The organism is Streptosporangium sp. NPDC005286 (assembly GCF_040607515.1).
GTDB lineage: Bacteria > Actinomycetota > Actinomycetes > Streptosporangiales > Streptosporangiaceae > Streptosporangium.
On sequence record NZ_JBEXGU010000048.1, the window covers coordinates 1 to 57671 of the forward strand.

The following is a 57671-nucleotide window of genomic DNA, read 5'->3' on the forward strand; positions in this document are numbered from 1 at the left end:
ATCGCGTCGTCGAGCACCCGGGAGAGTTCCCCGGTGAGCGCGGCCCCCTGATAGGCGGCGGTGCCGACATTGCCGACGGTGACCGTGTACGCGTGCGAGGCGTAGAAGGCCAGGCACTCCTCGTAGGAGGGCAGAAGACCAGCTGCGCGCGCCTCGGCGAGGGTGGGCGCCGCGGCGTCCTTGGGCGACAGGAGCGGTTCGACGTCCACCGGCCAGGTGATGCCCAGTTCGGGATCGAGTGGGTGGATGCCGCGCTCCCTGGTCGGGTTGTAGCCCTCCGAACACAGGTAGATCACGGTCGCGTCGTCCGTCAGCGCGAGCAGGCCGTGCCCCAGTCCTTCGGACAGGAACACTCCCCGGTGGTCCTCGTCGTCCAGGCGCACCATCTCCCACTGGCCGAACCTCGGTGAGCCGACGCGGATGTCCACGATCACGTCCAGCATCGCCCCTCGCACGCACTTGACGTACTTCGCCTGGCCCGGTGGCACGTCGGCGACGTGAATCCCGCGCAGGGTGCCCCGGCGTGAAACAGAGCAGTTGGCCTGGGAGAGCCGCAGCCGCCGTCCGGTGACCGCATGGAACTCCTCCTCGCGGAACCATTCGTGGAGACCTCCCCGATCGTCGATGTGGATTTTCGGGTCGTCAATCCATGCGCCTTCGATTTTCAGTGGCTGCATCTCGACTGCTCCTGATCCCGGCCGTTTACCGGACCGTGTAGAACGTGCTGTGGCCTTTTCCACCACGATCCAATGCTGACGGCAGACGGTCCGATTCGGGTGTCCCGCCGACGGTCGTGATACCAAAGTCGACGCGGCTCATACTTTAGTCGGAAAGCAGGCTCCGCATCGGCGACTTCGGTTGATACGGGAGATGCCGACGACCGATTCCCGCCGCCACGATCGGCCTTAATGTTGAATCGTGCGTAAATCCTTACAGCTCATCGGGTTCATCATGATCCTCGAAGGCGTAAGCGGGGCCATCGACCAGATCGCCGTCCAGCCCATCCTCGGCGCGGTGCTCAACTTCTTCAACCGCGTCGTCGTCAATAACGTGGCCTTCCTCGAAGGTTACGAGATCTACGCGAACTTGATCCTGGCGGTTCTCGGGATTGTCGTGATCATTGCCGCGGAAAGGGCTCCGGCGTCCTAACGCCCCGCGCTCTCCGTCCCACCCATTCAATACCGGGATATCAGCAGAGGCCATGAACGAACTGTCACGACCATTACACACCTGTCCGAGGAGCCGGAAATGAAGAACTCGACGGCGGTGCTGGCGGAGGAGACGGGTGAGCCCATCGCCGCCCGCGCGGAGAACATCTCCAAGCGGTACAGCACCGGAGACACGGCGGTGGCGGCCCTCGACGGCGTGTCGCTGAACATCCCGCGCGGCCAGTTCGCCGGCATCATGGGGCCGTCCGGTTCCGGCAAGTCCACCCTCATGCACTGCATGGCGGGGCTGGACAGCGTGGACTCCGGGCGGGTGTTCGTCGGCGACCAGGACGTGACGGACCTGAACGAGAAGCAGCTCACCCGGCTGCGCCGGGACCGGATCGGCTTCATCTTCCAGTCCTTCAACCTGCTGCCCACCCTGACGGCGTTGGAGAACATCGTCCTGCCGATCCGGCTGGCCGGCCGCACGCCCGATCAGGAATGGCTGGACTCCGTGATCGAGACCACCGGCCTGCGCGAGCGGCTGGACCACCGTCCGAACCAGCTCTCCGGCGGCCAGCAGCAGCGGGTGGCGTGCGCGCGGGCGCTCGCCGGCAAGCCGGACGTCATCTTCGCGGACGAGCCCACCGGTAACCTCGACTCCCGGTCCGGCGCCGAGGTGCTGGGCTTCCTGCAGAAGTCGGTACGGCAGACCGGCCAGACCATCGTCATGGTCACCCACGACCCGGTGGCGGCCTCGTACACCGATCACGTGATCTTCCTGTCCGACGGCCGCGTCGTCGACCGGATGCCGGAACCCACCGCGGAGAAGGTCCTGGAGCGGCTGAAGAGGTTCGAACCCGCGAGGGCGAGCACCACGGCCCCCGGCAGGCAGGGGCGGATCTGATGCTCGCGAAACTCACGTTGCGCAATCTCCTGGCGCACCGGGTCCGGCTACTGCTCTCCGTGCTCGCGGTGACGCTCGGGGTCTCCTTCGTCGCGGGCACAATGATCTTCCGGGACACCGCCACCCAGAGCTTCGACCCGATCTTCGCGGGGCGGACCGAGACCACGACCGTGGTCGTCCGGCCCAAACCGGCCGAGGGTGAGAACGCGACACCGGCCACGATACCGGCCTCCCTGGTCGGCACGCTGCAGCAGAGCGTGCCCGGCGCCGCGGAACTCAGGGGACAGTACGACGGGTACGCGGCGCTCGTCCGCCAGGACGGGCGGATCGTCGGCGAGGACCGCGCGGCGCACCTGGGCGCGGCGTACCTGAAGCGACCAGGCGCGGGCCTGCGGATACTCTCCGGCCGGGAGCCCTCGGCGGCCGACGACGTCGTCGTCGAGGAGCGCACCGCGGCCGAGGGGCAGCTCAAGGTCGGCGACCCGGTCAGCGTGGTGACCGCGCGGGCGACGAAGTCCATGCGCGTCGCCGGCGTCTTCAGGGCGGTCAACGACCAGGTCGGTCGTGCCGCCACCTACGTGATGTTCGCCCCGGAGACCGCGCAGGCCCTGCTGACCGGCCCCGGGCAGTACTCGGCGATCTTCGTACGGCCGCGCGAGGGTGTCTCGCAGCAGCAGCTTCTCCAGCAGGTCGGCGCGGCACTCCCGGCGCAGTACGAGGCCAAGACCGGCGCGGACGAGGTCGAGGAGGTCAAGTCCCAGCTGAGCTCGCTCTTCGAGCTGATCAGCCGGTTCCTGCTGGTGTTCGCCGGGGTGGCGGTCTTCATCGGATCGTTCATCATCCTCAACACGTTCACCATGCTGGTCGTGCAGCGGATCCGGGAGCTCGCGCTGCTCCGGGCGATGGGCGCGAGCCGCGCCCAGGTGACCCGGGCGGTTCTCGGCGAGGCACTCGGGATCGGCTTCCTCGGCTCGACCCTGGGCCTGCTCACCGGCGTGGGACTGTCCTACGGGCTCAGGCTGCTGTTCGAGCGGTTCACCGGCGGCACCCAGGTTCCGCTGCGCACGCCGGTGGTCGGGCTCTCGACCGTGATCTGGGCGTACGCGGTCGGCATGCTCGTCACCCTGCTGGCCGCCTACCTGCCGACGCGCCGCGCGGCGAAGATCCCGCCGGTCGCGGCGATGCGCGACGACGTGGCGCTCACCCGCCGTTCGATGACCCTCCGTCTCGTCGCCGGCGTCGTCATGGCACTGCTGGGCGCGGGAGCGCTGGCCGCGGGCCTGGCGACCGGGAAGGCGGAGGGCGCGGCCCTGGTGATCGGCGGCGGTCTGCTGACGTTGCTCGCCCTGACGATGCTCAGCCCGTTCCTGAGCCGGCCGGTCATCGCGCTGCTCGGCTGGCCGATCTCCCGGCTCGGCGGCACGGTCGGGCGGCTGAGCCGGGAGAACGCCCGGCGGGATCCCCGCCGTACCGCGGCCACGGCGTCGGCGCTGATGGTCGGGCTCGCGCTCGTCTCGGTGGCGACGGTGGTGGCCGGCTCGATGAGCGCGTCCGCCGACCAGAGGATCGCGCGTCAGTTCGGCGCCGACCTCTCCCTGGACCCGCGCGGTCTCACCGGTTTCAGCCAGGAGACGGTGGACCGGGTGGCCGTCGCCCCGGGTGTGCGCGGCGTCACCGCGGTCCGGCACGGGACGATGGGGATCGCCGGCGGGCAGGTGCCCGTCCTGGTCGCCGACCCGGTCGCGCTGGCGGGTCCGGCCAACCTGAAGATCGAGGACGGCACCGGCACCCTGGCCGCCGACGGGCTGCTCGTGCAGAGCGCACTCGCCGCGGAGCGTGGCTGGAAGGTGGGCAGCACCGTCACGGGCCGGTACCCGGACCGGTCCACCGCGACCCTGCGGGTGAGCGGCCTCTTCGCCGCCAACGAGGTCCTGGGCATGTCCTTCGTCGTGAGCCCGGCCGGTTACCAGGCGCACGCTCCGGCCGGTCTGATCCAGAAGGCGTTCGTCGACCTCGACGACGGTGGCGAGGAGCAGGCCCTCGCGGCCGTGCGGTCGGCGCTGCGCGCCTACCCGAACGTCGAGCTGAAGGATCGCGAGGCCGTACGGGCCGACGCCCGCCAGGAGATCGATCAGGTGCTGAACCTGATCGTGGTCCTGCTGGTGCTCTCGATCGCCATCGCCGCGCTGGGCATCGTGAACACGTTGAGCCTGTCGGTGATGGAGCGGACCCGCGAGATCGGGCTGCTCCGAGCCGTCGGGATGAGCCGCGGCCAGACCCGATCCATGATCAGCTACGAGTCGGTGATGGTGTCGCTGTTCGGTGCCGTGGCCGGTCTGGCTTTCGGGACCGTGCTCGGCTGGGCGGTGCAGCGGGTGATGGTGGCCGATGGCGTCGAGGTACTCGACATCCCGTACGGCCGGCTCGGGCTCTACCTGCTCAGCGCCGTCCTGATCGGTGTCGTGGCGGCGATCTGGCCGGCCCGGCGGGCCTCGCGGATGAACGTCCTGCGGGCCATCCAGCACCAGTGAGCCGCCGATGTGTTGTGACACGACCGACCTCTGCCGGGGGCGTACGGCGACGCTCCCTGATGTCCTAGGGTGACGACATGGCCGAGATCTCCGTTCCGGACGGATCATGGACGTTCGACAGTGAAATCCTCAGGATCGTGCCAGGCGGGGACAGCGACGTCCACGAACTGCGCAAGACGCTCGGCGAGCTGGAGATCCCCCTCGCGGCGATCTCCGGAGCGTCGTTCGAGCCCTCGCGCAAGGGCGGCAACCTGCAACTCCGCCTGCGGCCCGGAGCCGATCCGCTGACCGACGTGGTCACCGGGCGGCTGTCGGGATCCGCCGACCCGTACCGGCTGACCGTCCCCAAGGGGCGCACCGGAGCCGCCGAGTACTTCACCGACGAGGTGCGCACCCACCTGATGCTGGAGCAGGTGCCGAGCGGTCCCTGCGAGTCGTTCCTGCTGCCCGGCCCCGCCGTACCGGTCTCGGCCTCGGCGGGCGACGGCACGGTGAACTTCGACGGTGAGCGGATTCGCCTGGAGTGGAGCCTGTTCGCCAAATCGGTCAAGGAGGCGGCGGGTCCGCAGACGTTCCCGCTGCGGGATGTGGAGGGTGTGGAGTGGGCCCCGCAGACCGGCGTCGGCTACGGCCGTCTCCGCTTCCGGCTCAGGGGCGCCGCCCCCGCCGTGGCACCGGAGAAGGACCTGCACTGCCTGGCCTGGAGCATGCAGCGGTACGGCGGCTCGACCGTCCTGGTCGCCGCCGCCGTGCTGGCCCGGCTGGCGCCCCGTACCGAGGAGCCGCCCGCGCTGCCGCCGAGCCGGCCGGATGATCGGCGGCAGCGCCTGGCCGAACTGGAGGATCACGACGCCCTGGTGCGCCGCCTGGCCGAGCTCGGCGATCTGCACCGCTCCGGTGTGCTCACCGACGAGGAGTTCAGCTCGGCCAAGCGGTCGCTGCTGCGCCGGATGGAGCTCTAGCCAGGGACCCCGGCCCCCTCCTGGGTGACCTCCCGCGCGAACTTCTCCAGTGCCAGGACCATCCAGTTGACCAGATCGCAGTTGTGCTTGCGCGCGGCGAACTCCCAGCGTTCGAGTTGTTCCTGGCTCGGGCTCAGCTGCAGCTTCACGGCGAGCCCGGAGCCGCCCGAGGTCTCGCCGTCCCCCCCGTCACCGCCCGTCGGCGGGCTCGGTGCCTCGCCCTCCCCGTTTCTCAGGGCGGCCGCCTGCCTGAGCTCCTTGCGCAGGCGGTTCCTGGACCAGGCGTGCTGCTCGGCGCGCTGTAGCCACAGATCCTGTTCGGGCACGCTCAGCGCCGCCACCTCCGCGTGGTGGGCGAAGCTCAGCTTGTCCCTGCGCCGGGGCAGGCCGAAGCGGCGGGCCACCCAGGCGTAGTTGCGCAACGTCTGGTAGTCCAGCGACGTCCGCTCGATGGCCGTCCGGTAGCGGTCGGCGTACTGCTTCTCCCCGTAGACCAGCCAGTCGCCCAGCCACCACGCGGAGGAGTCGGCGATGAGGGAGAGCTGGCGGCCGATGCTCTCCCAGTTGGCGAACGGGATCTGGGTCGGAAACTGCAGGCCGGTTCTTCTCGGTATCACCGTCCGGTCGAGCCCGAGACGGCGGTTGATCCCATTCTCCTGAGACAGGACTTGTGTCACGCGGCTCTCGCCGCCTTTCTTTCCCCGAACGAGAGGCTCGCTCATCGTTTTCCTTCCTTCCCCGTATCACTGCTCTTCGAATCAGCACGGCGTGAACGGCCGAATCGTGATCGCTCCGCGTGCGCGGAGCCAGGCCACGAACGTGCGCAGCTCGAATAGGTGCCGCGGCGCCGGCCGTCTTCTTCTGGCCGGCCGCCAGGTGTTCAGCGGCGTGCGTCGGTATCGGTCAAGCCAAGGCCGGCCTCGGCAACACTCGCGTCCCTGGGCTGACGGGCGACACGTGCCATCGCCTGCCAAACGGAGCCGGGAAGGACGCGCAATCGGTGTGGAAGAGCCATTGGAAGCGTCGCGTCCCCGAACGCGAACGGCCGATCCAGCGGTCTCAGGTACATGACGAGGCAGGCGAACATCGCCAGGGCGAAGCTTCCCAGCCCCATGAGCAGCCCGATGAGGGTGTGCAGGGTGAGACCGGCCACCAACAGGTACGGTCGGACGGCGCGCCGCGACACCAGCCCCATGACCAGGGCGAACTCGATCGCCACCGGTCCCCAGGTGAGCAGCGTGACGCCGACCGGTGAGACGCGCAGAGGTTCGAGAACCCCCGCCGCCCAGCCGGGACTACCGAACAGCGGATCGCTGAGCCAGTAGTACAGGGCGGTACCGTCGGCCCATTCCTCCCGGCCCAGCTTCGCCACCGAGGCCTGCAGGTAGATGCCCGCGACCTGGACACGGATGACGAGCAGGGCCGACCACGCGACCAGTGAGACGACCGGGTCACCGACGGCCTGGGGGCGTCCCCAGTGCCAGGCGCGTCCGTCGGTCAGCGCGATCGGCAGGAGCAGGAGGGTGAGCACCGCGGCGACCTGGTCCCCGCCGTCGGGGATCGTCGCGGACGCCTGGAAGCTCACGGCCACCCACCAGTGCGGCAGCGCGGTGAACCGCGGCCGCCACCCGGAGGCGGCGACGGCGAGGACCGCGATGGCCACCAGGTGCGCCCGGTCGGCGTCGACGACGCAGAACAGGCCGTAGGCGGCGACGCCGTCACAGTACGGATAGCCGGGAACGCCCTGCGCGGGCCTGAAGAGCGAGGAGGTCTCGCTGGCGAGCAGCGTGGTCAGGGTGCAGAGGGCGAGAAGGGTCCTTGCGAGCCCGTACACGTTCGTCCATGGGCTCGTCTCGGCGATCCCTCGCGCCTTCGCGCCGAGTCCACTCAGCATGCGACCTCCAATCGCACCACCGAGACCGGCATGTGGGTGTGTGCCGCGGCGTCCGCCCAGGCCCACGGCAGTGGCTTCTGCCGTGTCACCTCAAGCGTTCCGCAGAGGATCGGATCGGGAGAGGGGTTGCGCACCGGCACCGCCGCACCGGGCAGTCCGAGGCATCCGGTCACCTCGCTCCGGCAGTCGCGCCACCGGTCGGCGGGTACCGCCGCGAGCAGGATGCCGCGTTCGACCCCCTCGGCGCGGGAGCGTCGGTCAAACCCCCACAGGTTGTGCGGCTCGGCGTGCGGCCCGAGCGTGGCGGGCTGCCACGCTCCGGTGGCGGACGCGCGCCACACGGTCTCCCTCGGTTCGCGGGCGGACTTGGTGAAGAACGCCCACCCCTGGGGAGCGACCAGCCGTGCCGCCTCGCTCACCGTTCGCTGCGCGGGCAGTCGGAGGGCGGCACTGGGCAGTTGGCCGATGACGACATAGAGGATCAGGGCGGTCCAGCCGAGGCCGAGTGCGACCGTGGAGACGCCCAGCCTGACGTCGGCGTTCACCGGACAAGGGTCTTCGCCACGTCGTCGACCCAGCGTTCCTGGGCCAGAACGGTGCCGCCCTCGGAGACGACGCTCCAGATCCGGTTGGTGTTCCAGATGGTGTTGGTCTGCTTGAGCAGCGTGGAATCGACCACGATGAAGGAGTAGGCGACGTTGGGAGCGGACGCGGGATCGCTGTCGCCGACCGGCACCTTCGCGGCCAGCGCGCCGGCGGAGGACGCGGCCTGCTCGATGCGGATCCGGTCGCCGCTGGTGATCGCGGTCTCGAAGGCGGTGAAGAAACCCGGATCGGCGCGCTTTATCTGGGCGACCAGCTGCTGGGCCCTGGCTGCGGGCCAGGCCCCGGTCGAGGATGGGGCACGCAGGTCCGGATATATTTCCGCCACCTGACCCTGCCCCAGGAAAAGTCCCTGGAACAGGGCTTCCCCGTCATAACGTCTGACCTCTGTGGCCCCCAGCGCACTGGAGGCGCCCAGGAGACCTATAGCGCACAATAAGCCTATAGATAACTGTCTATGCTGCATTGGCACCCCGTAACAACCTGCATCAGGCAAGACGGAAGTTATCCTATAATTTCTATAACAAGCAGTAAAGGGGCCGATAGCCTGACCAGACGCCATACCACCTTTTTGCCTACGGCGGAGGCGCCCGACCTTGAGACCTTATGCAGCTGAACATCGACCCTAACTCCGCAGTCCCTCTTTTTGACCAGATCGCCCAAGGCCTGCGGCGCGAGCTGATCACAGGAACGTTGCAGCCCGGTGACCATCTGCCTCCCGCCAAGACTCTGGCGGCGAGCCTGCAGGTGAACCTGCACACGGTGCTGCGTGCTTACGCGCTACTCCGCGACGAGGGCATGGTCGAGGTACGCCGCGGCAGGGGAACCGTGGTCATCGCCTCCGGGACGCGAAGTGGAGACCGGCGCCTGGACAGAGCGCTCGTGAGCCTCGTCGTCGAAGCGCGACGAGCCGGCGTCACGGAGAGTGCTCTGATGAATCTTGTGTTACACGCTTTCCGAAGCAACACAAGTTATGACACTATCTCGGACTGATCAAGGTAGTGTCATTTGTCTGCTTTTTGGACAAATGTTATAATAATGGGGGAAGCGTGCGATTCCAGGAGGAAGATAGGCGAGCAGCAATACGTTTCTTACTCATTGTGGTGCTCGCTCCTCTTAGCGTGTTCGTCTTGACGCTGGCGGTCCCCTTCCTCCTCAGCGAGCGTCTGCCCGACCCGGTGGCCGCCCACTTTACCGATGGGCACCCCGACGAGTCAGCCCCGCTGCAACCGCTGATCCGGGACATCCTGATAGTCGGCGCGAGCGCGTGGTCGATCCTGGCCCTGCTCGCCTACCTGCGGCCCGCGGGCTCGCTCGGGCGCAGGGCCGCCGCGGGCAGCGCCGTGGCCCTGCCCACCGCGCTGTGTCTCGCCGTGCTGCTGGGCACGGTGGGCGCCAACCTGGACGCCCCGACCTGGCGAGAGGCCACCACGTCGCCGGTCTCGGAGGCCATCACGATCGCCGGTGGAGCGCTGGTCTTCGTGTTCGGCGCGATCGCCGTGCATCCGCTGCGGCGGGGCCCGCGTGAGGCCGCCGACCTGCCGGCCGAGCCGGTCGTCGGCCGGGCCCGCTCCCGGCAGGGGCGTATGGTGTGGATCGGTCAGTCCCGCAATCCCGACCTGGTATGGAAGACGTTCACGGCCACCTGCATCATGGTCGTGCTCACGATCGCCGGTACGTACTGGATGGCCGTACCGGCCCTCCTGTCGCTGACCACGCTGCATCTGTGGGGCGGGATCGTCGCCTCCTTCGACGGAAAAGCGCTCTCGGTCCGGGGCCACATCCCGTTCGGCCTCATCCGGCGCATCCCGCTCAGCCGGATCGAGACCGCGGAGAGGATCGAGATCGATCCGCAGGAGTGGGGCTGGGGTTGGCGGCTGCACAGCATCAGACGGCACGCCATCGTGATACGTAAGGGCGAGGGGCTCCTGGTGGCGCTACGCGGGGGCGGCGAGTTCATCGTGACCGTCGACGACGCCGCCGGCGGCGCCGAGGAGATCAGGCGCGCCCTGCGTGGACGCCCCCCCACCTGCCCGGCCACCGCCCGGGGGATCACGACCCGCCACCTCTCCGGCGGGACCGGCGAGCTCCAGGAGAGGCGGAGGCCCCAGCGGCTGTGGCCCGCGACCGGGCTCAGAGCGACGGCTCACGACTTGCCATGCGACGCATGAACCATCCGGTGAGCGCGGAGCCGACGAGGATCACCAGCCCCGCGCCGATGCCGAGCCAGGTACGCCGGCCGAGACCGGGCTCGGTCCCCGGAGCACTCGTCATGCTGGACGTGGTGCCCTCGGCCGCGGCGCCGGCCGGGCGAAGCCCACTTCCTCCCTTCGAGGCCGTTGCCCATCGGTCGGGTCAGGAGGCCGGCACCGGCCGCGACCTCCCGGCCGAGAACGCCCCCATGCCGTACAGCAGCGGGTTTCCAGGACCGGCCTGCACGTTCACGACCCGGCCGAAGAGCACCGCGTGGTCGCCCACGATCAACGTCTCGGCCACCTGGCACTCGGCCACCGCGAAGGCGTCCTCGACCAGCCAGGGCAGCCCGGTGAGCGCCGTCCGTTGCCAGGCGACCTGATCGAAGCGGTCGGATTTCGGCGAGGCGAAGAGTTCCGCCGTGCTCTGGGCGCCGTCGTCGAGCAGGTTCACCGTGAACTCTCCCCGGCTGCTGACCGCGGCCAGCGTCCCGCTCCGGACGTCCAGGCAGACCAGTAGCGTCGGCGGGTCGAGCGTCACGCTGGTGAGCGAGTTGCAGGTCAGCCCGTGCGGCCGCTCGTCGTCGTCGATGGACGTGATGATCGTGACACCGGTGAAGTAGGAGCTCATGAAGCCGCGGAAGGCATCCGGCGTCACGAGGTGATGCCGGTCAGCCATTGATACCGGCCAGGTACTCGTAACAGCTGGGCAGCGCGGCGACCATCTCCTCGGCCTCCGACCTGATCCGGGCGAACTCGGCCAGGGCGTTGCCGGGGTCGAGGTGTTTCAAGGCCGGCGGCGGCGTACGGGGAAGGTTACCGAGACCGAGGTTCATCGCGTTCCACGAGTAGCTCTCGAATCCGTGGAAGTAGGGGTAGATGGTCTCCTCGTCCAGCAGTCGCGACTGGGCGAGGTCGAGTTTCTCCCGCAGCCCGGCGGGCATCGCGCGGGTCTTCGCCTCCTTCCAGTACGGCGTGTCGTCGCGCTGCGCGGACTTGTAGTGCAGGACGAGGAACTCCTTCACCCCGTCCACGGCGTGCGCGACCCGGGTGTTGTACGCCGCGATCTGGTCGCTGTCCCACCGCTCGTCGGGGAAGTGCTTGACGAGCTGCTCGATGCCGTGCTGGATGAAGAAGATGCCGGTGGACTCCAGCGGCTCGACGAACGCGCTGGAGAGACCGATCGCCACGCAGTTCTTGACCCACGACTCCCGGTTGCGGCCGATGCGCATCCGGATGTGGTTGGCCTGGAGGTCCTCCTGGCCGGGCGCGGCGGCCTGGCGCAGCTCCCGCTCGGCCTCCTCCGGGCTGATGAACTGGTCGGAGTAGACGTAGCCGGTGCCGTTGCGGCGGAACAGCGGGATGGTCCACATCCAGCCCGCGCTCATCGCGGTCGCCGTGGTGTACGGGCTCATGTCCGTGGCCTCTTCACGCGGCACCCGGAGCGCGACCGCGCGGTTGTTGGGCAGCACGTCCTCGAACGACTGGAACTCGGTGCCGAGCGTCTGGTTGATCAGCATGCCGCGGAAACCGGTGCAGTCGATGAAGAGGTCACCGGCGATCTCACCGTGGGCCGCGGTGTGCACGTGGCTGATCCAGCCGCGCTCGTCCTGCGCGACGTGCTGCACGTTGTCCAGGATGTGCCGGACACCGCGCTTGACGGAGAAGTCGGCCAGGTATCTGGCGACCTCGTCGGCGTCGAAGTGATAGGCGTACGGGAACTGGGCCCGCTGCTCGGCCAGGGTGGACCGGCCCAGCGGGCCGTCCAGCTCGGAGGCGAAGAGCGACCCGTCCCGCATCCGCGGCGAGCGCTTGGCCTCGCAGAGCGCCGAGGTGATGAAGCAGGAGCGGTCGAACGGCTTGCTGCGGTCGCCCAGTTCGAGCCACCAGTCGGCGATGGAGAACCCGTCCACCACGCGCAGCCGCTCGAACGGGTGGTAGAAGTACTCGCCCGCTCCGCTCCAGTTCTCGAAGCGGATGCCGAGCTTGTAGCCCCCGGCGCATTTCGGCAGCCAGTCGGCCTCGTCAAGACCGAGGTAGTCGAAGAAGTGCCGCACGGTGCTGAAGGTGGCCTCGCCGACGCCGATCCGCTTCACCTGGGGCGATTCCACCAGGGTCACGTCGATCCGGTCGCCGAACGCCGCCATCAGGTAGCTGGCCGTCATCCATCCGGCCGTACCACCGCCCACGATAACCACGGATCGGATCATTAAAGCTCCTCAACATTCGTTGGAAAGGCCGGATCTCGGCCCGGTCAGGCCAGCTCGTAGACGACGGAGTCGGCGGGGACCCGCACGACGCGGGCGTTCAGGAACCTCCAGCCGCTCTCCTCGAACACGCCCTCCCACTCGGCGAGCGTGGGCAGGTAGACGCCCATCAGGTCGTGGGCCGTCTCGAACGCCAGCGTGAACACGGGCTTGTCCCGGTCGGGGATGCCGGTGGTCCGCGCCGTGTCGCCGAGCAGGAACCTCCGGACGTTGGGGAACGCCTCGCGCAGCCGGCGCAGCGAGGCCACGCACCGCTCTCGCGGCCAGAAGTCGTGGCCCATCATGAAGCAGGTGAGCACCTCCACCTTCTCCAGGCGGGGGTCCGGGGCCAGGTCGCGCACGTCCGCCTCGATGAAGTCGAAGCGCCCGCCGAAGCCCTCGGCGGCCACGTTCTCCGCGGCGTCGCGGAGGGCGTCGGGCGCGATGTCGATCCCGATGCCCTGGACGTTGGGATAGCGGCTCGCGATCTGCGCCAGGCGCCCGCCGCTGCCGCACCCGAGGTCCGCGACGGTGCCGAAGTCGAAGTCGAGCGCCTCCATCGCCTCCCAGAAGGCCGGGTCGAACGAATGCCGGTTGATGTCCTTGCAGGCGTAGCTGATGGCCACGGCGTTGCGCCGGTAGAAACCACCGACCCTGTTCTCGTTGCGGACGATGCCCGGCATGTTCGCGAACAGCTCGGCGCAGCCGATGGTCAGCCAGTGGAAGAACGCCTTGTCCCGGTAGACCTCGGCGAACGCCGACCCGGCACGCACCGTGTCCGCACCGTCGCCCGCACTGTCGCGGACCACCACGCCGGCCGAGCCGAGCGCGGCGAACATGCTCCGCATGGACGGCAGATGCAGGTTGTGCTTCTCACAGAACGCGGGGACGTCGATCACGCCGCGGTCGTTCAGGACGTCGAACGCGCCCACCTCCCACGCGGCGGCGATCGCGAACCCGGCCACGGTGGAGTTGAAGATGTCGGCGGACAGCCCCGTGCCGTCGGAGGACGGGCCGAATCCGGTCGCGTGTGCGGTCATCAAGCTCTCCTTCAAGCGGGCATCGGCGAAGGCGACACGACCGTCGCGTTCAGCGAGCCGGTACAGGCGGGAAAGGTCCCGGCTCGCGGGCCGGGGAGGGGTCACACGATCCGCACGTCCGGGACGTACAGGATCCACTTGCCGCCCGCGTCCCGGAACTCCTGCTCCTTCGCCATGATCTCCTCGGCGTGGTTCCAGGCGAACAGCAGGGCGTAGTCGGGGTAGGGCCGTGAGAAGTCCGCGGGCGTCCGCACCGGGATGTGCGTACCCGGGGTGAGCCGCCCCTGCTTGGTGGGGGTGCTGTCGCAGACGAAGGAGACCAGGTCGGGACCGATGCCGCAGAGGTTCGTCACGGTCGCGCTCTTCGCCGTGGCGCCGTACCCGACCACCGACCTTCCCTCGTCGCGAAGGCGGCGCAGCAGTGACGTGAGGTCCTCGCGGATCTTCAGCACGTTCTCCCCGAACCGGCGCAGCGTGGCCATCTCGCCGAGCCCGCGCGCGTCCTCCTCCGCCAGCAACTCGGCCACCGCGGCGGACGGCTGCCGCGACCCGGCGGGAGCCAGCGTGTAGCGGACCTCCCCGCCGTGCACCGGGAGCCGCTCCACGTCCACCAGCTCCAGCCCGTGTGCGGCGGCCATCGCACCGACCGACCGCACGGTGAAGAAGAAGAAGTGCTCATCGTAGATCTGGTCGAACGAGGTCCGTTCGACGATGTCGGAGAGGTAGGGGTCCTCGAAGACGAACACCCCGGTCGGCGCCAGCAGCGCGGCGACGCCGGACAGGACCGACCCGATGTAGGGGATGTGGCAGAGCGTGTTGGCCGCGTAGATGACGTCGGCGTGCCCCTCCGCGGCGAGGATCTCCTGCGCGGTCGACTCCTCGAAGAACGACTTGCGGACCCTGATCCCCTTCTCGGCGGCGAGGTCGGCCACGCCTCCGGAAGGCTCCACGCCGAGGTGCCGGACGCCGGCCTCCGCGAGCGCCCTGAGCATCACGCCGTCGTTGCACCCCACCTCGACGATGAACGGGTCCTCGCCGGTGAGCTCGGTCGCGAGCAGGCGCTTGGCCAGCCCCTCGAAGTGGTCGCGCATGTACGCCGACCCGGAGGAGTAGTACGGGTACTCCTCGTGGAACATGCGGTCCCGCGGCACCTCCTCCATGAGCTGCACCATCGTGCACGCCTCGCAGAGGCCGGTGGCGAGGCGGAAGAAGAACTCCTGGCCGAGGTCGGAGCCGGGGGCGAGGAAGGCGTCGGACAACGGCTGGCGCCCGAAGTCGAAAAACTCATGAACAGTGCCACCGCACACGCGGCATTGGGATGTGTTCGGCATATGAGCTCCTGACTGACCAAACCGACGGCGGGTTGAGTGGGCCGAGTGTCAATGGACGGACTCATCCGCGGTGTCCTCGACCAAGGAACGGGAATCGCTCCGTACAAGTTTCCGCAAGCAATGCTCTTTCGGCAAACACTTCGTTCCCGCAGCACCCTGTGGCGATGGTGTTTCGCCTTTCTTGAGCAGGCAGGGAACTGATTTAATTTCCGGAAGCCGGGTCGGTTCGCTGTCCCGCCAGCGGGACGAAGAGGCGGTTCGCATCGGGGTTTATCTGGTACGACGGGATCGCCCTGCGGTGCCACCCGCCGACGGCCGCCTAGCATTTTGCGTTGTTAATTCGCTATCAATGGCAGGCACGGCGCAACCGCGCGACGAATGCGGAGGAGACCGATGATTACTGCCGGGCTCAAGCTGACCAAGAGCGGCGGCCTCGCCCTGATCCGGGATGGCAGGCTCGAGTTCAATATCGAGATCCAGCAACTGGACAACAACCCGCGTTATAGCGGCGTCCAGGACCTGGAAACCCTGCCGAAATTGCTGGCCGACCGGGGATACGACGTGGACGACGTCGACGAATGGGTGGTCGACGGCTGGGCGGGCACGAAAAGCGGTCGGGTGCTGGATGTCGAGGTGGCGCCGTACCTGGAGACGGGGTCGGCACCCGACCCCGCCCTGCCCGGCCACCGGGGCACCGTCCTGCTGGGCGGGAAGTCCAGACCATATACCAGCTATCCGCATGTGACGAGCCATATCGCGGCGGCCTACTGCACGAGCCCGTTCGCCCTGCGCGGCGAGCCCGCCATGGTCCTGGTGTGGGACGGCGACGCCTTCCCACGGCTCTACCACGTCGACGAGGGCGGGCGGATCGAGGCCGACGGCGCGCTGTTCCCGCTCATCGGCGACGTGTACGCCATGGCCACCCAGCATTTCGGACCGTTTCCCCGGGAGAGCGGGGAGGGCGGGCCCGGCCCCCGCGCGGCGGGGGACCTCATGGCGTACATCGCGATGGGCACCGTCAAGGACGAGATCCAGGCGGTGCTCCGCACGCTGTTCCACGAGCACTTCGAGGCGGACACGCCTCGGGCGCGGGAGTACCGGCAGGCGGTCGTCGGCTGCGGCGGTGCCGCCGAGCCGTCCCACCGGTACGTGCACGCCTACCTGGGCGAGCTCCGCGAGCGGATGGAGCGGCTGGGGGTCGGCGACGCCGACGTCCTGGCCGGCCTGCACGACTTCGTGGAGAAGCTCCTCATCGAGCGGCTGGTGCCGCGGATGCGGGCGTGGCGGGGAGACGGGCCGGTCAACCTGTGCTTCGCGGGCGGCTGCGCGCTCAACACCAAGTGGAACTCCGCGCTCCGTGCGGAGCCGGCGATCCGCGAGATGTGGGTGCCGCCCTTCCCCGACGACTCGGGATCGGCGATCGGCGCCGCGGCGGCCCACCTGGGCCGCGCGGACGGTCTGCGCCCGCTCGAGTGGAACCTGCGGGCCGGCCCCGCGCCGGTCCGCCACCCGCACCTGCCCCCGGGCTGGTCGGTGTCGCCGTGCCGGCCGGAGGAGCTGGCCCGCCTGCTGCACCTCACCGGCAAGCCGGCCATCGTGCTCAGCGGGCGGGCCAAGCTCGGCCCGCAGGCGCTGGGGTCGCGCAGCATCCTGGCCCCCGCCGTCGATCCGGGCATGCGCCGGCTGCTGAACGAGGTGAAGCAGCGCGACGGGCACCGGCCGGTCACCCCGATATGTCTGGCCGACCACGCGCGGGACGTGTTCGATCCGGGGACGCCGGACCCGTACACGCTGTTCGAGCACCGCCTCCGCCCGGAGTGGGTGGATCGGATCCCCGCCGTCCAGCACCTGGACGGCACGACCCGGTTGCAGACGGTCAGCGTGGACGACGATCCGACGCTGACCACCATCCTGCGCGAGTACCACAAGTGGAGCGGGATTCCGGTGCTGTGCGGCACGAGTGCCGGTCTGAGCGGGAGCGGGTTCTTCCCCGACGTCGTCTCCGCGATGCGCTGGGGCCGGATCGACATCATCTGGAGCGACGGCGTCCTGTACCGCCGCGTCCGCAACGGCAGCGAGTGAAGGAGCCGGACATGACCCGAGAACCGCGCGCGATGGTGATCTCACTGCAGAAGAGCGGGACCCACCTGATGCAGGAACTCATGCTGGAGCTGGGCTTCAAGATGGTCGGCGTGCCCCGGCCCGCGCCGCACACCGTGCCCGTGTTCGACGAGGAGCAGAGCAAGGCCATCGCGGCGCAGGTCCTCTCCAAGCTCGACTACGACGAGTTCCTCGAACTTCAGGGCACCGAGGCGTTCGCCGAGCGCGCCCAGGAGCTCTGGGGGACGATGGTCTGGCACTGGCAGCGCCAGCTCGGCCAGCGGGTGGTCAACCGGTACGGGCGCACCAGGTACGAGTTCGCCGAAGGGCTCGCCACCAACCCGCACCTGTCCTACAGCCGGTTCGCCGACACCCCGCCCGGCCTGTGCTGGATCTTCCACGAGCTGGACATCGAGCGGGTGGACGGCACCTTCCTGAGCGAGTGGGTGGAGACCGCGAACCCGCCGCTCATCTTCAACTACCGTGACCCGCGCGACGCCGTCGTCTCCATGATCAACTTTCTGGAGGGACGGACCAGGGAGGGGTACGGCAACTTCTTCGAGGCCGACATCTTCAGCGCGATCCTGGCCAGCAAGCCCACCTGGGAAGAGAAGATCGACTACGCGTTGCGGGACCGGTCGTTCCTCGGCCGGGACCAGTTCGAGAAGGCGCTCTGGCTGCTCAATCACCCGAAGGTCTGCAAGGTGCGGTACGAGGACCTGGTCGGGCCGCAGGGAGGCGGCTCCCGCGGGCGGCAGCTCGACGCGGTGAACCGGGTGCTGCGCCATCTCGGCTCCGACCGGGACGCGGAGGAGGTCGCGGGCCGGGTCTACAACCCCGACTCGTGGAGCTTCTACAAGGGCCGCAGCGGCGGCTGGCAGGAGCGGTTCACCGCGCGCAACCTGGCCAGGTTCAACGAGCAGTTCGGTGACCTGCTGGAGCAGTACGGCTACGAATGAGGCGAGATCCCCCGGCCGGCGGCGATGCCGGGAGCCGCACCGCCGCCAGGCCCCCGTGCCGCGTCCTAGACTTACCCGGGATGGATGAATTCGCCGTGCCGCCCGCGTCCCGGCGCAGCGTACGCGACTGGCTCGTGGACATCGGCCTGTTCCTCTTCGCGGCGGCCTTCGGCATCATGACGGCCGCCGAGCGTATGCAGATGCCCACCCAGGACGTGTCGCCCTGGATGTTCCAGCTCGACCAGTTGATCGGCGTGCTCGGCTGTGCCGCGCTGTGGCTGCGGCGGCGCCGCCCGGTCGAGCTGGCCCTGGCCCTCGTCGTCCTGTCGGCCTTCTCCGAGCTGGTCGGGGGCCCGATGCTGGTGGCGCTGTTCACGGTGGCGGTGCACCGGGCGGCGCGGACCACGTTCGCCGTCTTCACGTTGAGCCTGATCGCCGCGCTGGTCTACGCCGTGCTCAGGCAGGAGGTCGGCGCGCCGCGCGAGCTGCTGTTCCTGCTGGGGGTCGCGACCCAGGGCTCCGCCATCGGCTGGGGCCTTTTCGTGCACCACCGGCGCAGGCTCGTGCTGTCGCTGCGGGAGAGCGCCGCCAGGGCCGAGGCCGAGGCCCAGCAGCGCGCCCGCGAGGCGATCGCCAGGGAGATCCACGACGTCCTCGGGCACCGGCTGTCCCTGCTGAGCGTGCACGCGGGCGCGCTGGAGTTCCGGCCGGACGCCCCCGCGGAGGACATCGCCCGCGCGGCCAAGGTGATCAGGCAGAGCGCCCATCAGGCGCTGCAGGACCTGCGGGAGGCCATCGGCGTGCTGCGGGCCCCGGTCGGCGAGCTGTCGCAGCCGTCCCTGACCGACATCGAGGAGCTCGCCGCCGAGTCCCGGCGGGCCGGGATGCGGGTGAACCTCACCCAGGAGGTTCCCGGGACCGTTCCCGGCCGGAGCGGCGGCACCGCCTACCGGATCGTGCAGGAGGCCCTCACCAACGCCCGCAAGCACGCCCCCGGGGCACAGGTGTGGGTGCACACGACGGGGACACCCGGCCAGTGGCTCTCGATCGAGGTGCGCAACTCCGCGCCCGCCGCCCCTCCCTCGGCCACCCCCGCCCCCGCTCCCGGCGAGGGCTCGGGGCAGGGGCTGGTCGGCCTGGCCGAACGGGTCGCCCTGATCGGCGGGCGGCTGGAGCACGGGCCCACCGCCGAAGGTGGCTGGTGCCTGTCGGCCTGGCTACCCTGGCCGGTATGACCTCCCAGCAGCCACGGCAGGTCGGCGTGCTCATCGTCGACGACGACCCCCTGGTACGCGCCGGGCTGGTGATGATGCTGGGCGGCGCGCCCGATCTCAGCATCGTCGCGGAGGCGGGCGACGGGAGCGAGGCGCTCTCTATGGCCGCCCGGCATCGCCCCGACGTCGTCCTGATGGACATCCGGATGCCCGTCATGGACGGGCTGACCGCGACCAGGGAGCTCCGCGCCCGCCCCGGCGCCCCGGAGGTCATCGTGATGACCACCTTCGACGCCGACGACCACGTCCTGCGCGCGCTGCGCGCGGGAGCGGCCGGCTACCTGCTCAAGGACACCCCGCCCGCGGAGATCGTGGCCGCGGTGCGCCAGGTCACCCTGGGCAACCCGGTGCTCTCCCCCGCCGTGACGCGGCGCCTCATCGCCCGGGTCGCCGACGACGGCGAGAACGAGCGCCGCACCCGGGCGCGGGAGCGGCTGGCCCAGCTGGCCGGCCGGGAACGCGAGGTGGCCATCGCGGTCGGGCAGGGCAGGTCCAACGCCGAGATCGGCGCCATGCTCCACCTCAGCCTGGCCACGGTGAAGACGCACGTGTCCAGCGTCCTCACCAAGTTCGACCTCAACAACCGGGTCCAGATCGCGCTGCTCGTCCACGACGCGGGCCTGCTCGACGACCCGCGGTGACTCAGCCGGCGGCGCGCTTGGACTTCCACCAGGAGGGGTTGTCGGCGTACCAGCGGACGGTCTCCGCCAGGCCGTCCTCGAACGCGGTCAGCGGCCGGTAGCCGAGAGCGCGCAGCTTGGTGTCGTCGAGCGAGTAGCGGCGGTCGTGACCCTTGCGGTCGGTCACCCGCTCGACCATGGTCCAGTCGGCCTCCAGCGCGTCCAGCAGCCGCTGGGTGAGTTCCAGGTTGGTCAGCTCGGCGGTGCCCGCGATGTGGTAGACCTCGCCGGGCTCGCCCTGTTCGGCGACCAGGCGGATGCCCCGGCAGTGGTCGTCGACGTGGATCCAGTCGCGGATGTTGCCGCCGTCGCCGTACAGCGGAACCTTCCTGCCCTCCAGCAGGTTCGTGACGAAGAGCGGGATGACCTTCTCCGGGAACTGGTACGGCCCGTAGTTGTTGCCGCACCGGGTGATCGACACCGGCAGCCCGTGCGTGATCGCGTAGGCGCGGGCGATCATGTCGCCGCCCGCCTTGGCCGCCGCGTACGGCGAGCGCGGGCTCAGCGGGGCGTCCTCGTCCCAGGAGCCCGTCTCGATCGACCCGTACACCTCGTCCGTCGAGACCTGGACGACCCTCGGCGTACCCGCGTCCAGGCAGGCCTGCATCAGCGTCTGGGTGCCGAGCACGTTGGTGCGGACGAACTCGCCGGCCCCCTCGATCGACCGGTCGACGTGTGACTCGGCCGCGAAGTTGATCACGACGTCATGTCCGGGGACCACCCGGCTGAGCAGTTCGGCGTCGCAGATGTCGCCCTGAACGAGATCGTGCGGCACCCCCTCCAGATTGGCCGGGTCCGCGGCGTACGTGAGCCGGTCGAGCACGGTGATCCGGGCGTCCCGGGTGGTTCGCACGAAATGGGACCCGATGAACCCGGCACCGCCGGTGACGAGGATTCTCATGAGCGAGACACACCTTTCTGTCTGGGTAGGGCGCAGACGACACGCGCTACCGGGCCAGACACCATTCCAGCACCGCCATGGCGCTGTGGAGCTTGTTACGCGCCTGCTCGAAGGCGATACTCGCCGGGCCGTCCAGCACCTCGGCGGTCACCTCCTCGCCGCGATGCGCCGGCAGGTCGTGCATGAAGCAGGCGTCCGGGTAACGGGACATGAGTGACGCGTCCACCTGAAACGGCGCGAAGACCTGCCGCCATCGCGGGTCGGGCTTGCTGGTCCCGGTGGTCTGCCAGCGGGTGGTGTAGACGACGTCGACCTGGGCGGGCAGCGACAGCATGTCGTGGCTCTCGCGGACACTGCCGCCGGATCGCGCGGCCAGCGCGGCCGCCGCCGCGAGCACGTCCGGCGTGAGGCCGTACCCGCGGGGAGTGCGGAACTCCAGCTCGACACGGGGGAACCGGGAGAGCGCGAAGGCGAGCGCGACCGCGGTGTTGTTGCCCTCACCGACGTAGAGCACGCGCAGACCCTTGAGACGGCCGAACCTGGCCGACATCGTGGTGAGGTCGGCCAGGGCCTGCGTGGGGTGCTCCTCGGCGCTCATCGCGTTGACGACGGCGGGGCAGTGCTCGGCGAACGTCCGCATCTCCCGCTGCGGCCCGGCGGTACGGATGACCAGGCCGTCCAGCATGCCACCGAGCACCCTCGCGGTGTCCTCCAACGTCTCACCGGTGTTGAGCTGCAGGTCGCCGGGCCCGTAGGTGATCACCTGCGCGCCGAGTCGCAGCGCGCCGGTGGTGAAGGAGGTCCGGGTACGGGTGGAGGTCTTGCTGAAGTAGACGCCGACGATCCGGCCGCGCAGCGGGGCGTCGTGCGCCTCCGGGTCCGCGGCGAGGTCGACACCGCGCCGGACGATCGACTCGATGTCGGCGTCCTTGAGGTCGCGCAGCGAGATCACATCACGGGAACCGACCATGACTCACTCCTCGGGGTTGTCGATGACCGCGGTCAGCGCGGCCGCCAGAATGGACACCTGCGGTGGGAAGAGCGCCGTCCGGTGGTCGCCGGGGACGCGGTGCACGCGCACCCCCGCGGCCTGCCGCCGCCACTGGTCCAGGTAGTCGTCGAACGACCGGCCGAGAATGGTCTGGTAGCCGCCCGCGGCGAGTTCCTCGCAAACGATCAGGTCGACCGTGCCCGGGTAGGCGGCGAAACGGTAGCGGGAGCGGGCCTCCAGCATCTCCCGCCAGGAGCGCAACCAGTGCGTCCAGCCCTCGCCGAGGTCGAGGTCCGCACCGTCGACCAGCAGGTCGCCGTCGTCGATCACCTCGCGCAGCACGGCCATGATCTCGGCACGCGCCTCCTCGCCGCCCGGCCCGTCCTGCAGGTCCGCGAGGAGCCCCTCGGCCCGGCGCAGCACCTCCAGGTTGGCCAGCAGCGGGTTGACCCCGGCCGAGGCGTACTCGAACGGGTCGATCAGGATCAGCCGGGTCCGTTCACCGATCTCGTGGAGCCGGCGGGCCATCTCCCAGGCGATACCGCTGGAGGCGCACCAGCCGAGGATGTGGTACGGGCCCTTCGGCCGCGCCTCCCGCAGTTCCGCCAGGTAGGTGGCCGCGATCTCCGGCACGCTCGTGGCGTGACCGTGGTCGCCGTGCAGTCCGGGCCACTCGAAGGCCGCCAGGGGTCGTTCCGGCGCGTACACGTCGGCGAGATGCCGGTACCAGTGGGCGCTCCCGCCGCCGGGGTGGACGCAGAACAGCGGCGTGCCCTCGTCCTGGTCGTTGAGCCAGAGCAGCACCGACGGCCTCTCCCGCTCCGCCGCGGCGGCGGCCGCCAGGCCGCGTACCGTGCGGTGTTCCAGGAAGTCGCGGAAGGTCACCTCGACGCGGTGCTCCCTGGCCAGCCGGGCGACGATCCGGAGCATGAGGAGCGAGTGGCCGCCCAGCTTGAAGTAGTCGTCGTCGCGGCCCACCCGCTCGATGCCCAGCGCGTCGGCCCACACCTCGGCGATCGCCGTCTCGACCGGACCGTCCGGCGGCTCGTACCGCGTGGTCCCCCTCGGCCGGTCGGAACCGGGCACGGGCAGCGCGGCCCGGTCGACCTTGCCGTTGGCCAGGCGGGGGAAGGACTCCAGGACCACGAAGTGGGTCGGCACCATGTACCCGGGCAGCACCCGGTCGGCGTGGTGGCGCACCTCCTCGACGGCGGCGCCGTCGCGGAGGATCAGGTAGGCGGCGAGCCGCTGATCACCCTGCGGCCCGGGGACCGGGTGCACCACCGCGGCCCGGACGTCCGGGTGGTCGGCGAGGATGTTCTCCACCTCGCCGAGCTCGACCCGGAACCCGCGGATCTTGAGCTGGTGGTCGCGCCGGCCGAGGATCTCGATCCGGCCGCCGCGGTCGCGCCTGCCGATGTCGCCGGTGGCGTACATCCTGCCGCCCGGCTCGGCGGCGAACGGGTCGGGCCGGAACACGTCCGCGGTGATGGCGGGCCTGCCGAGATAACCCCGGGCCAGCCCGTCGCCACCGACGAAGATCTCTCCGGCCACCCCGTCGAGCACCGGTTCCAGGTCCCGGTCGAGCAGGTACACGGTGGTGTCGGCGGCCGGCACCCAGACGGGCCCGTCATCGGTCATCCGGGTGCCGAAGGCGAAGACGGTCGCCTCGCTCGGGCCGTACATGTCCCAGACCTGGGCGTCGGTGGCGCGCAGCCGGGTCAGCAGGTCGGCGCTCATCGCCTCGCCCCCGGACAGCAGCCGGAATCCGGCGGGCGGGGACCAGCCCGACTCGGTCAGCATCCGCCAGGTGGTGGGCGAGGCCTGCAGGAACCTGGCGCCGCTGCCGCGCAGCAGCCCGGCGAGTGAGACCGGGTCCCGGCCGAGGTCCTCACCGGCCAGGACCAGGTGGCCGCCGCCTGCGAGGGTGGTGAAGACGGCGAGCTGGCACACGTCGGTCACCATCGGCACGACCGCGGCCGCCACGTCGTGGACGGCCAGGCCGAGGTTCCGCCACATCGACCAGACCCGGTCGGCAAGCGCGCCGTGCCGGACCATCACCCCCTTGGGGCGTCCGGTCGACCCGGAGGTGTACACGACATAGGCCAGCTCCTCCGGATCGGGCCGGTGCAGCTCGGCGGCCGGCTCGGCGTGATCGATCCGGCCGGGAGTGACCACGACGGCCCCGGCGATCTCGGTGCCGCTCACCACGACCCGCGGCCCGGCGTCGTGCACCAGCGCGGCGATCCGGTCGGCCGGGTGCCCGGGGTCGATGGGCACGTACGCCGCGCCCACGGCGAGGACGCCGAGCACGGCCGCCACCAGGTCGGGGTCCCTGGGCAGGCACACCCCGACCAGGTCCCCGGCGCGCACGCCCGCCTCCCGCAGGCCGGCCGCCCAGCGCCAGGCGCGGTCGCGCACTTCCCGATAGGTCAGCGTGGCCCCCGCCGCCTCGACCGCCACCGCGTCGGGGATCCGCGCGGCCTGCTCGGCGAAGAGCTCATGGACACCCCGGCGCGGCCGGGGCGCCCGGGTCCGGTCCACCCCGCCGGTCAGCAGCCGTTCCCGCTCGCGCGCCGGCAGCAGTGACACACCGGCGTCGCCGTCGAGGTCGGCGATCATCAGGGTCAGCGCCCGCCGGTACATCCGGGCGAGCAGTTCGGCGTACGGGCGCCCGACCCACGACGACTTGGTGGCGATCACCAGCCCCTGGGCGCCCCTCATGACCGCCAGCGGGAACTCGTTCGGGCTGACGTCCGTGCTGCCGGAGGTGTCGACCGTCTCCCGGTCCAGTACGTGGAAGTCGAGGTAGTTGAAAGCCACGTCGAGCACCCGCTGCCCGTCGCCGAACTCGCGCTGCATCTCGGGCAGCGGGAAGCGACGGTGCGGCCACAGTTCGACCTCCTCGGCGAACACCGCCTCGACCAGCTCGCGCCAGGTGGCCGCCCCGGCCGGTGCGACGAAGGGCACCGGGTTGAGGAACATGCCGCGGACCCGGTCCCCGCCCTCGACCTCGGTACGGCCGTTGCACACCAGGCCGCAGTAGAACGGCCCCGGACCGGCGACCGCCCGCCACACGGCGACGTGCGCGGCGAGCAGCACGCTCTTCAGCGACGTCCCCGCCGACGTGGCCACCTGCCGCAGCGCGGCCTCGATGTCGTGGAACGGCACGACCGTCGAGTACGCCCCCGGACCGTCCGGGTCGGCCCAGGCGGCGGGGATGGTCAGCCGGTTCGCGCCGCCCAGCCGGTCCCTCCAGAACGCCCGGTCGGCCTGGCCGGTCAGGCTGCGCCGCTCCTGCGCGATGAAGTCGGCGTACCTGACGGCGCTCGACTCCCCGGCAGGCGTGGGCCGGCCGTCGCGGATCGCCCGGTAGAGGTCGAGCACCTCCGTGATGATCGAGTTGTGGCTCCAGCCGTCCAGGATCGCGTGGCACTCGGTGAGCGAGAAGTACCACCGGTCGTCACCGGCCTGGTGCGCGTGGACGCGCAGCAGCGGCGCCGCGCCGAGGTCGAAGAGCCGTGCGCGCTCCGCCGCCCGGAACGCCGTCATGCTCGCCTCCCGCTCGTCCGGCGACTCCCCGCGCAGGTCCGCGTACCCGACCTCGACCTCCACCCGCTCGTGCACGAGCTGCAGCGGCTCGGAGAAGGTCGCCAGGTCGAACGAGGTGCGCAGGATGTCGTGCCGGGCCACGACCTCCTCGGTCGCGGCGGCGAACGCCGCGACGTCGAAGACGCCGGGATCACGGATCAGGTAACTGGTGATGTTGTGATACGGGTTGCCGTCCGGGTCGGCCAGCAGCTCGTAGACCATGCCGGCCTGGACCCGCGCCATCGGATAGGCGTCCACCACTCCGGTCGGCACCTTCGCCCGGTCCTCCGCGCCGATCAGCGCGAACGGCGGCGTGCCGGCCCGCTCGACGTGGGTGGCGTCGCCGTCGCCCGCCAGGATCAGGTCGGCGATGCTCTGATGCCGGAACAGGCTCTGCACGGAGTAGTCGAGGCCGCCGGCGCGCAGCGCCCCGACGAGGCGGACCGCGCGGATCGAGTCGCCGCCGAGCTCGAAGAAGTTGTCACCCACGCCGACCCGCTCGATGCCGAGCACCTCGGCCCAGATCCTGGCCATCGCCGTCTCCGCCTCGGTCCGCGGCGGGACGTAGCCGTTGCCCTGCTCCTGCCGCGAGCCGTCGGGAGCGGGCAGCGCCCGCAGGTCGACCTTGCCGTTGGCGGTCAGCGGCAGCTTCGGGACGATCACGAAGGCGGCCGGGACCATGTGGCCGGGCAGCCGCTCGACCGTGTACGCGCGCAGCTCCGCCGCGCCGATCCGCGCGCTGTCCCTGGGCACGGCATAGCCGATGAGCCTCCGTTCGCCGGGCACGCTCTCGTCCACGGTGACGACGGCGTCGTCCAGGTCCGGATGGCCGGACAGGCACGCCTCGACCTCACCGAGCTCGATCCGGAACCCGCGGATCTTCACCTGGTCGTCGAGACGGCCGAGAAAGCCGATGTCGCCGTCCGGCCGCCACCTCGCCCGGTCTCCCGAGCGGTAGAGCCGGGAGCCCGGCGGCCCGAAGGGATCGGGCACGAAACGGTCCGCGGTGAGCGCGGGATGGCCGAGGTAGCCGCGGGCGACGCCGGCGCCGCCCACGTAGAGCTCGCCCGGCACGCCGACCGGCACGGGACGCATCCGCCCGTCGAGCACGTGCAGGGTGAGGTCGCCGAGGGGCCGCCCGATCGGGCTGCGGTCCCCCGCCAGATCGGCCGGGCCGAGGGGCCGGTAGGTGACGTGCACGGTCGTCTCGGTGATGCCGTACATGTTGACGAGCCTCGGCCGCTCGGCGCCGTACCTGTTCCACCAGGGTTCGAGCATGCCGACGTCGAGCGCCTCCCCGCCGAAGACCACCAGGCGGAGCCGGAGCCGGTCGAGGGCGGCCTCACCGCGCCTGGCCAGATCGACCAGCGAGCGGAACGCCGACGGTGTCTGGTTGAGCACGGTCACGCCCTCGTCGGCGAGGAGCACGGCCAGGTCCCAGGGCGAGCGCGACACCTCGTAGGGGACGACGACGAGGCGGCCGCCGTACAGGAACGCGCCCCACATCTCCCAGACCGAAAAGTCGAAGGCGTAGGAGTGGAACAGCGCCCAGACGTCGTCCGGGCCGAAGCCGTAGTCGTCCTCGGTCACGGTGAACAGGCGGACCGCGTTGGCATGGGTCACCTGGACACCCTTGGGGCGGCCCGCGGACCCGGAGGTGTAGATGACGTAGGCGAGATCGCCGGGGTGCGTCCGGAGCGCGGGCGCCTCGGCGGGCAGCGCCGCGATGCGGTCGATCTCATCGGCGTCGTCCAGATACAGACAGTGTCCGGACCAGTGCCCGGACACCCGTTCCGCCGGCGCGGTCTCGGTGACCACGACACGGGCGGCGGCGTCACGGACCAGGAAGCCGATCCGCTCGGCCGGATGATCCGGATCGAGCGGCAGGTAGGCCGCCCCGGCCTTGAGCACCGCGAGGACGGTGACCAGCATGTCGACGCCGCGCGGCAGGCAGATCCCCACGAGGTCCTCGCGGCCCACGCCGAGTTCCGCCAGCCGGTGCGCCAGCCGGTTGGCCCTGGCCTCCAGGTCGGCGTAGGTCAGGTGCCGGCCGTCGCAGGTCACCGCGATCGCGCCGGGCCGCTCCCGCACCCGGGCGGCGAAGCGCTCGTGCAGGCAGGGCTCGCCGGTCGTCTCGGCGCTCGGCGAGACGACCGGCCCGCGGACCAGCCGATCGAGCTCCGCGGCGCCCAGCAGCGGCAGTTCGCCCACCCGCGTCCCGGGGTCGGCGACGGCCGCGCCGAGCAGGCGGACGTAGTGCTCGGCCATCCGCCGCGCCGTGTCCGGGTCGAGCAGCGCGCGTGCGATGGTGGCCTCGCCCGCGACCGAGCCGTCCGGCCTCTCCTCCAGCGTCCAGCTCAGGTCGAACTTGGCCTGTCGCGCCAGGACCGGGACCAGCTCGCCGGAGACCGCTCCGGCCGTGAAGCTCAGCGGTTCGTTGTTCTGCAGGGTCAGGTTGACGCTGACCAGCGGGTGGGTGGACAGGTCCCGGCCGGCCGCCAGCGCGTTGACGACGCGCTCGAACGGGACGTCCTGGCGGGCGAAGGCCTCAAGGGCCGTACCGCGGGCGCGATCGAGCAGCTCGGCGAACGTCGGGTCACCGGACAGGTCGGCTCGCAGCACGAGCAGGTTGACGAACACGCCGATCAGGTCGTGCGTCTGCGCGCGGGTCCGGCCGGCCACCGGGCTGCCGACGGCGAAGTCGGCCTGGCCGGTGTACCGGTGCAGCAGCGACCAGAACGCCGCCAGGTAGACCATGAAGGGTGTGGCCTGGTGCTCCCTGGCCAGGACCCGGACCTGGTGCCCGATCTCGGCCGGGATGTCGAACCGGACGGTCTCCCCCGCCGGGTCCCACACCGCCGGGCGCGGCCGGTCCGTCGGCAGTTCCAGCGCCGGCAGGTCACGGAGGGTCTCCGACCAGTGGCCGAGGTCGCGTTCCAGCCGTTCACCGGAGAGCTGGTCGCGCTGCCAGGCCGCGAAGTCGGCGTACCGCAACCTGGGCGCGGGCAGTTCCTCACCGGTGGCCAGCGCGGCCAGCTCGCGTACCAGCAGGCCGCCCGACCAGCCGTCGACGGCGATGTGGTGCAGCATGAGGACCAGTACGTGCTCCTCGGGTGCCAGCCGTACCAGCCTGGCGCGCAGCATCGGACCCGTGGCGAGGTCGAACGGCGTGCCGGTCTCGGCCTCCAGGAGGGCGTCGAACTCGGCCGGGGTCAGGTCGTCGAAGGCCAGATCCACCGGGCCCGGCGGGTCGATCGTCTGGATCGGTTCGGCGTCGGGCCCTTCGGTGGTGTAGCGGGTGCGCAGGATCTCGTGGCGACGTACCAGCTCGTCGAGGGCCGCGCCCAGATCGACGCCGGAGAGGTCACCGCGTAGCCGGATCACCAGCGGCACCAGGTAGTCGGTGCCGCCCGGACGGAGCCGGTCCAGCACCCAGAGCTGCCGCTGCGCGAAGGAGAGCGGCGGCGAAACGCCGGGAGGCAGGGGCGGGATGGCGCCCTCCCGCCCCGCCGCACGCCGGGAACGCAGGCGGTCCCTCAGCAGCCCGGCGCCCGCGCTCGTCTCCGGCTTGGTCACGTCAGTGCTCATCGTCTCTTCCCTCGTACGATGTGGGGGCGGCGGCCTCGGCCAGTCTTTCCAGCGCGGTGGCCTGCGCGCGGACGGTGGTGGCCTCGAACAGGACGCGTAGCGGGATCTCCAGTCCGAACAGGTCCTGCAGCAGGGCCATCAGGCGGGTGGCGAGCAGCGAGTGGCCGCCGAGTTCGAAGAAGTCGTGTGCCACGCCGACGGCGGGCAGGCCGAGCACGTCGGCCCAGGCGGCGGCGATGGCCTCCTCCACCTCGGTGCCCGGCGGGACCGCCTCCTCCGGCGCGAGGGCGGTGCCCGGGTCGGGCACCGGCAGCGCGCGACGGTCCACCTTCTGGCCCGCGGTCGCGGGTAGCCCGTCCAGCGTCACGAACAGCGCGGGCACCATGTACTCCGGCACCCGGTCGCGCAGGTGGGCCCGGAGCTCCGGCGACGACGGCGCGACCCCGGCCCCGGACGCGGACCCGGACGCCGGCACGACGTACCCCACCAGTCGGCGGTCGCCCGGCGCGAGTTCCTGAACCGCCGCGGCGGCGGCCTGGACGCCGGGGTGCGCGGCCAGCGCGGTCTCGATCTCGCCGAGCTCGATCCGGAACCCGCGCAGCTTCACCTGGGCGTCGATCCGGCCGATGAACTCGATCACCCCGTCGGGACGGTACCTGACCTGGTCCCCCGTCCGGTACAACCGTTCCCCGGGCTCCTCGCCGAACGGGTCGGGGACGAAACGATCGGCGGTCAGCCCCGGCTGCCGCAGGTACCCCCGGCTGACCCGCGGGCCGCCCAGGCAGAGCTCGCCGACCACGCCGACGGGCACCGGGTTGAACGCCGCGTCCACCACGTAGGCCCGGGTGCCCGGCAGCGGGCGGCCGATCGGCAGGCCCGCGTCCGGGGCGGCGGCGGCCACCTCGGCCGGGGTCACCGGGTGGCACAGGCTGCCGATGGTGGCCTCGGTCGGGCCGTACACGCAGAGGAACCTGGCGGGCAGGCCGGTGGCCAGCCAGAGCCGGGCGTCCTGGTAGCCGACCGCCTCGCCGCCGACGGCCAGCACGCGCAGCGCGGCCGGCCTCGGGTCGCCGGGCCGGATGCCGGTCATCACGTCGCGGTAGTAGGTGGCCGCGAGCGCGACGTGGGTCACCCCGGTCTCGGCCAGCAGGTCCGGCAGGTCGGCGGGGGCGACGACGCCGGTGTCGCCGATCACCACGGTGGCGCCCGCCAGCAGGGTGGCGCCCATCTGCGCCATGGCCGGGTCGAAGATGAGCGGCGCGTGCAGCAGCACCCTGCCCCCGGGGCGGATGTCGTGCGCGTCCGCGTGGACGCGGCAGTGGTGGGTGTACGCGCCGTGCGGGACGACGACCGCCTTCGGCCGGCCGGTCGAGCCCGAGGTGTAGATCATGTACGCGGCGCGCCCGGGGTCCCCGGGTGGGAGGTCGATGAGTGGGAGGTCACCGGGTGGCGCGTCCTCCGCCTCACCGACCGTCTCTCCGACGGAGAGGACCGGGGCCGAGCCGGGGAGGGAGCTCAGCCTGCGGTCGGTGAGCACCACCGCGGGCCGCAGGTCGCCGAGCATCGCCGCCAGGCGTTCGGTGGGTTGCGCGGTGTCCAGCGGCACGTACACCCCGCCCGCCCGCAGCACGGCCAGCAGCGCGGTCACCGCCGCCGGTGACCGGTCCAGGTAGACGGCCACCGGGTCCTCGGGGCGCACCCCCGCGGCGTGCAGCCGCCTGGCCAGCGTGGCGGCCCGGTCGTCCAGCTCGGCGTAGGTCAGGTGCTCGCCGGCGTACTCGACCGCGGGCGCGTCCGGGGTGCGGGCGGCCTGGGCGGCGAACGCCTCGTGCAGGGATTCGTGCGTGATCGGCGTGGCCCGCGGGTTCCAGTCCCGCAGCAGCCGTCCGCGCTCGGCGGGGTCCAGCATGTCGAGGCGGCTGACGGGCCGGTCCGGTGCCGTCGCCGCCGACTCCACCAGGGTCCGGAAATGTCCGGCGAGACGGCGGATCGTCGCCTCGGTGAACAGGTCCGTCGCGTACTCCAGCTCGGCCAGGTAGCCGCCGTCGGCGCCGGCGGTGAGACCGAAGGTGAGATCGAACTTGGCCGTCGTCCGCTCGACGGCGACCGGCCGCACGTCGAGCCCCGTCAGGCGCGGCGGCTCGGGCGCCTGCTCGCGCAGCCCGAACGTGACGTCGCACAGCGGGGAGCGGGACAGGTCCCGCTGCGGGGCCAGCCCCTCCACCAGCCGGTCGAAGGGCAGCTCGTCGTGGCTGAAGGCGTCCAGCGCGCTCTCCCTGACCCGGCCGATCAGGGTCGTCACCGTCGGATCGCCGGCCAGGTCCACCCGCACCACGACGGTGTTGACGAAGAACCCGACGACGTCGTCCAGTTCCGCCTGGCCACGACCGGCGACGACCGTGCCGATCGCCACGTCGGTGGCACCGGTGTGGCGGCCGAGCATCGCGGCGAACACGCTCAGGAAGGTCATGAACGCGGTCGCGCCCTGCCGCCGGCCGAGCGCCAGCAGCGGCTGCGCGACCTCGGCGGGGATGTCGCAGGTGACGGTCGCGCCGCGGCCCTGGCGTACCGGCGGCCGGGGCCGGTCGGCGGGCAGTTCCAGCGGCTGCAGTCCGGCCAGCCGATCGCGCCAGTGGTCCAGCTCACGGTCCAGCACGTCGCCGGTCAGCTGGGAGCGCTGCCAGGACGCGTAGTCGGCGTACTGCAGCGGGGGTGGCCCGAGCGCCGCCGACCGGCCCCGCACCCGGGCCTCGTAGAGCTCGGAGAGCTCGCGCGCCATGATCTGCTCGGACCAGGCGTCGGCGACGATGTGGTGCATGACCAGCAGGAACACATGCTTCCGGGCGCCGAGCCTGATCAGGTAGGGCAGCGCGGGCGGCTGCCCGGCCAGGTCGAAGGGCCGCTCGGCGAGCGAGCGGACGAGCGTGGTCACCCGTTCGGAGTCCGCTCCGGACAGGTCGATGACCGGCAGCGGAACGGGGGCGGCCGGGTCCACGATCTGGACCGCGCCGCTGTCCTGCCCGGTCACGTAACGGGTGCGCAGGGCGCCGTGCCGGGCGAACAGTCCGGTCAGCGCACCGGCCAGGGCCTCGGCGTCCAGCTGCCCGGACAGCCGGAACGCCCAGGTCACGTGATACTGACCGCCCTGGTCGAGGAGATCGAGGAACCACAGTCGCTGCTGGGCGAAGGAGAGCGGGACCGGTCCGGCCCGCCGCTCCGCGTCCAGCGGGACGATCTCGCCGGTGGCCTGGACGCCGAGCCCGTCGACCCTGGCCGCCAGCGCGGCGGCGGTGCGGTCCTCGAACACGGCGCGGACCGGCAGTGCGACGCCGAACGCGGCCCGCAGCCGGGCCGCGATCCGGATCGCCAGCAGGGAGTGGCCACCCAGGTCGAAGAAGTCGTCGCCCGTCCCGACCACGTCGAGCCCGAGCACCTCGGCCATCACATCCGTCACGATCTTCTCGGCCGGGGTGCGCGGCGCTGCGGGGACGGCCCGGCCGGCCCGCCGGACGCCGTCCGGGTCGGGCAGCGCGGCCCGGTCGATCTTGCCGCTGGAGGTCCGCGGCAGGCGGTCCACGGTGAGGAGCACCGAGGGCAGGTACGGCTCGGGCAGCCGCGCGAGCAGGAACTCGCGGATCTCCCGCTGCTCCGGCGCGTCTCCCCGCGCCACCAGGTAGCCGACCAGCCGGGGCAGGCCGTCGGGTCCCCGCCTGGCCTCGACCACGGCCGCGGCGAGCGCGGGGTGCCGGGACAGCACGGCCTCGACCTCGTCCAGCTCGATCCGGACACCGCGGATCTTGACCTGGCGGTCGGCCCGGCCGAGGAACTCCAGCGCGCCGTCGGTCCTGCGGCGCACCACGTCGCCGGTGCGGTAGGCGCGGGCACCCGGCGGTCCGTACGGGTCGGGTACGAACCGGTCGGCGGTCAGTCCCGGCCTGCCGAGGTAGCCGCGGGCCAGGCCGTCCCCCGCGGCGTGCAGCTCGCCCGGCGTGCCGACCGGGGCGAGCCTGCCGTCCGGCGTGTAGACGACCGTGCGGGTGTTGTCCAGCGGCCTGCCGATCGGCACGATGCCGGGTCCGTCGCCCGGCTCGTACTGCCACGCGGTCACGTCGATCGAGCATTCGGTCGGACCGTAGGTGTTGACCAGCGCCGTCCCCAGCCGGGTGGACAGGCGGGCGGCGAGCTCGCCGGGCAGCGGCTCGCCGGCCGAGAAGAGCAGGCGGAGCGTGCCGCAGCGTTCCAGGCCCGGCTCGTCGGCGAGCGTCCGCAGGAAGGAGGGGACGCCCTGGAGCACGGTGATCCGGTCCCGGACCAGCGCCTCGACCATGCTCGCCGGGTCGCGCTCGGTCCCGTCCGGCGGGAGCACCACGGTGCCACCGGATACCAGCGGCCCGAGGAACTCCCAGACGGAGGCGTCGAAAGTGACCGACGTCTTCTGCAGGAGCCGGTCCGAGGCGCCGAGCCCGTGCTCGTGGACCGTCCACAGCACCCGGTTGCGGATGCCGCGGTGCGGTACGGCCACGCCCTTGGGCCGGCCGGTGGAGCCGGAGGTGTACATGACGTACGCCAACCCGTCCAGGTCGGTGCCGACCGGCGCGGATTCGCCGGAGCGGGCGTCGATACCGGCCCGCTCGGCGGCCAGGCTCAGCACCGGCGTGCCGTGGCCGCTCGCCGGAGACGGCTCGGCGTCGACGACGACCAGCCGCGCCCGGGAGTCCTGGAGCATCCAGGCCAGCCGGTCGGCCGGGTGGGCGGGGTCGAGCGGGAGGTAGGCCGCTCCGGCGCGCAGCACGCCGAGCAGCGCCACGACCAGCTCCGGTCGCCGGGGCAGGCAGACGCCCACGACGTCGTCACGGCGGATGCCGGCGGCCCGCAGGTGGTGGGCGAGCCGGTTGGCGGCGGCGTCCAGGTCACCGTAGGTGAGCGCGGCTCCGTCACACTCCACCGCGCCCCGGCCGGGGGCCAGGGCCGCCTGACGGGCGACCAGCTCGGGCAGGCCGAGGTCGGGCCTGCTCCGGACGGGGCCGCCGGCGCCGGCGGTGAGCGCGTGCCGCTCCGCGTCGTCGAGCAGTTCCAGCTCCCCGAGCGCGCCGTCCGGCCGGGCCGCCGCCGACTCCAGCAGGGTCAGGTAGTGGCGGGCGAGCCGGTCGGCGGTGGCCCGGTCGAAGAGCGCGGTCGCGTACTCGATCTCGCCGGTCAGGCCGCCGTCGGCACGCCGGGTCAGCTCCATGGTGAGGTCGAACTTGGCGGTGCGCCACGGCACCGGCTCGGGCGAGACGTCCAGCCCCGGCAGCCGGAACCGCTCCTCGCCCTCCTCCCGGAACGCGAAGAGCAGCTGGAACAGCGGGTGCCTGGACAGGTCGCGGCTCGGTGCCAGTTCCTCCACCAGCCGCTCGAACGGTAGCCCGTCATGCTGGTACGCCTCGGCGACGACGTCCTGGACCCGGCCGAGCAGCGTGCTGAACGACGGGTCTCCGGTGAGGTCGGCGCGCATCACGACGGTGTTGACGAAGAAGCCGATCAGCCCCTCGACCTCGGCGGAGTCGCGGCCGGACATCGGCACGCCGACCGCCAGGTCCCGCCGCCCGGTGTGGCGGGCGAGCAGTGCGTAGAACCCCGCCAGATAGGTCGTGAACGGGGTGGCTCCGGCCCGCCTGCCGACCTCCTCCAGCACCCCGGCCAGCGTGGGCGGCACGTCGAAGCGGAGGACCGCCCCTCGGTGGTCGCCGATCGGGGGACGGGGCCGGTCGGTGGGCAGTTCGGTCGGCTCCAGACCGGCGAGCCTGCCGCGCCAGTGCGCCAGTGCGCCGTCCAGCGCCTGCCCGGCGAACCGCTCGCGCTGCCAGGCGGCGAAGTCGGCGTACTGCAGAGCCGGCTCCGGCAGGTCCCGGCACAGGTAGGCGTCCGCCAGCTCGGTCGCGAGGATGCCGCTCGACCAGCCGTCGGTGGCGATGTGGTGGGTCACCAGGACAAGAACGTGCTCGTCGTGCTCGCCCGCGCCGGCCCGCACCAGCCGGACTCGCAGGACGGGACCGCGTGCCAGGTCGATCGGCGTGGCCAGTTCCGCTTCGAGGACCGCGGCCGGGTCCGCGTTCTCGGCGACCGGGCGGAGCCGCGACGGCGGGTCGACGACCTGCGCGGGCTCGCCGTCGGAGCCCGCGACGTAGCGGGTGCGGAGGATCTCGTGCCGCTCGGCCACCCGGGTCAGTGCCCGCCCGAGCGCGTCGACGTCGAGCTCTCCGCGCAGCCGCAGCGCGGTCACCACGAGGTACTCCGTCCCGCCCGGACGCAACTGGTCCAGGACCCACAGGCCGCGCTGCGCGAAGGAGAGCGGCAGCGGGCGGGACCTGTCCGCGGGGGTGACGGGCGAGGAGAGGGCGGTCGCCTGCGGCGTCTCCGGCTGCCGCGCCCCGGCGGACGCCCCGAACATCTCCTCCATCTGGGCGCGCACCCGGGCGGCGACGAGGTCCGCGAGGGTGGCCACGGTCGGCGCGGCGAACACGTCCCGCACCGAGACCGGCACCGGGAACCGCTCGCGCAGCCGGGCCACCACCCGGGTGGCGAGCAGTGACTGCCCGCCGAGGTCGAAGAAGCGGTCGTGCCGGCCGACCCGGCCGGCTCCGAGCACCTCGGCCCACACCTCGGCGATCGCCCGCTCCGCCGGGGTGGCGGGCGCGGTGTAGGTCTCCGAGCCGCCCAGCGGGGCCAGGCCGGGCAGCGCCCGGCGGTCGAGCTTGCCGTTGCCGAGCAGCGGCAGCTCGGCGAGGGTCCCCCACAGGGTGGGCACCAGGTGACCGGGGAGCCGCTCGGCCAGGTAGGTCCGCAGCTCGGAGAGCGGCACGCCGGAGCCCGCAGGGAGGATGTGGGCGGCCAGCCTCGGGTTGCCCGGGTCGGACCGGTCGGCGACCACCGCGGCGGCGCGGACGGCCGGGTGCTCGGCCAGGACGCCCTCGATCTCACCGGGCTCGACGCGGAAACCGCGAATCTTGATCTGCTGGTCCGCGCGGCCCAGGAAGACCAGGGTGCCGTCGGGCCGCTGCCGGGCCAGGTCGCCGGTCCGGTAGAGGCGCGCTCCGGGCTCGGTCGCGTGCGGATCCGGTACGAAGCGGTCCGCGGTGAGGCGCGGGCTGCCGAGGTAGCCCTGGCCGACACCGCGCCCGCCGACGTAGATCTCGCCGGCCACGCCGGGCGGCACCGCGCGCATGGCGTCGTCGAGCAGACAGACGGTGGCGCCGGGGATCGGCCGGCCGATCGGGACCGGACCCGGCACAGTCTCGCCCGCGGGCACGATGTGCACGCAGCAGGCGACGGCGGTCTCGCTCGGGCCGTAGCTGTTGACGATCCGGGTCGCCGGAGCGTGCGCGGACCACCCGGCGAGCTGCTCGCCGCGCAGTTCCTCCCCGCCGATCACCAGGCACCTGGCCGTGCCGGCCAGCACGTCGGCGGGGAGCGTCCCGGCCAGCAGGTCCAGGTGGGTCGGGGTCAGCTTGACGACGCCGTAGGGACCGTCGGCCAGCGCCCGCGCCAGCTGCTCGACGCCGGCCGCCTCCTCGTCCACCAGCCGCACCGGGGCTCCGGCGGCCAGCGTCGGGTAGAGCGAGGTGAGGGCGAGGTCGTAGGCGATGGAGGTGTGCAGCGGCGATCCCACGCCGTCACCCGGCCGCAGCTCCGCGCAGGCCCAGCGGGTGTAGCCGGCCAGGCCGCCGTGGGTGACCATGGCCCCCTTGGGGCGACCGGTGGATCCCGAGGTGTAGACCACGTACGCCAGGTCGTCCGGGTGCGGCCGGACGTCCGGCGCGGTCGGCGGGCAGGCCCGTATCCCGGCCCGCTCGGCCGGGTCGTCCAGCGCCACCAGCCGGACTCCCGCGGGGAGCAGCGGAGCGGCGTCGGCGGTCGCGATCAGCAGCGGCGCGGCGGAGTCCGCCAGCGCCTGTGCCAGGCGCTCGGCTGGATGAGCGGGGTCGAGCGGGATGTAGGCCGCCCCGGATTTGAGCACGGCCAGGAGCGCGACGACGAGGTCGGCGGTTCTCGGCAGCCGTACCGCGACTAGCGTGCCGCGGCGGGCGCCGAGCGCGCGGAGGCGGCCGGCCAGCCGGTTGGCCTCGCGGTCCAGTTCGGGGTAGGTGAGGGTGGTTCCGCCACCGGTGACGGCGACCCCCTCGGTGACGGCCGCGCGGGCCGCGATCAGCTCCGGCACGGTGCCGGAGTCGTCCGGCACCGGCTCGCCCGCCAGGACGGGCGCCGCGGCCTCCGCGCCGGTGAGCAGCGGCAGCCGCCGCACGGGTGTGTCCGGCGCCGCGACAACCGCCCGCAGCAGCCGCACGTAGTGGTCGGCGAAGCCCGCCATCGACGAGGCGTCGAAGAGCGCGGCCGCGTACTCGATCCGGCCGTCCAGGCCGCCGTCCGGCCGCCGCGTCAGATGGCAGCCCAGATCGAACTTGGCACCCGGCAGGTCGGGGAGCTCCACGCCGGACGGGCGGGCCGCCGCCTCGTGCGTCGCGAACATGATCGAGAACAGCGGGTTGCGGGACAGGTCGCGCTGCGGTGCGAGCTCCTCGACGACCAGCTCGAACGGCACCTCGGCGTGCGCGTACCCGGCCGTGGCGCTCTCCCGGACCTCCGCCAGCAGGTCGGTGAAGCCGGCCCGGTCGGCGAGAGACGCCCTTACCACGATGGTGTTGACGAAGAGGCCGACGAGATCGTCCAGCTCGGGCCGGTTCCGCGCGGAGACCGGCACGCCGACGGCCAGGTCGGTCTGGCCGGTGTAGCGGGCCAGGATCGCGAGGAAGCCGGCCAGCAGCGTGATGGACGGCGTCGCCCCGTGGCCGCCGCCGAGCTCGTCGAGGCGGGCCGCCAGCTCCGGCGGGACGGCGAACCTGACCGTACCGGCCCTCGGGTCGCGGACCGCGGCGCGCGGCCGGTCGGCCGGCAGCTCGGTCGGCTCCATCCCGGCCAGCCGCTCCCGCCAGAACCCCAGCTCCCGCTCGACGAGCTCGGCGGCGGACCCCGCCATACGGTCGCGCTGCCAGATCGCGTAGTCGGCGTACCGGACCGGGAGCGGCGGCAGCGGCCTGCCCTCCAGCGCCGCGACCAGCTCGCCGGCGAGCACCTCGTGCGACCGGTCGTCGGTCGCGATGTGGTGCAGCGTGAACAGCACGGTGTGCTCGCCACCGGGCCCGCGGACCACGCGGACCCGGACCGGCGGGGCCGCGGACAGGTCGAAGGGGCGGGTCATCTCCTCGGCGAGCACCTGCCGGGGGTCGCCGTCCTCGATCCGCGCCGGGACCGGCCCGGCCGGCTCGACGACCTGCGCCGGCTCGCCGTCGCCCTCGGCCGGGTAGCGGGTGCGCAGGATCTCGTGACGCTCGAAGAGCCCGGTCAGCGCGGCGCGCAGCCGGTCGGGGTCCCGCGGCCCCGGCACCCTCACCGCGAGGGGCTCCAGGTAGGAGGTGCCCTCCGGGTCGAGCTGGTGCAGGAACCACATCCGCCGCTGCGCGAACGAGAGCGGCACGGGACCGGTCCGCGGCGCGACCGGCACCGGCGGGAGGGCGCGGCCGGCGGTCTCCAGCCGCGTGGCGAGACCCTCGACGGTGCGGGCCTCGAACAGTGCGGCGACCGGCAGCTCGATCCCTCGCTCGGCGCGCAGGCGGCCGACCACGAGGTTGGCCGAGAGCGAGTGCCCGCCCAGGGCGAAGAAGTCCGCCTCGGCGTCGGCCACCGGACGCTCAAGCACCTCCGCGAAGGCCGCCGCCACCGCGCGTTCCGCGGGCGTCCCCGGCTCGCGTCCCGCCGGGACCGCGTCGGCGGGCATCGCCCGCAGGGCCGCCCGGTCGATCTTCCCGTTGGGCGTCGTGGGGAACTCCGCCACCCCGAGGAAGTCCGCCGGGATCAGGTACGGCGGGAGCAGCCGCGCGCAGTGCAGGTGCAGTTCCCGCGCGGAGGGCGGCGCGGCCGGGTCGGCCGGCTGGACGTGGGCGACGAGGCGCGGTCCGGTACCGGCCTCGACCGCCTGGACCACCGCGAACCGCACCCCCTCGTGCGCCGCCAGCACGCCCTCGACCTCGCCCGGCTCGACCCGGTGTCCACGGATCTTGATCTGGTCGTCGGTGCGGCCGAGGATCTCGATCCTGCCGTCCGGGTGACGCCGGGCGACATCGCCGGTGCGGTACAGCCGTCCGCCCGGCACCGTGCCGTAGGGGTCGGGGACGAACCTGTCGGCGGTCAGCGCCGGCCTGCGGTGGTAGCCGACCGCGACGCCGTCGCCGCCGATGCACAGCTCTCCGCTCGCCCCGGTGGGCACCGCGTTCAGTCCGTCGTCCAGGACGTGCAGCGTCGTGTTGGCCACCGGGGCGAAGTCGCGCACCTCGCCGTCCGCCAGGAACGCGACCGACGACCACACGGTCGTCTCGGTCGGCCCGTACAGGTCCCACAGCCGTGCGCCGCCCGCGCACAGGCGGCGCGCGAGCTCGGCGGGCAGCCGCTCGCCGCCGCAGAGCGCGGTGAACCCGGCGGGCGGGCTCCAGCCGCCGTCGAGCAGCAGCCGCCAGGTCGTCGGGGTCGCCTGCATCACGGTCGCGCCGATGCGGGCCAGCAGGGCGGCGAGCCGCTCCGGGTCGCGGGCGTCCTCGGGCTCGGCGACCACCACACGCCCTCCGACGACGAGCGGCAGGAACAACTCCAGCGCCGCGATGTCGAACGACACCGTGGTCACGGCCGGGAAGACGGTGCCGGGGGCCAGCCCCGGCCGCTCGCGCATGGACCACAGGAAGTTGGTGAGCGCCCGGTGCGAGACCAGCACGCCCTTGGGCCGTCCGGTCGACCCCGAGGTGTAGATGAGATAGGCCGGGTCGTCCGGCGTCACCGCCCGCGGCGCGGGTTCCGGGGGCCCCGGCGACATTGCGGGCTCCGCGAGGTCGTCGATCCGCACCACGGTGGCCGCGGCCGCCCCGCCGGCGCCGGAGGTGACCAGCACCCTCGCCCCGGCGTCGTCGAGCACGTAGGAAAGCCGGTCGGCGGGATGGGTGGGATCGAGCGGCAGGTAGGCCGCCCCGGCCAGGTGCACGCCGACCAGCGCCGCGACGAGTTCGACGCCGCGCGGCACGGCCACGCCGACCGGTTCGCCGGAACGCACGCCGAGCCGCCGCAGGCGACCGGCGAGGGCACCGGCCAGTGCCATGAGCTCCGCGTAGCTGAGCCGCCGGTCGCGGCACTCGACCGCCACCGCGTCCGGCGTCCTGGCCGCCTGTGCCGCGATCAGCTCGTGCACCGGAAGCGCGGGGTACGGCTCCGGCGGCATCGCCGCCGCGGCCTCCCTGCCGCTGTCCGGAGCGTGGTCCTCTGGCGGCGCGTGCCGTCGCGAAGGGGTGGGATCCACACCGGTCTGGTCAGGCATGCTCATCGTCCCCTCGGGATGGCTCGGCGGATCGTCAGCGAGCCTCGTCGGCCATGCGCAGCCGCAGGCTGAGCGGGCGCATGTCGGTCCAGACCCGCTCGATGTGGTCCAGGCACTCCTGCCGGGTCCCGGAGGCGCCCTCGGCCCGCCAACCGGCGGGCAGCGCACGGTCGGCGAACCAGACCGAGTACTGCTCCTCGTGGTTGACCACGACCAGGTACTTCTCGTCCGCGGACATCTCTCTCCTCAACGGTCGCGTTGTTCCGCTTCTCCCGGACCCGGCTCCGGGTCCGTGGAGAAGTCGGGAAGGTGGATCCCGAGCCCCCGCGCCGCGGCCTCGTCCATGACGTGGGCGGCGAGGGCGGCGTCGAGGGCGCCGAGCCCGAAAGGCGAGAACACCGTCACGGCTCCGGCGTCATAGGGCAGCGCGGTGCCCGGGGCCAGCAGGTCGCCGATCTCGGCGGTGACGAATCCCCGGTTCCCGGCCAGCCGCGCGGCCAGGTCGAGCGAGGTCGCCTCGCGGCAGACGTGGTCGGTGTCGTCGACCACGTTCCTGGCCGCCAGGATCGACTCGGGGGTCAGGTCGCGCAGCGACACGTGCAGCACGACGGTGCCCGGCAGGCAGGAGTCCGTGCTCAGGTGCGGCTCGCCGGCGGTGGTGGCGAGGGAGACGATCCGGTGCGCGGCCAGCGCCTCCTCGACGTCACCGGCGATCTCGACCTTCAGGCCGGGCACCCGGGACGCGAACTCCCGGGCGCGCTCGGGGTCGAGGTCGAACACCGTGACCGTCGCCAGCTCGGGGAGCTGTGACCGCAGGAAGCGGAGGATCTCGAAGTTGATGACCCCGCAGCCGATCAGCGCGACCCCGCTCCGGACGCCGGCGGGAGCGTCGGCGGTGAGCATGGCCGCGGCCACGGCCGCGCCGGCCGCGGTGCGCCTGGCCGAGATGACCGCTCCCTCCAGCAGCGCCACCGGCCGGCCGTCCGTGACGGAGTTGAGCAGGATCGCGGCCGACGCCCGCTCCAGCCCGAGGGCCAGGTTCCCGGGGAACGACGCCACCCACTTGACCGCCGCGACCGGGCGCTCGCCCCCGACGTAGGCGGGCAGCGCGATGATCCGGTCGCGCGTGTTGCCGGGGAAACGCAGGAAGACCGAGTGCGGTACCGAGGTCTCCCGCCGCGAATGGGCCAGGTAGGCGTCCCTGACGGTCCGGCAGACGGCGTCCTCGGCGTCGTCCAGCACCGCCAGCACGTCGCTTCTACGGAGGATCAGCATGCCGTTTGCTCCTTCCAGAGGTGGGCGATGTCGCCGAACCTCTCCTCCACCCAGACGTCGGAGTAGATGGTGTCCAGGTACCGCTCGCCCCGGTCGGGCAGCAGCAGGACGCAGTTGGCTCCGGCCGGGATCTCCGCGAGCCGCTGCGCGACCGCGCTCACCACGGCGCCCGAGGAACCACCGCCCAGGATCGCCTCGACACCGACCAGCCGCCGGCAGCCGACCACGCAGTCCTGGTCGGTCATCCGGGCCACGGAGTGGGCGATGCCGTCGTAGTACAGCTCCGAGCGAATCGCCGCGCCGTGTCCCGGGATGAGTCGCTGGCAGGACGGCTCGCCGAAGATGGCGCTGCCCTCCGCGTCGACGGCGACGATGTGCGTGCCCAGCCCGTGGTCCGCGACGAACCTGGCGCACCCGTGAATGGTGCCGCAGGTTCCGGTGGCCACGAAGAGGTAGTCGACGTTCCCGTCGAGCTGCCGGACGACCTCCTGCATGATCGTTTCCTGGGCGCGGGCGTTGAGCGGGTTGGCGTACTGGTTGGGCCAGAACGCGTGGGGAATGTCGTGGACGAGCTCGCGGACGCGCCGGATCCTGGCGGACAGGAAGTCGCCCACCTCGTTGTCGGGCTCGCGCACGATGTCCAGCTCCGCCCCGTACGCGGCCAGGATCGCGAGGTTCTGGGCGGTCATCTTCGGATCCGCCACGCAGATGAACCGGAGGCCGAACCAGCGGCACACCTGCGCGAGCCCGATGCCGAGGTTGCCCGAGCTCGACTCGACGACCGTCGACTGGTTCGGGATGAGCTCGCCGCGCTCGATCGCCCCCAGCACCATGCCCATGGCGGACCGGTCCTTCATGCTGCCGCCCGGGTTCAACGACTCCAGCTTGGCGTGGAACCGGACCTGGGACTCCCCGAAGAGGCGCGTCAGCCGCACCAGGGGGGTCGCACCGACCGCGGAGAGGACGCCGTCACCGACCCGCGCGTTCACCGCCGTAGTCGTCCGGCCGGGGGGCGCACAGTCGATGGCCTCATATCCTGCGCTCACCGTTCCGCTCCGTCAGGCAATTCAGAAGATATGCTCCGCGAGACATTGGCACCTTTCCGGATGGCTTCATTCTCATGGGTTTCCGGCAGCACCCGCCAGAACCCGCCGAACATATTTACCGGGCCACCTCGAATGGCTGTCCACATCAGCGGGCCCCAAAACGTGGCCCGACCATAACCAGGGCGCCTCGACAGGGTCAATAGCGCAGGCCGCGGAAATGGTCATTGCCGCAAAAACTCCAGCCGTGCATGATAAGTCTCGACACCGCCGAATTATCGCACCGTATTCACCGAATGAACGGGCCGCCCGGCGCATTAATGTCGCTATTAGACGATGACCGGGAGCTGTCCCGCCGGCGGGACAGCTGGGCGACGCGGACCGCCGGGGAGCACGCCATGGCCGCTCCGACCCCCCGCACGCGAAGGAGAATGCCGAGATGACCACCATTTTGCCCGCTCCGGCGGGCCCGCTGAATAATGTTCGGCCGATGACCGGTGAGGAATACCTGGAGTCGTTGCGCGACGGCCGCGAGGTATATATCGGGGGCGAGCGCGTGCCGGACGTTACCACTCACCCGGCCTTCCGTAACAGCGCGCGTTCCATCGCCCGGCTGTACGACGCGCTACACGAACCGGAGGCCGCGGATGTATTGCGTGTGCCGACCGACACGGGAAACGGCGGATTCACCCATCCGTACTTCAAAACGGCCCGTTCCGCGGCCGATCTGGTCGCCTCCCGGGACGCGATCGTCGCCTGGCAACGGCTCGTCTACGGCTGGATGGGCCGCACCCCGGACTACAAGGCCGGCTTCTTCGGCACCCTGGAGGCCAACGCGGACTTCTACCGCCCGTTCCAGGACAACGCGCTGCGCTGGTACAGGGAGGCGCAGGAGCGGCTGCTCTACTTCAACCACGCGATCGCGCATCCTCCGGTCGACCGGGACCGGCCGGCCGACCGGACCGCGGACGTGTGCGTCCACGTCGAGGAGGAGACCGACTCCGGCCTGATCGTGTCCGGCGCGAAGGTCGTCGCGACCGGGTCCGCGATCACCAACGCGAACTTCATCGCCCACTTCGGCCTCCCGCTCAGGGACAAGAAGTTCGGCCTGGTCTTCACGGTGCCGACGAACTCCCCCGGCCTGAAGTTCATCTGCCGCACCTCCTACGAGCAGGCGGCGGCGGCGCAGGGCAGCCCCTTCGACTACCCGCTGTCCAGCCGGATGGACGAGAACGACAGCATCATGGTGTTCGACCGGGTGCACGTGCCCTGGGAGAACGTTTTCATGTACGACGCCGGCGCGGCCAACTCCTTCGCCGCCGGATCCGGTGTCCAGGAGCGCTTCACCTTCCACGGCTGCGCGCGGCTGGCCGTCAAGCTGGACTTCATCGCGGGCTGCGCGATGAAGGGCGTGGAGGCGACCGGCGTCTCGACGTTCCGCGGCGTGCAGGCCCAGATCGGCGAGATCCTCAACTGGCGCGACCTGTTCTGGGGGCTGTCCGACGCGATGGCCAAGTCGCCGACCTCGTGGCACGGCGACGCCGTGCAGCCGAACCTCAACTACGCCATGGCGTACCGCACGTTCATGGGCGTCGGCTATCCCCGCATCAAGGAGATCCTCCAGCAGACCCTCGGCAGCGGCCTGATCTACCTGAACTCGCACGCCGCCGACTGGAAGAACCCCGACGTGCGTCCCTACCTGGACCGCTACCTGCGCGGCTCGCGGGGCATCCAGGCCATCGACCGGGTCAAGCTGCTCAAGCTGCTCTGGGACTGCGTCGGCACCGAGTTCGCCGGACGCCACGAACTCTACGAGCGCTCCTACGCCGGCGACCACGAGGGCATCCGGGTGCAGACGCTGCAGTCCTACACGGCGAGCGGGCAGGCCCAGGCGCTGAAGGGCTTCGCCGAGCAGTGCATGGCCGAGTACGACCTCGACGGGTGGACCCGTCCCGACCTGATCGGCCCCGAGGGCCTGCCCGGCCACGCGCGTTGACACCGCCCCACGGAGATATCGCCCACACCGAAGGAACCAGCATTGGCCATCATCGCGCTTGAGCCGTTGGCCCGGCCCCGCCGGGAGTACCACCCGCTCGCGTGGAAACCGCTGTCGCTGATCGTCGCGGCCGTCGTCGTGCCGGTGGCGCTGCTCATCGACGGTTACGGCTACAACATCGACGAGCTCTACTTCATCGCGGCCGGTCGGCAGCCGGCCTGGGGATACGCCGACCAGCCGCCGCTCGTGCCGCTGCTGGCCGCGCTGACCGACGCCCTGTTCCCCGGTTCGCTGCTCGCGCTCCGGCTGCTGGACCTGCTCGTGGTCGCGGCCGGTGTCGTGGTCACCGCGCAGATCGCGCGGGAGATGGGCGGCCGGGGGCGGGCGCAGGTCATGGCGGCCGCCGCCTACGCGATCGCGTTCCTCGGCCAGGCGGGCAGGCTCGACACCGAGACCTTCGACGTCGTGCTGTGGATGACGGCCGGCCTGCTGGTGGTCCGCTGGGTCCGGCTGCGCGGCGAGGGCAGGACCGGCCGGAGCGCCGACCTGCCGCTGCTGTGGGCCGGCGTCGTCACGGCCGTGGCGTTGCAGGTCAAGTTCCTCATCCCGGTCTTCTGGGCGGCTCTGGCGGTGAGCGTGCTCGCGGTCGGCCCGCGCGACCTGCTGCGGCGGCCGGCGCTGTGGGCGGGGGCCGCGATCGCGGTGGTCGCCACGGTGCCCGGGCTGGTCTGGCAGACCGTCCACGGATGGCCGCAGCTCCAGGTGGCCGCCGCGCTGACCGGAGAGAACGAGATGCTCTGGGGCGGCCGACCGATGTTCCTGCCGCTGCTGCTGCTGGTCACCGGCATCCCGGTCGGGACGGTGCTGTTCTGCTACGGCCTGTGGGCGCTGCTGCGCTGCCCCGACCTGCGTGACCACCGCTTTCTCGGGTGGACCGTGCTCGGCGTGATCGCCGTCCTGCTCGCGGCCGGCGGCCGCTTCACCTACGTCGGCGGGGTGTTCCCCCTCGCCTTCGCGGCGGCGGCGGTACGGATGGAGCGGCACCGGCCGGCCCGCTGGTGGCGCTGGACCGTCAGCCGGCCGGTCTTCGTGCTGGCGGCGCTGCTGCCGCTGGTGCAGCTGCCGATCACCCCGGCCGCGGAGCTCAGGCAGCCGACCACCCCGCAGGAACGGTCGGACATGCTGGAGGCCTTCCTCCAGCTCGGCTGGCCCGAGCTCGCGAACTCGGTCACCCTGGCCTACAACGCGCTGCCACCGGCCACCCGGGACCGGACCACGATCCTCACCCGGTACTTCTGGCAGGCGGGCGCCCTGGAGGTGCTGGGCACCGGGCAGGGGCTGCCGCACCCGTACAGCGGGCACCGCGGGTACGGCTACCTGGCGACCCCGCCGGAGGAGCCGGGCCCGGTCCTCTACGTCGGCGGGATGGACGACGAGCTGCGGTCGATGTTCTCCGGCGTCCGGCAGGTGGGCACCGTCGAGGGCAGGATCGGCCTCGGGATCGGCACTCCGATCTGGTTCTGCGAGGGCCGTACCGCGGCCTGGTCGCGGATCTGGCCGCTGTTGAAGCGGGAGGACGCCGCCCGGCGGGCCAGACCGGGCTCCTGAAGGACCACATGCGTGAGGGCGGGCACCGGCCCGCCCTCACGCGCATACCCGTCAGACCTCGAAGTGCAGCGCCACCTGCCGGATCCGCTCGATCAGGGCCGCCTGCTGCAGGCTTCCCTCCTGCTGCGGCCGGACGTCGCCGCCGTGCAGCACCGAGCGCACGAAGGCGCCGATCACGTTCGCGAACTGGTGGTCGGCCGGCAGGATCAGTTCCTCGCGATGGTCCTGGCGCTCGACGCGCAGCACCGGCAGGTGCGTCTCCGGCGGGGTGAACACCCGGTCCAGCAGGATCCGGCCGGTGCTGCCCGAGAGCTGGTAGTCGTTCCGGTAGGAGTGCTCCATGCCGAAGGTGAGCTGCGCGGGGACGCCCTGCGGCGTGCAGAGCAGGACGCTCCCGGACATCACCACGTCCTGCTTCTGGTCGTGCCGGAAGACGGCGCCGATGACCTGAAGATCTCCGCCGAGGAAGTGCACCGCCGCGCGGACCGGGTAGCCGCCGAAATCCAGGAAGGCGCCGCCGCCGACGTCACGCTGGTAGCGGATGTCGCCCTCTGGTTTGGGAGGGATGGTGAAGGCGGCGGCGAAGCCGCGCAGCTCGCCGATCGCGCCGTCGGCGACCAGCTTGCGTACCGCGGCGTGCTGGGAGTGGTGCAGGAACATGTAGTTCTCCAGCAGCACCAGCCCGCGCGAGCGGGCCAGCGCCAGGAGCCTGCTCGTCTCCGCCTGGTTGTCGGTCATCGGCTTCTCGACCAGGACGTGCTTGCCGGATTCGAGCGTCCGCTCGATCCACTCCGCGTGCAACAGCGCCGGCAGCGGGATGTAGACGGCGTCGACGTCCGGACGGTCCAGCATCGACTCGTACCCCTTGAGCGGGACACCGCCGAACCGGTCGGTGAACGCGGTCGCCTTCCGCAGGTCACGGCTGGCAACCGCGGTGACCTGCACGTCCGCGTCGGCCACCATCGCGGGAAGGGTCCGCCGCCAGGCGATGTCCGCGCATCCCATGACTCCCATGCGAAGCCGGTCGGTGCTGACACTGATCATTGGTGCGACTCCACTCGGCATAGGACGGACAGAAGGCGATCGCGCGAACCCACCGCGGCATCCCGGTTCAGCGCTGCGGACCGGCCTTCAGCGCCGCGTAGTGCGCCAGGCAATCCTCGTAGGTGGGGAGCAGCCCCTTGGCCGCCGCCTCGGCCAGGGTGGGCGCGCCCGCGTCCTTGTCCGACATGATCGGCGGCTCGGTGAGATCCCACGGGATACCGATCTCAGGGTCCCGTGGATCGATCTCGAGCATCGTGCCCGGTTCGTACGCCTCCGAGCACAGGTAGTTCATGCAGGCGTCGTCGGTCAGCGCCAGGAAGGCGTGCCCGAGACCGTCGGCGAGATAGACCGCGATGCCGGACTTCTCGTCCTGCAGCGTCGTCTCGTACTTCCCATACGTCGGCGAGCCGACCCTCAGGTCCACCACGACGTCCAGCACCGCGCCGCGCACGCAGGTGACCAGTTTGGCCTGACCCGGCGGGAGCGCGGTGCCGTGGATGCCGCGCAGCGTGTTGCGGCGGCTCGACGAGTAGTTGGCCTGGCCGACGGTGAAGGGGTAGCCGATCGCATCGGAGATCACCTCGGAGCGGAACGCCTCGTAGAAGTATCCGCGCCGGTCGTCGTACTTGGTCGGCGTCAACCGGTAGGCGTCCGGCACCGACAGCTCGGTCACCATCATCGAGTCGAACATCCGCCACCACACTCCTGAGTGAGAACGTCACGGCCGGCGATCGGCTCGCCGGCCTTCCGATAGCTACGCGGCCCGGCCCGCACGGTAGCCCACGATCAGTACAGGCTGTGCATGCAGGTGAGCAGGCTGCGGGCCTCGATGTTGAGGTAGTGGCCGTGCCGCAGCAGGTCTGTGAGCTGGCGGACGGTCATCCAGCGGAAGTTCGCCGGCAGGTCGAGGGAGAAGTCCTCACCGACCTCGGCGATCTGGTAGCGGGTCAGGGCCTGGTAGAAGCGCCCGCCCTCCTCGGAGAGCACCGCGTCGTAGCGCATGGTCGCGTTGGCCAGGGCGTCACGCAGCAGGAGGTCCTCGATCTCCGTGACCCCCGCCCCCGGCAGCAGCTGCACGGTCGGCGCCATCTCCACCATGTCCATCAGGCCGAACTCCGGTCTGGCCTGGACCAGCAGGTGCAGCACCCCGTCGATGGGTCGCGCGACGAACATCGCGCGCCCCTCCCCGCGGGGGAACAGCAGCGGCTGGGTCCACCGCTTGACCTCCCTGGTCCCGGCCTCCACCTCGGCCGCGATGATCCGGAAGTGCCGGCCCTCGCCGTCGGTGATCTCGTCGTCGGTCCGCTCCCAGCCGCCGACCTTCGCCAGCGGCACCAGGCGGGCCGTCCAGTCGCACCGGGTCTTCGTCTCGGTGAACCAGCTCAGCACCTCGCCGACGCCGGCATCGTCCGGCCGGTACCGGTAGGAGCGGATGAGCGCGTCCCTGAACGGGTCTCCGGTCGACGCGTCCTCCTCGTCCGGCAGCTCGACCGGCAGGCAGGACAGGACCGTGCGGGCGTCCATGTTGACCAGGTTGTCGACCTGGATGAGCTCGCGGATCTGGGCCAGGGTGAGCCAGCGGTAGTCCTCGTGCACCGGCACGTCGCCGGTCATGAGCACCACCATGTTGCGGTTGCGCTTGCGCCAGAACCAGGCCCCCTGCTCCGACTGCAGGACGTCCACCAGCACCTGGCCTCGGGCCGGTCCGACGAAGCACTCCAGGTACCTGGTGCCGGCGCCGCGGTGCACCTGGGTGTAGTTGCTCCGGGTCGCCTGGACGGTCGGTGACAGTTGCAGCGTGTTGATGTTGCCCGGTTCCATCTTCGCCTGCATCAGGCAGTGCAGGACGCCGTCGAACTCCTTCACCACGATGCCGAGAATCCCGATCTCCGGCTGGTTGATGATCGGCTGCGACCACGTCTCCCGGCCGCCGTCGCGGACCTGCAGGCCCTCGATGGTGAAGAAGCGCCCGCTGGCGTGCGCCAGGTTGCCGGTGTCCGGCTCGAAGTTCCAGTCGTCCAGCCGGGAGAAGGGGATCCGCTCCACCATGAAGCGACCGCTGCGGTGCCGGTCGGCCCACCAGTCGTGGAACTCCTCGGTGGACATGAGCGCCCCGTCGTCGGCCGCCGAGATCCGGCGCGTCGGCGCGCCGGCCGCCTCCCCGGTCTGCGCGCGCGAAGCCGCGAGTCGCGTCATGATGGGTCCCTTCCCGTCCTCGGTGCGGTTTTCTTCAGACCTTCGCCAGGACGTCGCGGAGCGTGTCGATGACCCGTTCCTGGTCGATGTCGGAGAGCGAGGCGTACATGGGCAGGGAGAAGATCTCGTCGGCCACCGTCTCGGTGACCGGCAGGGAGCCCTTCCGGTAGCCGAGGTGTGCGAAGCCCGACTGGGTGTGCACCGGCCACGGGTAGCTGATGTTCAACACGATGCCGTGCGCCTTGAGCGCCTCAAGGATCCTGTCCCGCTTCGGGTGACGCACCACGTGGACGTAGTACACGTGGTCGTTGCCGGGAGCGGTCTTCGGGGTCACCAGGTCGGTGCCGGCGAAGGCCTCCGCGTAGCGGGCCGCGATCACCCGCCGCCTGGCGATGTAGTCGTCGAGCCGGGTCAGCTTGCGGCGCAGGATCTCGGCCTGCACCTCGTCCAGCCGGCTGTTGTATCCGGGCGTGGAGACAACGTAGTACTGGCTCTCCATCCCGTAGTAGCGCAGGCGGCGCAGGTTCGCGTCCACCTCCGCGTCCCGGGTCATGGTGGCGCCGCCGTCGCCGTAGGCGCCCAGCACCTTGGTGGGGTAGAAGGAGAACGCCGCGACCTGCCCCATCGAGCCGGCGATCCGGCCGTGGTGGCGGGCGCCGTGCGCCTGCGCGCAGTCCTCCAGGATCGGCAGGTTGTGCTCGGCGGCGATCGCCTCCAGCGGCGCCATGTCGACGCACTGCCCGTACAGGTGGACCGCCACGATGCATCGCGTGCGGTCGGTGACGAGGGCGGCCACCTGCTCGACGTTCATCAGGTAGGTGTCGGGGTCGATGTCGGCGAACACCGGCGTCGCGCCGACCGCGTCGATCGCGACGACCGTCGGGGCGGCCGTGTTCGAGACGGTGATCACCTCGTCACCGGCGCCGACGCCGAGGGCGCGCAGGCCGAGCACGATCGCGTTGGTGCCGTTGTCGACGCCCACACAGTGCGGGACGCCGTGGTAGGCGGCGAACTCCTCCTCGAACGCCTGTACGCTCGGCCCGAGCACCAGCCGTCCCGAACGGAACACCGTGTCGACCGCGTCGAGGATGTCGTCACGTTCCTTCTCGTACTCCGGCAAATAACCCCACACGAAAAGGGTCATCGGGGCACGTCACCTCCAATGCGCGAGGGCCCGTCCAGCAACTGGCCGCGGGCTCGGACGACGGGTTTCAGACGATGTGCTTGAGCAGGTCCACTCCGTGCACGTCCCAGGCCTCGCGGTAGATCGCGAAGACGTGGACGTCCAGGACCTGGCCGTGGAAGTACGTGTGCCTGGGCAGGACCGCCTCCGCCTCGACCATCAGCGCGTGCGGCTCGGCGAACCCCAGGCTCTCGATGCCGGGATCGGTGGCGTGGAAGTAGACCTTGCGCGTGCGCCACATCGCGAAGGCGAAGTTGACCGTGAGCGCGGCCGCGTCCGTCCGGATCTCGTCCGGCTGGCCGGCCAGGTGGACGTCGGCCTTGAGGTGGCCCGCCGGGGCGAGTTCGGACAGCGTGCTGAACCCGACGACCTCCCCGGTGTCCTTGCGGTGCACCAGGAAACAGGCGGACAACCCCTGGCCGAAGGTGTCGACGAACCTGTCGATCACCGGCAGACCGCTGTGCCCCAGTCGGAACAGGATGTCGTAGACCTTGGCGGCGTCCTTGACGCCCGTGGGCCGCAGCTCGATCTGCCTGGACTCGGTGTAAGGAAACAACATTTCTTGGTCATCCTCGTTTCGGAGCCGAGCTCCGGCGACATGAAATGGCATTCACGCGCCAATGGCACAGATTCTTCGGGAAACGCGCACGGATCATCACCTGTCCCGCCGGCGGGACAGGTGGACACACACCGAATCAGTACATCGGCCGGAAATCCTTCGGGTGTTCACCAGATCTATCACATCGGCACGATCACCGGCACCCCGCCGGTTATTTCAGGTAGCCGGACAAGAACGGTGATCGGGGTCAACGCTATTGCCCCCACCATGAGGCCGTGACTACTGTCGTCGGCGTTTAGGCGTCCGCCGACAAAGCCTCGTTTAGGAGCGGGTCCGCGAAAGCACTTCCAAGTTTTGTCGATTCGGACCTCGCGTGGACATCGCCGCGACCGCACGAAAGGACGAAAGATATGTCAGACAATGACCTGGCCACCGATGTCGACCTCACCCTGGTCGACGATGTGGAGCGCATGGTCCGGGGTATCGCCGAAATGATCTGCGCCGAGCAGCCCGATGTGCCGCAGCCGGAGTCGCTGCACGACCTCGACTCGTTCTCGATGGTCCAGATCCTGCTGGAGCTGGAGAACACCACACAGCTCAAACTGCTGGAGCGGTTCGAGGGCTTCCAGGGCGAGACGTTCCGCGACCTCGCGGAGTTCATCGTCAAGTTCACCGTGGAGGACGATCAGGAGAAGCAGCAGGGAGCCACGGAGGCACCCCGGGAGCAGGCGTCGCCGGTTTAGCCGCCGGCCCGTGCGCTGTCCCGCCAGCGAGACAGCGCAGTGGCGGCAGTACCGGAATCCCGGGTGTCGGCCGACCAAACAATGCGCCTGGGAAAACGGGCGCAGAATAATCCGTGGAATGCCACTGGGGCCACTTTTACCGGCAGGCCGTTCATTGCGCCCGGAGTACCATTGACCCAGGATGATGATATGCCCGACACATTGCACGTGATCTCTCCCGAACCGGCCCGGGAACCACTCAGGTTGCACCCCCCGAGGCATCGGATCGAGCGGCGGTCGATCCTTATGTGGACGCTCAACGCGCTGATCTGGGGAATATTCGTCGTCGGCGCTCTCAGTGTGCTGTACGCGCTGGTTCCGGATACCCGGCCGTGGCTGGGCCCGGTGATCTGGATTTTCTCGGCGATTTACGCGGTGAACGTGGCGGTCATGCCGACCTGGCGTTATCTGGTGCACCGCTGGGAGATCAACGACCAGGCCGTCTACGCGCTCAACGGCTGGATCACCCGTGAGTGGCGGATCACCCCCATCTCGCGCATCCAGTCCGTGGAGACCAGAAGGGGTCCGCTGCAGAACGTGCTGGGCCTGGCCACGCTCAAGGTGACCACCGCCTCCAGGGAGGGCGGGATCACCATCGACGGGCTGGACGCGGAGGTGGCCGAGGAGTGCTCGCGCCGGCTCACCGAGATCACCCAGGCCACTCCGGGAGATGCCACGTGAGCACCACCCGGTCGGCGGACGAACCGCTCCGGACGGACCCGCCGCCCGCCGATCCGCCACCGCCCGCTGACTCACCGCCGCCCGCCGACCCGTCGCCGCCGGCCACGAAGGCGGCGGCCGAGGCCGTCGAGGTGGTCGACGACGGGGTGGGCTGGCAACGGCTGAGCAGCCGGGTGGCGTGGGTCGACGGGCTGAGATTCGTGCTCAGCCTGATCCCCAGCTTTCTCACCATGTTCGTCTTCGACCGGGGTTTCGACGCCTGGCCGGTCCTCATCATCACCGTGGTCGGCACCACGGTCAGCATCCTGAACCTGCGGCGCTGGCTGACCACCAGGTACCGGCTGACCACCGACCGGGTCGAGATCCGCCGAGGGGTGCTGGTCCGCAAGTACCGCTCCGTCCCCAGGGACCGGATCCGCACGGTGGACACCACCGCGAAGTTCCGGCACCGGATCGCCGGGCTCCGCGTGCTGCACATCGCCTCCGGCGAGGCACGCACCTCTTTCAAACTCGACGCCATCCCCAAGAAGGCGGCCGAGGAGCTCCGCGACGAGCTGCTGCGCGATCGAGGGAGCACGGATCCCCGCGAGGACGTGACTCCCGAGAACGACCGCCCGGCGCCCCAGGAGACCGTCATCGCGCGGCTCAGCTGGTCCTGGATCCCGTACAACGTGATCAGTATCTGGTCCTTCCTGGCCGCGGGGCTGTTCCTGTTGAGTGCCAGCCTGACGCTGCAGATGTTCGACGTCGACCTCTGGGAGATCATCGGTAACCTGGCCGGCTGGGCGGACCTCGGCCTGGGCTGGTCGATCGCCGTCGGGGCCACGGGCTGCTTCGTCGTGGGCACCGTCGGCCTGACGATCACCTTCTTCAAGGAGAAGTGGAACTTCGAGCTGGTCCGCACCACGACCGATGACGGCGGCACGGCGCTGCTCACCCGGCAGGGGCTGTTCGGGACCCGCGAGGTATACCGCGACGACAGGCGCCTGCGCGGGGTTCACATCAGCGAACCGCTGCTCTCCCGATGGATGGGACTGGCCGAGACAGAGGTCATCTCGACCGGGCTGCGGTGGATCCCCGGGAGCGACGCGTCCAGCAGCATCCTGCCGCGCGCGCACATCGGCGAGGCGCGCCGGGTGGCGATCCTGGTCCTCGGAGACGAGCACCGGCCGCTGGAGGCGGCACTCCGCGCCCACCCGCGCGCCGCGCTGTACCGCCGGCTGATCTGGGCCGTCTACATGCCGGGGATCGTCGCCGGCCTGCTGGCCTGGCTGGGGGCGACCGGCGCCGTCCCCGGCCGGATCTGGCTGGTCCTCGTCGCGCTGATGCCGGTGACCTGCCTTTTGGCGTTCGTGGCGTACCGGTCACTGGGGCACACGCTGGCCGGGCCTTACCTGGTGATGCGATCCGGGGTGGTGCGGCGCAACACGGTCGTGCTGCAGTGCCGGGGAGTGATCGGCTGGACGTTCAGCCAGTCGCTTCTGCAGCGCGCGCTGGGGCTGATGACCATCCGGGTGTCGACCGCGGCCGGGGCTCGCTCGTACGAGATACCGGACGTCGCCGCGGACCAGGCCGTGACGTTCGCGCACGGCGGGACCCCGGAACTGGTGTCCGAATTCCTGGTCAACGACAACCCGTCCAGCTGACCCCGCTCACCTACCTGGTGGACAGGAGGTAGAAATGCGCCAGACCAACCTCACGGATGACTTTTCCGTGAGCGCGATCGGCCTCGGCTGTAGCTCGATGTCACACGGCTACGGACCGGCCGACCGGGATGACGAGGAGTCCGTCCGGGTCATCCACCGGGCCATCGACTACGGCATCGACATCTTCGACACCGCGGACGTCTACGGGCCGTACACCAACGAACAACTGCTCGGGCGCGCGCTCGGATCGCACCGGGACGACGTGACGATCGCCACCAAGTGCGGCCTGGTGGTCGGGCCGGACGGCAAGTTCCGTCGCAACGGCCGGCCCGAGTACCTGCGGACCGCCTGTGAGGGATCGCTCCGCCGGCTCGGGACCGACTCCATCGGGTTGTACCAGCTGCACCGGGTCGACCCGGCCGTCCCGCTCGTCGAGACCTGGGGAGCGCTGGGCGAGCTGGTCACCGAGGGCAAGGTCCGGGCGCTCGGCATCTCCCATGCCACCTGCGAGGAGCTGGAGTTGGTCCACTCGGTGTTCCCGATCACCGCGGTCCAGTACGAGCTGTCGGTATGGTCCACGGGCACCCTCGACGACGTCCTGCCGTGGAGTCAGAAGAACGGCGTGGGGTTCCTCGCCTTTGCTCCGCTGGGCCGCGGGTACCTGTCCGGCCACGTCGACCACACCGCCCTGGGCGCGGACGACTCCCGCAGCCGGGACCCGCGCTTCAGCCCTGATGCGATGAGCGTCAACCAGGCGATCGTCGAGGGCCTGCGCTCGATAGGCGCCCGGCACGAAGTCACCTCGGCGCAGGTGGCGATCGCCTGGACGATGGCCCAGGGCGGCAACGTCGTCCCCATCCCGGGAACGAGGCGACGGCACTGGCTCGGGGACAACGCGGCCGCGGTCGATCTGCTCCTCACTCCCGAGGATCTGCGCGACATCCACAACCTCCCGTCGGCGGTGGGCGAGATGAGCTGGGACCAGTTCCGTTCCACCGGCTCGCCGACGCATCGGAGCTGACCCAGATGACAGGACCCAAAAAGTTGATCTTTCCGCATACGGCGTCACGCCGCGTCGTGCTCCATCCCGCGAGCGGTACCGACCAGGCCGGCTTCGCCCAGGTATTCGTACGTACCGGGGTGGAGAGCGTCCGCCCGGCGGTACGGCCGGCCCGGGGAACGATGCGCGCCCACGCCGCGTTCCACGTCTCCACAACCGCCACCAACGAGCGTCTGGGCTTCGCCGGCCTGCACGCGCTGGACCCGGCCGGGCATGTCAGGTGCGCCGTCTACCTGGACCCCCAGCGGGCCCGGCTGGGCGTGGGCTCCGAGGCCATCCTGCTGATGATCAACTATGCCTTCGCCACACTGAACATCGACCGGGTGATCGGGCAGACCACCGAGGCCAGCTTCACCTCCTTCGGGATCACCGGGGGCGACAGGGAGATCGGCGCTCTGCACGATCACATGTACTTCCGCGGACGCCTGTGGGACCTGCACAACTTCGAGATCGAGCGTCCGAACTGGGAGGAGTACATCGACCGGAACGCCACCGGCGTGCTTCCCTCGCCGCTGAGCTGGCGGGCCGCGCCGCCCCGGCCCCTTGAGGTGTCCTGACGGCCCGCTGGACGTCGCGCCGTCCCCGTCGCGGCTCATCCGCTCCGGCAACGTGAAGGAGAACACATGGCAACCACGGCCGCGAAACCGCTGATCACCGTACTCGGCGCCTCGGGCCTGCTGGGCACGGCCGTCGCCCGCGAGCTGGCGGCCAGGCCGGTCCGGCTCCGGCTGGTCGGGCGCCGCCCCACCTCCGTTCCGTCCGAACCGCGCGCCGATGTCGAGGTGCGCATCGCCGACCTGACCCACGGCGGCGCCCTCGCCTCCGCGGTCGACGGCGCCGACGCGGTGATCCACCTGGTCGCGCACATGGGCAACGCGAGCACGTGGCGGGCCGCCGCGGTCGACCCCACCGCGGAACGGGTCAACCTGGGCCTGGTCCACGATCTCATCGACGCGGTCCGGACGCGGCGCCCGGCGCGGCCGCCGGTGGTGCTGTTCGCCGGATCGGTGTCGCAGGGAGGGCGTTCCTCGTCGGCCCGGTTCGACGGCAGCGAACCGGACGAGCCGCTGACCGCCTACGACCAGCACAAGCTGGACGCCGAGCGCGCGATCAGGGCGGCCGACGCCGAGGGGCTGATCCGGGGGAGCACGTTGCGACTGGCGACCCTCTACAGCCGGGGTACGGATCCGATCGCACTGGACCGGGGCGTGGTCTCGGTCATGATGCGCCGGGCGTTCACCGAGCAGCCACTGACGATGTGGAACGGCGGCGCCCCCAAGCGCGACCTGCTCTGTGTCGACGACGCGGCCACCGCGTTCGTCGCCGCGCTGGACCAGGCCGACGTGGTCTCCGGCCGGCACTGGCTGATCGGCACGGGCCAGGCGACCAGTGTCGCCGACCTGTTCACGATGATCGCGAAGGTCGTCGCCACTCAGTCGGGGCGGCCTCCGGTCCCGGTCGTCCCGGTCTCGCCGGCGGAGCACTCCATGCCCACGGACACGATGGATTTCGTCGCCGATCCGGCCATGTTCCAGAGGGCCACCGGCTGGGCACCCCGCGTGTCACTGCTGGACGGGCTGGAGGGCGCGGCAGCCGCCATCGCCCACGAGCCCACCTGACCGTCGCAACCCGAGGAGGGAAAGTTCGGTGCGAGTCCTGTTCGCCGTGAACCGAGAGAAGAGCATTTTCCAGTACCTCGTGCCGCTGGCCTGGGCGCTGCGCACGGCGGGCCACGAGGTGCGCGTGGCCGGCCAGCCCTCCTTCGCCAAGGTGATCACCCAGGCCGGGCTGACGGCCGTGCCGCTGGGCGACGACCGCAACCCGTGGCGGATCACGGAGAACAGGCAGGACAGGCTGGATGCCCTCCGCGCCGGCATCATGGCACCGTACGACGCCTTCGACGACCCCGCGAAGGCCACCTTGGAGTACCTCAAGCCGGGGATGCTCAAGGCGACACAGGGGTGGCACCGGGTGAGCAACTTCCCGATCATCAAGGAACTGGTGGACTTCGCCCGGCACTGGCAGCCCGACCTGGTCGTCTGGGCACCGCTGACCTTCGCCGGAGCGATCGCCGCCAAGGCCTGCGGGGCGGCGCATACCCGGCTGCTGTTCGGCATCGACGTCTACGGCGGCGTCCACCGGCTCTACCGGCGGCTCAACGAGCGGCAGCCGCCCAAGGACCGTGCCGACCCGCTCGCCGACTGGCTGGCCGGCTACGGCCGCAAGTACGGCTTCGACTTCACCGAGGACATGCTCACCGGGAACTTC

The 57671-nt window shown here is 71.2% G+C and carries 40 protein-coding genes and 1 pseudogene (1 of these 41 running past the window's edge); 19 read left to right on the top strand and 22 right to left on the bottom strand.

Translation table 11 applies throughout. The features are described 5' to 3' along the window. On the bottom strand, positions 1-677 hold a 677-nt coding region (rfbC, locus tag ABZU75_RS19430), incomplete at its 3' end, for a dTDP-4-dehydrorhamnose 3,5-epimerase (RefSeq protein WP_355555776.1). Positions 678-918: 241 nt separating this feature from the next. On the opposite strand from rfbC (ABZU75_RS19430), the gene ABZU75_RS19435 reads away from it, so the two are divergent. The 4 genes from ABZU75_RS19435 to ABZU75_RS19450 all read left to right on the top strand — a co-directional run bounded on the left by ABZU75_RS19435 (position 919) and on the right by ABZU75_RS19450 (position 5548). Then, positions 919-1149: a hypothetical protein gene (locus ABZU75_RS19435; RefSeq protein WP_343963212.1), complete on the top strand. Its 231-nt coding sequence runs from the start codon at positions 919-921 to the stop codon at positions 1147-1149. A gap of 99 nt (positions 1150-1248) precedes the next feature. Then, on the top strand, positions 1249-2055 hold the full coding sequence (locus ABZU75_RS19440; RefSeq protein ID WP_355555779.1) for an ABC transporter ATP-binding protein: 807 nt from the start codon (positions 1249-1251) through the stop codon (positions 2053-2055). Beyond that, positions 2055-4586, top strand: a complete 2532-nt coding sequence (locus tag ABZU75_RS19445; protein WP_355555781.1) for an FtsX-like permease family protein — start codon at positions 2055-2057, stop codon at positions 4584-4586. The genes ABZU75_RS19440 and ABZU75_RS19445 overlap by 1 nt, the downstream gene beginning before the upstream one ends. 77 nt (positions 4587-4663) lie before the next feature. Further along, positions 4664-5548: a DUF4429 domain-containing protein gene (locus ABZU75_RS19450; protein ID WP_355555783.1), complete on the top strand. Its 885-nt coding sequence runs from the start codon at positions 4664-4666 to the stop codon at positions 5546-5548. On the opposite strand, the gene ABZU75_RS19455 is transcribed toward ABZU75_RS19450, so the two are convergent. The 4 genes from ABZU75_RS19455 to ABZU75_RS19470 form a co-directional block, all read right to left on the bottom strand. Next, on the bottom strand, positions 5545-6225 hold the full coding sequence (locus ABZU75_RS19455) for an LmbU family transcriptional regulator (protein ID WP_355555785.1): 681 nt from the start codon (positions 6223-6225) through the stop codon (positions 5545-5547). The genes ABZU75_RS19450 and ABZU75_RS19455 overlap by 4 nt on opposite strands. Positions 6226-6428: 203 nt before the next feature. Continuing rightward, positions 6429-7442, bottom strand: a complete 1014-nt coding sequence (locus ABZU75_RS19460; protein WP_355555787.1) for a sporulation-delaying protein SdpB family protein — start codon at positions 7440-7442, stop codon at positions 6429-6431. Further along, positions 7436-7987 carry an SdpA family antimicrobial peptide system protein gene (locus ABZU75_RS19465; RefSeq protein ID WP_355555789.1) on the bottom strand — a complete coding sequence of 184 codons (552 nt, stop codon included), beginning with the start codon at positions 7985-7987 and terminating at the stop codon, positions 7436-7438. Before ABZU75_RS19465 ends, ABZU75_RS19460 begins: the two co-directional genes overlap by 7 nt. Next, positions 7984-8373: a hypothetical protein gene (locus ABZU75_RS19470; RefSeq protein WP_355555791.1), complete on the bottom strand. Its 390-nt coding sequence runs from the start codon at positions 8371-8373 to the stop codon at positions 7984-7986. The genes ABZU75_RS19465 and ABZU75_RS19470 overlap by 4 nt, the downstream gene beginning before the upstream one ends. A 278-nt stretch (positions 8374-8651) precedes the next feature. Here ABZU75_RS19470 and ABZU75_RS19475 point away from each other — a divergent pair, with 278 nt between their 5' ends. Both ABZU75_RS19475 and ABZU75_RS19480 read left to right on the top strand, forming a co-directional pair. After that, on the top strand, positions 8652-9038 hold the full coding sequence (locus ABZU75_RS19475) for a GntR family transcriptional regulator (RefSeq protein ID WP_350927617.1): 387 nt from the start codon (positions 8652-8654) through the stop codon (positions 9036-9038). A gap of 137 nt (positions 9039-9175) precedes the next feature. Then, the gene (locus tag ABZU75_RS19480; protein WP_355555794.1) at positions 9176-10216 is read left to right on the top strand and encodes a hypothetical protein; all 1041 of its coding nucleotides are present in this window, start codon (positions 9176-9178) and stop codon (positions 10214-10216) included. Here ABZU75_RS19480 and ABZU75_RS19485 read toward each other — a convergent pair. The 5 genes from ABZU75_RS19485 to ABZU75_RS19505 all read right to left on the bottom strand — a co-directional run bounded on the left by ABZU75_RS19485 (position 10179) and on the right by ABZU75_RS19505 (position 14854). After that, positions 10179-10319: a hypothetical protein gene (locus tag ABZU75_RS19485; protein ID WP_355555796.1), complete on the bottom strand. Its 141-nt coding sequence runs from the start codon at positions 10317-10319 to the stop codon at positions 10179-10181. The genes ABZU75_RS19480 and ABZU75_RS19485 overlap by 38 nt on opposite strands. 81 nt (positions 10320-10400) lie before the next feature. Beyond that, the gene (locus tag ABZU75_RS19490) at positions 10401-10868 is read right to left on the bottom strand and encodes a flavin reductase family protein (RefSeq protein WP_355555798.1); all 468 of its coding nucleotides are present in this window, start codon (positions 10866-10868) and stop codon (positions 10401-10403) included. 40 nt (positions 10869-10908) lie between these two features. Next, the gene (locus ABZU75_RS19495; RefSeq protein WP_355555800.1) at positions 10909-12447 is read right to left on the bottom strand and encodes a tryptophan halogenase family protein; all 1539 of its coding nucleotides are present in this window, start codon (positions 12445-12447) and stop codon (positions 10909-10911) included. 44 nt (positions 12448-12491) lie between these two features. Continuing rightward, positions 12492-13523, bottom strand: a complete 1032-nt coding sequence (locus ABZU75_RS19500; protein ID WP_355555802.1) for a class I SAM-dependent methyltransferase — start codon at positions 13521-13523, stop codon at positions 12492-12494. Between the two features lie 101 nt (positions 13524-13624). Further along, positions 13625-14854: a class I SAM-dependent methyltransferase gene (locus ABZU75_RS19505; RefSeq protein ID WP_355555804.1), complete on the bottom strand. Its 1230-nt coding sequence runs from the start codon at positions 14852-14854 to the stop codon at positions 13625-13627. Between the two features lie 393 nt (positions 14855-15247). On the opposite strand from ABZU75_RS19505, the gene ABZU75_RS19510 reads away from it, so the two are divergent. The 4 genes from ABZU75_RS19510 (at position 15248) to ABZU75_RS19525 (ending at position 19828) form a co-directional block, all read left to right on the top strand. Beyond that, entirely contained in the window at positions 15248-16936 is a 1689-nt protein-coding gene (locus ABZU75_RS19510) for a carbamoyltransferase N-terminal domain-containing protein (RefSeq protein WP_355555806.1), read from the top strand. 11 nt (positions 16937-16947) lie between these two features. Further along, positions 16948-17913, top strand: a complete 966-nt coding sequence (locus tag ABZU75_RS19515) for a hypothetical protein (RefSeq protein WP_355555808.1) — start codon at positions 16948-16950, stop codon at positions 17911-17913. Positions 17914-17993: 80 nt separating this feature from the next. Then, positions 17994-19148: a histidine kinase gene (locus ABZU75_RS19520; protein ID WP_355555810.1), complete on the top strand. Its 1155-nt coding sequence runs from the start codon at positions 17994-17996 to the stop codon at positions 19146-19148. Beyond that, on the top strand, positions 19145-19828 hold the full coding sequence (locus ABZU75_RS19525; RefSeq protein ID WP_350961398.1) for a response regulator transcription factor: 684 nt from the start codon (positions 19145-19147) through the stop codon (positions 19826-19828). The genes ABZU75_RS19520 and ABZU75_RS19525 overlap by 4 nt, the downstream gene beginning before the upstream one ends. Position 19829: 1 nt before the next feature. On the opposite strand, the gene rfbB is transcribed toward ABZU75_RS19525, so the two are convergent. From rfbB to sbnA, 7 genes are read right to left on the bottom strand one after another with little or no spacing between them, the layout of a single operon-like run. Next, a complete protein-coding gene (gene rfbB / locus ABZU75_RS19530; RefSeq protein ID WP_355555813.1) occupies positions 19830-20768 on the bottom strand; it encodes a dTDP-glucose 4,6-dehydratase in 939 nt (312 codons plus the stop codon). A gap of 46 nt (positions 20769-20814) precedes the next feature. Continuing rightward, positions 20815-21738 (bottom strand): ornithine carbamoyltransferase, encoded by a 924-nt coding sequence (locus ABZU75_RS19535; RefSeq protein ID WP_355555815.1) that lies wholly within the window; start codon positions 21736-21738, stop codon positions 20815-20817. Positions 21739-21741: 3 nt separating this feature from the next. Further along, positions 21742-28938, bottom strand: a complete 7197-nt coding sequence (locus tag ABZU75_RS19540; RefSeq protein WP_355555817.1) for an amino acid adenylation domain-containing protein — start codon at positions 28936-28938, stop codon at positions 21742-21744. Next, positions 28928-40330 carry an amino acid adenylation domain-containing protein gene (locus ABZU75_RS19545; RefSeq protein ID WP_355555819.1) on the bottom strand — a complete coding sequence of 3801 codons (11403 nt, stop codon included), beginning with the start codon at positions 40328-40330 and terminating at the stop codon, positions 28928-28930. The genes ABZU75_RS19540 and ABZU75_RS19545 overlap by 11 nt, the downstream gene beginning before the upstream one ends. Positions 40331-40364: 34 nt before the next feature. Then, a complete protein-coding gene (locus ABZU75_RS19550) occupies positions 40365-40568 on the bottom strand; it encodes an MbtH family NRPS accessory protein (protein WP_326645853.1) in 204 nt (67 codons plus the stop codon). An 8-nt stretch (positions 40569-40576) separates the two neighbouring features. Continuing rightward, positions 40577-41605 (bottom strand): 2,3-diaminopropionate biosynthesis protein SbnB, encoded by a 1029-nt coding sequence (sbnB, locus tag ABZU75_RS19555; protein ID WP_355555822.1) that lies wholly within the window; start codon positions 41603-41605, stop codon positions 40577-40579. Beyond that, entirely contained in the window at positions 41599-42651 is a 1053-nt protein-coding gene (sbnA, locus tag ABZU75_RS19560; RefSeq protein ID WP_355555824.1) for a 2,3-diaminopropionate biosynthesis protein SbnA, read from the bottom strand. Before sbnA ends, sbnB begins: the two co-directional genes overlap by 7 nt. A gap of 487 nt (positions 42652-43138) precedes the next feature. Between sbnA and ABZU75_RS19565 the strand changes: the two genes are divergently transcribed. Together ABZU75_RS19565 and ABZU75_RS19570 are read left to right on the top strand one after the other, a co-directional pair. Next, positions 43139-44644: a 4-hydroxyphenylacetate 3-hydroxylase N-terminal domain-containing protein gene (locus ABZU75_RS19565; protein WP_355555826.1), complete on the top strand. Its 1506-nt coding sequence runs from the start codon at positions 43139-43141 to the stop codon at positions 44642-44644. Between the two features lie 42 nt (positions 44645-44686). Beyond that, positions 44687-46252 carry a glycosyltransferase family 39 protein gene (locus ABZU75_RS19570; RefSeq protein ID WP_355555828.1) on the top strand — a complete coding sequence of 522 codons (1566 nt, stop codon included), beginning with the start codon at positions 44687-44689 and terminating at the stop codon, positions 46250-46252. A 51-nt stretch (positions 46253-46303) separates the two neighbouring features. Here ABZU75_RS19570 and ABZU75_RS19575 read toward each other — a convergent pair whose 3' ends face one another. From ABZU75_RS19575 to ABZU75_RS19595, 5 genes are all read right to left on the bottom strand, one after another. Then, entirely contained in the window at positions 46304-47296 is a 993-nt protein-coding gene (locus ABZU75_RS19575) for a Gfo/Idh/MocA family oxidoreductase (protein ID WP_355555830.1), read from the bottom strand. A gap of 67 nt (positions 47297-47363) precedes the next feature. After that, a complete protein-coding gene (gene rfbC, locus ABZU75_RS19580) occupies positions 47364-47987 on the bottom strand; it encodes a dTDP-4-dehydrorhamnose 3,5-epimerase (protein WP_355555832.1) in 624 nt (207 codons plus the stop codon). A 95-nt stretch (positions 47988-48082) separates the two neighbouring features. Then, a complete protein-coding gene (locus tag ABZU75_RS19585; RefSeq protein ID WP_355555834.1) occupies positions 48083-49492 on the bottom strand; it encodes an NDP-hexose 2,3-dehydratase family protein in 1410 nt (469 codons plus the stop codon). Between the two features lie 34 nt (positions 49493-49526). After that, a complete protein-coding gene (locus tag ABZU75_RS19590; protein ID WP_350961424.1) occupies positions 49527-50636 on the bottom strand; it encodes a DegT/DnrJ/EryC1/StrS family aminotransferase in 1110 nt (369 codons plus the stop codon). A 67-nt stretch (positions 50637-50703) separates the two neighbouring features. Then, positions 50704-51234 (bottom strand): hypothetical protein, encoded by a 531-nt coding sequence (locus ABZU75_RS19595; protein WP_355555837.1) that lies wholly within the window; start codon positions 51232-51234, stop codon positions 50704-50706. 410 nt (positions 51235-51644) lie between these two features. Here ABZU75_RS19595 and ABZU75_RS19600 point away from each other — a divergent pair, with 410 nt between their 5' ends. The 7 genes and pseudogenes from ABZU75_RS19600 to ABZU75_RS19630 form a co-directional block, all read left to right on the top strand. Next, positions 51645-51977 carry a hypothetical protein gene (locus tag ABZU75_RS19600; RefSeq protein WP_355555839.1) on the top strand — a complete coding sequence of 111 codons (333 nt, stop codon included), beginning with the start codon at positions 51645-51647 and terminating at the stop codon, positions 51975-51977. Positions 51978-52166: 189 nt separating this feature from the next. Next, a complete protein-coding gene (locus ABZU75_RS19605) occupies positions 52167-52697 on the top strand; it encodes a PH domain-containing protein (RefSeq protein WP_355555841.1) in 531 nt (176 codons plus the stop codon). Further along, positions 52694-54343, top strand: a complete 1650-nt coding sequence (locus ABZU75_RS19610) for a PH domain-containing protein (RefSeq protein ID WP_355555843.1) — start codon at positions 52694-52696, stop codon at positions 54341-54343. Before ABZU75_RS19605 ends, ABZU75_RS19610 begins: the two co-directional genes overlap by 4 nt. A 34-nt stretch (positions 54344-54377) precedes the next feature. Next, entirely contained in the window at positions 54378-55364 is a 987-nt protein-coding gene (locus tag ABZU75_RS19615) for an aldo/keto reductase (RefSeq protein ID WP_355555845.1), read from the top strand. Positions 55365-55387: 23 nt separating this feature from the next. Further along, positions 55388-55960: a GNAT family N-acetyltransferase gene (locus tag ABZU75_RS19620; protein ID WP_355555847.1), complete on the top strand. Its 573-nt coding sequence runs from the start codon at positions 55388-55390 to the stop codon at positions 55958-55960. A gap of 66 nt (positions 55961-56026) precedes the next feature. Continuing rightward, positions 56027-57022, top strand: a complete 996-nt coding sequence (locus ABZU75_RS19625) for an NAD-dependent epimerase/dehydratase (RefSeq protein ID WP_355555849.1) — start codon at positions 56027-56029, stop codon at positions 57020-57022. A gap of 28 nt (positions 57023-57050) precedes the next feature. Then, positions 57051-57671, top strand: a pseudogene (locus ABZU75_RS19630) (glycosyl transferase) (its annotated part continues 3 nt past the right edge of the window); the annotation flags it as partial.

Excerpts from the sequence above, each read along its gene's own strand:
- ABZU75_RS19440 (WP_355555779.1), top strand. The coding sequence starts at position 1,249 with ATGAAGAACTCGACGGCGGTGCTGGCGGAGGAGACGGGTGAGCCCATC.
- ABZU75_RS19445 (WP_355555781.1), top strand. The coding sequence starts at position 2,055 with ATGCTCGCGAAACTCACGTTGCGCAATCTCCTGGCGCACCGGGTCCGG.
- ABZU75_RS19450 (WP_355555783.1), top strand. The coding sequence starts at position 4,664 with ATGGCCGAGATCTCCGTTCCGGACGGATCATGGACGTTCGACAGTGAA.
- ABZU75_RS19460 (WP_355555787.1), bottom strand. The coding sequence starts at position 7,442 with ATGCTGAGTGGACTCGGCGCGAAGGCGCGAGGGATCGCCGAGACGAGC.
- ABZU75_RS19475 (WP_350927617.1), top strand. The coding sequence starts at position 8,652 with ATGCAGCTGAACATCGACCCTAACTCCGCAGTCCCTCTTTTTGACCAG.
- ABZU75_RS19485 (WP_355555796.1), bottom strand. The coding sequence starts at position 10,319 with ATGACGAGTGCTCCGGGGACCGAGCCCGGTCTCGGCCGGCGTACCTGG.
- ABZU75_RS19490 (WP_355555798.1), bottom strand. The coding sequence starts at position 10,868 with ATGAGCTCCTACTTCACCGGTGTCACGATCATCACGTCCATCGACGAC.
- ABZU75_RS19495 (WP_355555800.1), bottom strand. The coding sequence starts at position 12,447 with ATGATCCGATCCGTGGTTATCGTGGGCGGTGGTACGGCCGGATGGATG.
- ABZU75_RS19500 (WP_355555802.1), bottom strand. The coding sequence starts at position 13,523 with ATGACCGCACACGCGACCGGATTCGGCCCGTCCTCCGACGGCACGGGG.
- ABZU75_RS19505 (WP_355555804.1), bottom strand. The coding sequence starts at position 14,854 with ATGCCGAACACATCCCAATGCCGCGTGTGCGGTGGCACTGTTCATGAG.
- ABZU75_RS19510 (WP_355555806.1), top strand. The coding sequence starts at position 15,248 with ATGATTACTGCCGGGCTCAAGCTGACCAAGAGCGGCGGCCTCGCCCTG.
- ABZU75_RS19515 (WP_355555808.1), top strand. The coding sequence starts at position 16,948 with ATGACCCGAGAACCGCGCGCGATGGTGATCTCACTGCAGAAGAGCGGG.
- ABZU75_RS19520 (WP_355555810.1), top strand. The coding sequence starts at position 17,994 with ATGGATGAATTCGCCGTGCCGCCCGCGTCCCGGCGCAGCGTACGCGAC.
- ABZU75_RS19525 (WP_350961398.1), top strand. The coding sequence starts at position 19,145 with ATGACCTCCCAGCAGCCACGGCAGGTCGGCGTGCTCATCGTCGACGAC.
- rfbB (WP_355555813.1), bottom strand. The coding sequence starts at position 20,768 with ATGAGAATCCTCGTCACCGGCGGTGCCGGGTTCATCGGGTCCCATTTC.
- ABZU75_RS19535 (WP_355555815.1), bottom strand. The coding sequence starts at position 21,738 with ATGGTCGGTTCCCGTGATGTGATCTCGCTGCGCGACCTCAAGGACGCC.
- ABZU75_RS19540 (WP_355555817.1), bottom strand. The coding sequence starts at position 28,938 with ATGAGCACTGACGTGACCAAGCCGGAGACGAGCGCGGGCGCCGGGCTG.
- ABZU75_RS19545 (WP_355555819.1), bottom strand. The coding sequence starts at position 40,330 with ATGCCTGACCAGACCGGTGTGGATCCCACCCCTTCGCGACGGCACGCG.
- ABZU75_RS19550 (WP_326645853.1), bottom strand. The coding sequence starts at position 40,568 with ATGTCCGCGGACGAGAAGTACCTGGTCGTGGTCAACCACGAGGAGCAG.
- sbnB (WP_355555822.1), bottom strand. The coding sequence starts at position 41,605 with ATGCTGATCCTCCGTAGAAGCGACGTGCTGGCGGTGCTGGACGACGCC.
- ABZU75_RS19565 (WP_355555826.1), top strand. The coding sequence starts at position 43,139 with ATGACCGGTGAGGAATACCTGGAGTCGTTGCGCGACGGCCGCGAGGTA.
- ABZU75_RS19575 (WP_355555830.1), bottom strand. The coding sequence starts at position 47,296 with ATGATCAGTGTCAGCACCGACCGGCTTCGCATGGGAGTCATGGGATGC.
- rfbC (WP_355555832.1), bottom strand. The coding sequence starts at position 47,987 with ATGTTCGACTCGATGATGGTGACCGAGCTGTCGGTGCCGGACGCCTAC.
- ABZU75_RS19585 (WP_355555834.1), bottom strand. The coding sequence starts at position 49,492 with ATGACGCGACTCGCGGCTTCGCGCGCGCAGACCGGGGAGGCGGCCGGC.
- ABZU75_RS19590 (WP_350961424.1), bottom strand. The coding sequence starts at position 50,636 with ATGACCCTTTTCGTGTGGGGTTATTTGCCGGAGTACGAGAAGGAACGT.
- ABZU75_RS19595 (WP_355555837.1), bottom strand. The coding sequence starts at position 51,234 with ATGTTGTTTCCTTACACCGAGTCCAGGCAGATCGAGCTGCGGCCCACG.
- ABZU75_RS19600 (WP_355555839.1), top strand. The coding sequence starts at position 51,645 with ATGTCAGACAATGACCTGGCCACCGATGTCGACCTCACCCTGGTCGAC.
- ABZU75_RS19605 (WP_355555841.1), top strand. The coding sequence starts at position 52,167 with ATGCCCGACACATTGCACGTGATCTCTCCCGAACCGGCCCGGGAACCA.
- ABZU75_RS19615 (WP_355555845.1), top strand. The coding sequence starts at position 54,378 with ATGCGCCAGACCAACCTCACGGATGACTTTTCCGTGAGCGCGATCGGC.
- ABZU75_RS19625 (WP_355555849.1), top strand. The coding sequence starts at position 56,027 with ATGGCAACCACGGCCGCGAAACCGCTGATCACCGTACTCGGCGCCTCG.